The 56,705-nt window shown below is 70.4% G+C and carries 52 protein-coding genes and 2 tRNA genes (1 of these 54 running past the window's edge); 24 read left to right on the plus strand and 30 right to left on the minus strand.

Translation table 11 applies throughout. The annotated features are described in order from the left end of the window. Positions 1-1,370: aldehyde ferredoxin oxidoreductase family protein (locus C4313_RS01515; protein WP_352428114.1), on the plus strand; the 1,370-nt coding region annotated here is incomplete at its 5' end. Positions 1,371-1,571: 201 nt separating this feature from the next. Continuing rightward, positions 1,572-2,030, plus strand: a complete 459-nt coding sequence (locus tag C4313_RS01520; RefSeq protein WP_352428115.1) for an Hsp20/alpha crystallin family protein — start codon at positions 1,572-1,574, stop codon at positions 2,028-2,030. 47 nt (positions 2,031-2,077) lie between these two features. Here the strand turns inward: C4313_RS01520 and C4313_RS01525 are convergent, their stop codons facing one another. The 5 genes from C4313_RS01525 to C4313_RS01545 all read right to left on the minus strand — a co-directional run bounded on the left by C4313_RS01525 (position 2,078) and on the right by C4313_RS01545 (position 8,779). After that, entirely contained in the window at positions 2,078-4,798 is a 2,721-nt protein-coding gene (locus tag C4313_RS01525; RefSeq protein ID WP_352428116.1) for a valine--tRNA ligase, read from the minus strand. A 354-nt stretch (positions 4,799-5,152) separates the two neighbouring features. Next, positions 5,153-5,464, minus strand: coding sequence for an NIPSNAP family protein (locus tag C4313_RS01530; RefSeq protein ID WP_088571144.1), 312 nt, complete (start codon positions 5,462-5,464; stop codon positions 5,153-5,155). Between the two features lie 84 nt (positions 5,465-5,548). Beyond that, positions 5,549-5,761 (minus strand): hypothetical protein, encoded by a 213-nt coding sequence (locus C4313_RS01535; protein ID WP_352428117.1) that lies wholly within the window; start codon positions 5,759-5,761, stop codon positions 5,549-5,551. Between the two features lie 15 nt (positions 5,762-5,776). Further along, a complete protein-coding gene (locus tag C4313_RS01540; protein WP_352428118.1) occupies positions 5,777-6,262 on the minus strand; it encodes an NYN domain-containing protein in 486 nt (161 codons plus the stop codon). A 48-nt stretch (positions 6,263-6,310) separates the two neighbouring features. Continuing rightward, positions 6,311-8,779, minus strand: a complete 2,469-nt coding sequence (locus C4313_RS01545; RefSeq protein ID WP_352428170.1) for an ATP-dependent Clp protease ATP-binding subunit — start codon at positions 8,777-8,779, stop codon at positions 6,311-6,313. 183 nt (positions 8,780-8,962) lie between these two features. On the opposite strand from C4313_RS01545, the gene C4313_RS01550 reads away from it, so the two are divergent. Beyond that, entirely contained in the window at positions 8,963-9,415 is a 453-nt protein-coding gene (locus C4313_RS01550; RefSeq protein WP_352428119.1) for a hypothetical protein, read from the plus strand. A 106-nt stretch (positions 9,416-9,521) separates the two neighbouring features. Here the strand turns inward: C4313_RS01550 and C4313_RS01555 are convergent, their stop codons facing one another. Both C4313_RS01555 and C4313_RS01560 read right to left on the minus strand, forming a co-directional pair. Continuing rightward, the gene (locus C4313_RS01555; RefSeq protein WP_352428120.1) at positions 9,522-11,465 is read right to left on the minus strand and encodes a heavy metal translocating P-type ATPase; all 1,944 of its coding nucleotides are present in this window, start codon (positions 11,463-11,465) and stop codon (positions 9,522-9,524) included. A gap of 3 nt (positions 11,466-11,468) precedes the next feature. Then, complete coding sequence (locus C4313_RS01560) at positions 11,469-11,930, minus strand: Fur family transcriptional regulator (protein WP_352428121.1); 462 nt, start codon at positions 11,928-11,930, stop codon at positions 11,469-11,471. 368 nt (positions 11,931-12,298) lie between these two features. Here C4313_RS01560 and C4313_RS01565 point away from each other — a divergent pair, with 368 nt between their 5' ends. From C4313_RS01565 to glyS, 4 genes are all read left to right on the plus strand, one after another. After that, the gene (locus tag C4313_RS01565; RefSeq protein ID WP_352428122.1) at positions 12,299-12,829 is read left to right on the plus strand and encodes an OsmC family protein; all 531 of its coding nucleotides are present in this window, start codon (positions 12,299-12,301) and stop codon (positions 12,827-12,829) included. 46 nt (positions 12,830-12,875) lie between these two features. Then, complete coding sequence (locus tag C4313_RS01570; protein ID WP_352428123.1) at positions 12,876-13,466, plus strand: OsmC family protein; 591 nt, start codon at positions 12,876-12,878, stop codon at positions 13,464-13,466. A 34-nt stretch (positions 13,467-13,500) separates the two neighbouring features. Further along, positions 13,501-14,682: a cobalamin-independent methionine synthase II family protein gene (locus C4313_RS01575; protein WP_352428124.1), complete on the plus strand. Its 1,182-nt coding sequence runs from the start codon at positions 13,501-13,503 to the stop codon at positions 14,680-14,682. 65 nt (positions 14,683-14,747) lie between these two features. Further along, positions 14,748-17,759 carry a glycine--tRNA ligase subunit beta gene (gene glyS, locus C4313_RS01580; protein ID WP_352428125.1) on the plus strand — a complete coding sequence of 1,004 codons (3,012 nt, stop codon included), beginning with the start codon at positions 14,748-14,750 and terminating at the stop codon, positions 17,757-17,759. Positions 17,760-17,775: 16 nt separating this feature from the next. On the opposite strand, the gene C4313_RS01585 is transcribed toward glyS, so the two are convergent. The 8 genes from C4313_RS01585 to C4313_RS01620 all read right to left on the minus strand — a co-directional run bounded on the left by C4313_RS01585 (position 17,776) and on the right by C4313_RS01620 (position 26,591). Then, positions 17,776-19,197: an undecaprenyl-phosphate glucose phosphotransferase gene (locus tag C4313_RS01585; protein ID WP_352428126.1), complete on the minus strand. Its 1,422-nt coding sequence runs from the start codon at positions 19,195-19,197 to the stop codon at positions 17,776-17,778. 17 nt (positions 19,198-19,214) lie between these two features. Beyond that, positions 19,215-20,345 (minus strand): glycosyltransferase family 4 protein, encoded by a 1,131-nt coding sequence (locus tag C4313_RS01590; RefSeq protein WP_352428127.1) that lies wholly within the window; start codon positions 20,343-20,345, stop codon positions 19,215-19,217. Continuing rightward, complete coding sequence (locus tag C4313_RS01595) at positions 20,330-21,451, minus strand: glycosyltransferase family 4 protein (protein WP_352428128.1); 1,122 nt, start codon at positions 21,449-21,451, stop codon at positions 20,330-20,332. The genes C4313_RS01590 and C4313_RS01595 overlap by 16 nt, the downstream gene beginning before the upstream one ends. Before the next feature lie 6 nt (positions 21,452-21,457). Continuing rightward, complete coding sequence (locus C4313_RS01600; protein ID WP_352428129.1) at positions 21,458-22,432, minus strand: aldo/keto reductase; 975 nt, start codon at positions 22,430-22,432, stop codon at positions 21,458-21,460. A 44-nt stretch (positions 22,433-22,476) separates the two neighbouring features. Then, positions 22,477-22,935 (minus strand): acyl-CoA thioesterase, encoded by a 459-nt coding sequence (locus tag C4313_RS01605; RefSeq protein ID WP_352428130.1) that lies wholly within the window; start codon positions 22,933-22,935, stop codon positions 22,477-22,479. Positions 22,936-23,019: 84 nt separating this feature from the next. Continuing rightward, positions 23,020-24,108, minus strand: coding sequence for a M50 family metallopeptidase (locus tag C4313_RS01610; RefSeq protein WP_352428131.1), 1,089 nt, complete (start codon positions 24,106-24,108; stop codon positions 23,020-23,022). Further along, positions 24,105-25,103, minus strand: coding sequence for a diphosphomevalonate decarboxylase (gene mvaD, locus C4313_RS01615; RefSeq protein WP_352428132.1), 999 nt, complete (start codon positions 25,101-25,103; stop codon positions 24,105-24,107). Before mvaD ends, C4313_RS01610 begins: the two co-directional genes overlap by 4 nt. A gap of 75 nt (positions 25,104-25,178) precedes the next feature. After that, the gene (locus tag C4313_RS01620; protein WP_352428133.1) at positions 25,179-26,591 is read right to left on the minus strand and encodes a sialidase family protein; all 1,413 of its coding nucleotides are present in this window, start codon (positions 26,589-26,591) and stop codon (positions 25,179-25,181) included. Between the two features lie 197 nt (positions 26,592-26,788). On the opposite strand from C4313_RS01620, the gene C4313_RS01625 reads away from it, so the two are divergent. Next, entirely contained in the window at positions 26,789-27,574 is a 786-nt protein-coding gene (locus tag C4313_RS01625; protein ID WP_352428134.1) for a class I SAM-dependent methyltransferase, read from the plus strand. On the opposite strand, the gene C4313_RS01630 is transcribed toward C4313_RS01625, so the two are convergent. The 9 genes from C4313_RS01630 to C4313_RS01670 form a co-directional block, all read right to left on the minus strand. After that, positions 27,541-28,386, minus strand: a complete 846-nt coding sequence (locus tag C4313_RS01630; protein ID WP_352428135.1) for a ParB N-terminal domain-containing protein — start codon at positions 28,384-28,386, stop codon at positions 27,541-27,543. The two genes, C4313_RS01625 and C4313_RS01630, sit on opposite strands and share 34 nt — an antisense overlap. 104 nt (positions 28,387-28,490) lie before the next feature. Then, complete coding sequence (locus C4313_RS01635; protein ID WP_352428136.1) at positions 28,491-28,793, minus strand: YkvA family protein; 303 nt, start codon at positions 28,791-28,793, stop codon at positions 28,491-28,493. Positions 28,794-28,811: 18 nt separating this feature from the next. Further along, positions 28,812-29,249 carry a CBS domain-containing protein gene (locus C4313_RS01640; RefSeq protein ID WP_352428137.1) on the minus strand — a complete coding sequence of 146 codons (438 nt, stop codon included), beginning with the start codon at positions 29,247-29,249 and terminating at the stop codon, positions 28,812-28,814. A gap of 58 nt (positions 29,250-29,307) precedes the next feature. Continuing rightward, positions 29,308-30,033: a molybdenum cofactor biosynthesis protein gene (locus tag C4313_RS01645; protein WP_352428138.1), complete on the minus strand. Its 726-nt coding sequence runs from the start codon at positions 30,031-30,033 to the stop codon at positions 29,308-29,310. 13 nt (positions 30,034-30,046) lie between these two features. Continuing rightward, positions 30,047-30,532 (minus strand): cyclic pyranopterin monophosphate synthase MoaC, encoded by a 486-nt coding sequence (gene moaC, locus C4313_RS01650; protein ID WP_352428139.1) that lies wholly within the window; start codon positions 30,530-30,532, stop codon positions 30,047-30,049. 20 nt (positions 30,533-30,552) lie between these two features. Next, the gene (locus C4313_RS01655; RefSeq protein ID WP_352428140.1) at positions 30,553-31,719 is read right to left on the minus strand and encodes an iron-containing alcohol dehydrogenase; all 1,167 of its coding nucleotides are present in this window, start codon (positions 31,717-31,719) and stop codon (positions 30,553-30,555) included. A gap of 69 nt (positions 31,720-31,788) precedes the next feature. Then, complete coding sequence (locus C4313_RS01660; RefSeq protein WP_352428141.1) at positions 31,789-32,199, minus strand: SCP2 sterol-binding domain-containing protein; 411 nt, start codon at positions 32,197-32,199, stop codon at positions 31,789-31,791. Between the two features lie 83 nt (positions 32,200-32,282). After that, complete coding sequence (gene fusA, locus C4313_RS01665; RefSeq protein WP_352428142.1) at positions 32,283-34,367, minus strand: elongation factor G; 2,085 nt, start codon at positions 34,365-34,367, stop codon at positions 32,283-32,285. Between the two features lie 80 nt (positions 34,368-34,447). After that, positions 34,448-35,011, minus strand: a complete 564-nt coding sequence (locus tag C4313_RS01670) for an HD domain-containing protein (RefSeq protein ID WP_352428143.1) — start codon at positions 35,009-35,011, stop codon at positions 34,448-34,450. Between the two features lie 113 nt (positions 35,012-35,124). Between C4313_RS01670 and C4313_RS01675 the strand changes: the two genes are divergently transcribed. From C4313_RS01675 to C4313_RS01705, 7 genes are all read left to right on the plus strand, one after another. Then, entirely contained in the window at positions 35,125-35,940 is an 816-nt protein-coding gene (locus C4313_RS01675) for a tyrosine-type recombinase/integrase (protein WP_352428144.1), read from the plus strand. Beyond that, entirely contained in the window at positions 35,937-38,060 is a 2,124-nt protein-coding gene (locus tag C4313_RS01680) for a penicillin-binding transpeptidase domain-containing protein (protein WP_352428145.1), read from the plus strand. Before C4313_RS01675 ends, C4313_RS01680 begins: the two co-directional genes overlap by 4 nt. Before the next feature lie 120 nt (positions 38,061-38,180). Next, a tRNA-Ser gene (locus tag C4313_RS01685) sits at positions 38,181-38,271 on the plus strand. A gap of 15 nt (positions 38,272-38,286) precedes the next feature. Continuing rightward, positions 38,287-38,378, plus strand: a tRNA-Ser gene (locus C4313_RS01690). A gap of 195 nt (positions 38,379-38,573) precedes the next feature. Beyond that, positions 38,574-39,797, plus strand: coding sequence for a coiled-coil domain-containing protein (locus C4313_RS01695; protein WP_352428146.1), 1,224 nt, complete (start codon positions 38,574-38,576; stop codon positions 39,795-39,797). Positions 39,798-39,828: 31 nt separating this feature from the next. Next, a complete protein-coding gene (gene selB / locus C4313_RS01700; protein WP_352428147.1) occupies positions 39,829-41,721 on the plus strand; it encodes a selenocysteine-specific translation elongation factor in 1,893 nt (630 codons plus the stop codon). 59 nt (positions 41,722-41,780) lie between these two features. Continuing rightward, a complete protein-coding gene (locus C4313_RS01705) occupies positions 41,781-42,797 on the plus strand; it encodes a hypothetical protein (protein WP_352428148.1) in 1,017 nt (338 codons plus the stop codon). Here C4313_RS01705 and mutL read toward each other — a convergent pair. The 5 genes from mutL to lepB all read right to left on the minus strand — a co-directional run bounded on the left by mutL (position 42,794) and on the right by lepB (position 47,198). Beyond that, entirely contained in the window at positions 42,794-44,428 is a 1,635-nt protein-coding gene (mutL, locus tag C4313_RS01710; protein WP_352428149.1) for a DNA mismatch repair endonuclease MutL, read from the minus strand. The two genes, C4313_RS01705 and mutL, sit on opposite strands and share 4 nt — an antisense overlap. A 22-nt stretch (positions 44,429-44,450) precedes the next feature. After that, on the minus strand, positions 44,451-45,497 hold the full coding sequence (locus C4313_RS01715) for a response regulator (protein ID WP_352428150.1): 1,047 nt from the start codon (positions 45,495-45,497) through the stop codon (positions 44,451-44,453). Between the two features lie 110 nt (positions 45,498-45,607). Then, entirely contained in the window at positions 45,608-45,880 is a 273-nt protein-coding gene (locus tag C4313_RS01720) for a YgiT-type zinc finger protein (RefSeq protein ID WP_352428151.1), read from the minus strand. Positions 45,881-45,903: 23 nt separating this feature from the next. Beyond that, a complete protein-coding gene (gene deoC, locus C4313_RS01725) occupies positions 45,904-46,593 on the minus strand; it encodes a deoxyribose-phosphate aldolase (protein ID WP_352428152.1) in 690 nt (229 codons plus the stop codon). Next, positions 46,590-47,198, minus strand: a complete 609-nt coding sequence (lepB, locus tag C4313_RS01730) for a signal peptidase I (protein WP_352428153.1) — start codon at positions 47,196-47,198, stop codon at positions 46,590-46,592. Before lepB ends, deoC begins: the two co-directional genes overlap by 4 nt. Before the next feature lie 166 nt (positions 47,199-47,364). Between lepB and C4313_RS01735 the strand changes: the two genes are divergently transcribed. From C4313_RS01735 to clpX, 5 genes are all read left to right on the plus strand, one after another. Continuing rightward, entirely contained in the window at positions 47,365-48,774 is a 1,410-nt protein-coding gene (locus C4313_RS01735) for an RsmB/NOP family class I SAM-dependent RNA methyltransferase (RefSeq protein ID WP_352428154.1), read from the plus strand. Then, positions 48,771-49,910 (plus strand): chromate efflux transporter, encoded by a 1,140-nt coding sequence (gene chrA, locus C4313_RS01740; RefSeq protein ID WP_352428155.1) that lies wholly within the window; start codon positions 48,771-48,773, stop codon positions 49,908-49,910. Before C4313_RS01735 ends, chrA begins: the two co-directional genes overlap by 4 nt. Before the next feature lie 87 nt (positions 49,911-49,997). Beyond that, positions 49,998-51,296 (plus strand): trigger factor, encoded by a 1,299-nt coding sequence (gene tig, locus C4313_RS01745; RefSeq protein WP_352428156.1) that lies wholly within the window; start codon positions 49,998-50,000, stop codon positions 51,294-51,296. A gap of 12 nt (positions 51,297-51,308) precedes the next feature. Next, positions 51,309-51,971 carry a ClpP family protease gene (locus C4313_RS01750; RefSeq protein ID WP_352428157.1) on the plus strand — a complete coding sequence of 221 codons (663 nt, stop codon included), beginning with the start codon at positions 51,309-51,311 and terminating at the stop codon, positions 51,969-51,971. Positions 51,972-51,977: 6 nt separating this feature from the next. Continuing rightward, on the plus strand, positions 51,978-53,258 hold the full coding sequence (gene clpX, locus C4313_RS01755) for an ATP-dependent Clp protease ATP-binding subunit ClpX (RefSeq protein WP_352428158.1): 1,281 nt from the start codon (positions 51,978-51,980) through the stop codon (positions 53,256-53,258). Here the strand turns inward: clpX and C4313_RS01760 are convergent. Next, positions 53,255-53,497 carry a hypothetical protein gene (locus C4313_RS01760; protein WP_352428159.1) on the minus strand — a complete coding sequence of 81 codons (243 nt, stop codon included), beginning with the start codon at positions 53,495-53,497 and terminating at the stop codon, positions 53,255-53,257. The genes clpX and C4313_RS01760 overlap by 4 nt on opposite strands. Positions 53,498-53,826: 329 nt before the next feature. Here C4313_RS01760 and def point away from each other — a divergent pair, with 329 nt between their 5' ends. From def to C4313_RS01780, 4 genes are all read left to right on the plus strand, one after another. Next, positions 53,827-54,351, plus strand: coding sequence for a peptide deformylase (def, locus tag C4313_RS01765; protein ID WP_352428160.1), 525 nt, complete (start codon positions 53,827-53,829; stop codon positions 54,349-54,351). Positions 54,352-54,493: 142 nt separating this feature from the next. Continuing rightward, the gene (trxB, locus tag C4313_RS01770; protein WP_352428161.1) at positions 54,494-55,435 is read left to right on the plus strand and encodes a thioredoxin-disulfide reductase; all 942 of its coding nucleotides are present in this window, start codon (positions 54,494-54,496) and stop codon (positions 55,433-55,435) included. Positions 55,436-55,645: 210 nt separating this feature from the next. Next, positions 55,646-55,819: a Flp family type IVb pilin gene (locus C4313_RS01775; protein ID WP_352428162.1), complete on the plus strand. Its 174-nt coding sequence runs from the start codon at positions 55,646-55,648 to the stop codon at positions 55,817-55,819. Positions 55,820-56,017: 198 nt separating this feature from the next. Then, positions 56,018-56,705 carry the 5' portion of a prenyltransferase/squalene oxidase repeat-containing protein gene (locus C4313_RS01780; RefSeq protein ID WP_352428163.1) on the plus strand. It continues 203 nt past the right edge of the window, so 688 of the gene's 891 nt are visible here — the first part of the coding sequence; its start codon is at positions 56,018-56,020; its stop codon lies off the right edge, out of view.

Below are 56,705 nucleotides of genomic sequence, written 5' to 3' on the forward strand. Positions count from 1 at the left end.
TCATCCACATGGCCAACCGGGCCCACGGCCGCACCGGCCTGGGCGCGGTGATGGGCTCCAAGAACCTCAAAGCCATCGCCGTCCGCGGCCGCTGGCGTCCGCCCGTCTACGATCCGCAGGCCCTCCAGCGGCTGATCCGGCAGGGACCGGCCGCCTACGAGGCCAACCTGGCCGTCAAGAACCTGGGGATCTACGGGACCGCGGGGGTGCTGGCGGCCCAGAACGCCGCCGGTGGGCAGCCCACCCGCAACTACACCAGCGGCTTCTTCGAAGGGGCCGACGCCATCACCGGCGAGCGGATGGCCGAGACCATCCTGAAGGACCGCGACACCTGTTACGCCTGCGTCGTCCGCTGCAAGCGAGTGGTGGAGGCCGAATGGCGGGGGCGCCGGGTGGATCCGCGCTACGGCGGCCCCGAGTATGAGACCCTCTCGACCTTCGGGTCCTATTGCGGGGTCAGCGACCTGGAGGCCATCGCCCTGGCCCATCAGATCTGCGCCCAGTATGGGGTGGATACCATCTCTTGCGGAGCGACCATCGCCTTCGCCATGGAGTGCTTCGAGCGCGGGATCCTCACCGAGGCCGAGATCGGGTTCCCCCTTCGCTTCGGCGACGCCGAGGCCATGATCCGGCTCCTGGAACAGATCGTGCGCCGGGAAGGGATCGGGGACCTGCTGGCCGAGGGCTCGGCGCGGGCAGCCCAGATCATCGGGCGGGGGGCGGAGGGCTGCGTGGTCGCCGTGAAGGGCCAGGAGCTGCCCGCCCACATGCCCCAACTCAAGCGCTCCCTGGCCTTGATCTACGCGGTGAACCCCTTTGGCGCCGACCACCAGTCCAGCGAGCACGACACCTTGTATATGCCGAAAACCCCACGGCCCTTCCTGGAGCGCCTGGCCCGGCTGGGCCTGACCGACCCCCAGCCCCCACGGGCGCTGAACGAGGAGAAGATCCGCTTCGCCTATGAGACCCAGAAGTTCTACAGTTTCCTGGACACGGCAGACCTCTGCCAGTTCGTCTTCGGCCCCTCATGGCAGCTTTACGGGCCGGAGGAACTGATCGCCATGCTGCGGGCGGTGACCGGATGGGAGGTCACCATGGAGGAGGTGATGACGGTGGGGGAGCGGCGGCTGAACATGCTGCGGGCCTTCAACGCCCGGGAGGGCGCCGGGAGGGATCGGGACACCCTGCCCCCGCGGTTGTTCGAGCCCCTCCGGGGCGGGAAGAGCGAGGGGTTATACGTGGACCGGGCCGAATGGGAGGCCGCCCTCACCCGCTATTATGAATTGGCGGGATGGGATCCTCGGACCGGCATGCCGACCCGGGAGAAACTGGCCGCCCTGGGCCTGGAATGGATCCTGGAGGCGGGATAAGCCCGCTTCCCCCTCCCCCACCGCCCAACGGGGAACTTCCCATTCCTCTCCCGCCGCCGGCCGCTAACGGATCGTTAACGCCTCGCTGGCGCTCCTCTGATCCGGCACTAATGTTCCTCTGAGGCGCCGCCGCTACCATAGAGGCTGGAAAAACCCACAGGGGTGCAGGCGAAGATCCCACGGCGAAAGGAGGTGAGGCCTATGGCGCGCGAGTTGATGCTCCGGGATCCGTTCGACGCGGCCTTCATGACGCTGCGCGAGGCCATCGACCGCCTGTTCGACCAGGCGTTGGTGCGACCCTTCGACGGGGGGACCAGCCTCAGCGCCGGGCTGCCGGTGAACCTCTATGAACTGCCCGATCGCTATCACGTGGCCATCCGGATGCCCGGCGTGCGGCCGGAGAGCCTGGAGGTGCAGGCGCTGGGCTCCACCCTGACCATCCGCGGCGAGATGGCCGCGCCGGAGATCGAGAACGAGAAGAACGTCGCCATCCTGCGCCGCGATTGGTCCGGCGGGCGCTTCGCGCGGACCATCGAGTTCGGCGATCCCATCGATGCGGAGCACATCGAGGCCCGGTTGGAGAACGGCGTCCTGCACGTGACGGTGCCCAAGGCCGAGGCAATCCGGCCGCGTGTGATCAAGGTCCAGGTGGCCCGGTGAGCGGACCGAACCCGGGGGCGTCCGGAAAAGGACGCCCCCGGCGCTTTTTAGCGAAGCCCCAGCCGCTCCCACTCCGCCCGCAACTGATCCCGTCGCGCCTTCAGTTCCTCCAGTTTGCGGCGCTCCTTCTCCACCACCGAGGCAGGTGCCCGGACGGCGAACTCGGAGGTCAGCAGGCGCTCGGTCCGGGCGATCCGCGCCTCGAGGTCGGCCAGTTCCCGCGCCAGCCGAGCCCGCTCCGCCTCCAGGTCCACCAGCCCGGCCAGCGGCAGGTAGATCCGCACCTCCCCCACCGGGTAGATCAGGGCGTTCTCCGGGACCGGCTCAGCGGCCTCGCGGAGGACCAGGCGCTCCGGATCCAGGCGGGCCAGGGAGACCAGCAGGGACCGGTGGGCCTCGAAGAGCGGGCGCTTGTCCCCCACGGCCAGGACAGCCGCCAGCCGCTGCGCTGAGGGCACCCGGTAGGTCTCCCGGGCGTTGCGCAGCGTTCGGATGACCTCAATGAGGAGCTGCATGTCGGCTTCGGCCGCCGGATCCACGGGGCCGGGGGTCGGCCACGCCGCCACGATCAGCCCCTCCGCCCCATCCGTGACCCCCGCCCGCCGGAGGTAACCCCACAACGCCTCGGTGATGAAAGGCATATATGGATGGAGCAGGCGCAGGATCCCATCCAGCACATAAACGAGCACGCCTCGGGTCCGAGCGCGGTCGGCCTCGCTTCCCCGGTAGAGCGGCTCCTTGGCGATCTCGATATACCAGTCGCAGAAGGCATCCCAGGTGAACTCGTAGATCAGCCGGCCCGCCTCCCCGAAGTCGAAGCCCTCCAGGGCCTCGGTGACCGCGGCCACGGTGCGGTGATAACGAGAGAGGATCCAGCGATCCGGCAGGGTGAGCCCCGGGTCCTCCAGCGAGGGCCGGGCGATGGGGCCTGGGATCTGGCTCAGCACGAAACGGGCAGCGTTCCACAGTTTGTTGGCGAAATTGCGGCTGCCCGCCACCCGTTGCAGGGAGAGGCGCATGTCGTTGCCCGGGGTGGAGCCGGTGGCCAAGGTGAAGCGCAAGGCGTCGGCCCCGTAGTCCCGGATGACCACCAGGGGGTCGATGACGTTGCCCTTGGTCTTGCTCATCTTCTCGCCCTTCTCGTCCCGGACCAGCCCGTGGAGGTAAACGATGCGGAAGGGCACCTCTCCGGTCATAGCCAGGCCCATCATCACCATGCGGGCCACCCAGAAGAAGAGGATGTCGTAGCCGGTCTCCATCACCGTGGTCGGGTAGAAGTAGCGCAGGTCCTCGGTGTCGTCCGGCCAGCCCAGGATGGAGAAGGGCCAGAGGGCGGAAGAGAACCACGTGTCCAGCACGTCCTCGTCCTGCCGGATGCGCGGGCTCCCGCACCGCGCGCAGGCTGTCGGATCCTCCCGGGCCACGGTGATGTGCCCGCAGTCGTCGCAATACCAGGCCGGGATGCGATGGCCCCACCACAGTTGGCGGCTGATGCACCACGGGCGGATGTTCTCCAACCAGCGGAAGTAGTCCTTCTCAAAGCGCTCGGGCAGGATCCGGATCTTCCCCTCCTTCACCACCCGGATGGCCTCCTCGGCCAGGGGCTTGGCGTTCACGAACCACTGGAGGGAGAGCATGGGCTCGACGATGGTGTCGCACCGCTGACAGCGGCCGGGCGCGTAGCGGTGGGGCTCCACCCGCTCCAGCAGGCCCTCCCGCTCCAGATCGGCCACCAGAGCCTCCCGAGCCCGGAAACGGTCCATCCCCGCGTAGGGCCCAGCGTTCTCATTGAGGGTGGCGTCGGGGTTCATTACGTTGATGCGGGGGAGGCCGTGCCGTTCCCCGATCTCGTAGTCGATGGGGTCGTGGCCGGGGGTCACCTTCACTGCCCCCGTGCCGAAATCCCGGTCCACCGCGGGGTCGGCCAGGACGGGGATGCGGCGGCCCAGGGCCGGAAGCACGGCGGTGCGGCCCACCAGGGCCGCGTAGCGCGCGTCCTCCGGATGCACCGCCACCCCCGTGTCCCCCAGTAGGGTCTCGGGGCGGGTGGTGGCCACGGTGATGAAGGCCCGGGCGCCCTCCGCCCAGCGGCCGCTGCCCCACGGCGCGGCGGGCCCTTCCCAGCCGTCGCCCACCAGCGGATAGCGAATGTAATAGAGCAGCCCCTCTTCCTCCTCCTCCCGCTCCACCTCCAGATCGGAGAGGGCCGTGCCGCAGCGGGGACACCAGTTGATGAGATACTCCGCCCGGTAAATCAGGCCGCGCTCGTAGAGGCGGACGAAGGCCTCGCGCACGGCCCGCGAGTGCTCCGGATCCATGGTGAACCGCTCGCGGGTCCAGTCGCAGGAAGCCCCCAGGCGGCGCAACTGCCGGGTGATGGTCCCTCCGTATTTCTCCTTCCAGGCCCAGACCCGTTCCAGGAACTTCTCCCGGCCCAGTTGCTGGCGGGTCAGGCCCTCCCGGGCCAGTTCCCGCTCCACCATCACCTGGGTGGCGATCCCTGCGTGATCCGTCCCTGGCACCCAGAGGGTGGGATCCCCTCGCATCCGGTGATACCGGATCATCAGGTCCTCCAGGGTCACAAACATGGCATGGCCCATGTGAAGCTCCCCGGTGACGTTGGGCGGGGGCATGGCGATCACGAAGGGCTTCCTGGACCAGTCGATGCGGGGGGTGAAGAAGCCCCGTTCCTCCCACCATCGGTAGATGGGCTCCTCGATCTCCTGCGGGTTAAAAGTCTTGGGCAACTCCATCGCCCGGCTCGCCATCCGTCTCCCTCCTTCGTCCGGGATATCCCCACGGGGCGCCCCGCCTGGGCCCCCGAAACGAAAGCCCCCTCCCGTCACAAGGACGAGAGGGGGCAGACCTCCCGCGGTACCACCTTGCTTCAGGGGGCTTCCGAATCCCCCTGCCCTCTTGCCGCGATAACGGGCGGCCACCCGGGCCGGACTCAGGTCCGCCGGCCGGGGCGGACGGTCATCCGGCCGGCTCCAGGGCGACCTTCAGCAGCGCCGCCGACAGGGGCTTCCACCCATCCCCCCTCGCTGGCGCCGGGGCCGCTGCCTACTCCTCCCCTTCTCCGCCGTTCCTCAGATCCCCGCCGGGCCGTCCTCAGGCGGCCATCAGATCACCTGGAACCGGCCCGTGGCCTTCACAATCTTCTCCTTGTAGTTCCGGACGTGGCGGAAAAGCTTCTTCTTGAGTTCCTGCCACTCCGGGCTGGCCAGGATGCGCTGCAAGGTCTCCATATCCTGGGCGATGGCGCCAGTGAGGATCTGGGGACCTTCCCCATACATCGTATACCAGGCGTCGGTGGGCTCCATCCCCAGGCGCATCATCCCCGGCGCGAACTCCCGCACGATGAACTCGAAATACTCCTGTTCGTGGCCGGGCTTGATGTCCCAGGCCATCAGCAGTTTGACCATCTCGGCCATCGCTACGCTCCCTCCCCAGGCAACGGGGATCCCTTCCGCGCGGTTTGCTCTATATTGTAGCCGGCATCTGCCTTTTTGGGCAACTCAAAGGACGCCGACCACCAGGAGGAGAAGCACCGCCAACGCGCAAAGGTCCAGGAGCAACAGCCCCCCCAGGATCAGCCGCTGCATAGGGGTCAGGCCCTTCAGGAAGGTCAGTCCGCCCGGCAGTCCGGAGGAGGGCTCTGTCTCCACCTTTTCCTCGATGACCTCCCCCTCAGGGACCTCGGAGAGATGCTGGCGGATATCCTCGAACATCGACAACCTCCCGGATCAATTTTCCGCCGACCTCGCCCGGAACCGGCGCAGCCAGTATTCGAGCCCCTCCGCGTCCGCCTCCGGCTTCTCCTCGCTCCCCGGGGCAGCGGACTCGACCGTGCCCAGGGCGCGCCGCAGATAGGCCACGAAGGCTGGGCTCGACCACACCTGGGCGCCGCGGCGGCGGGCCGCCTCCTGAACGCGGCGGTCCGAGGAGACCACGATGAGGCCCCGGGGGTTGCGCTCGGCCTGGAGGATGCGGATCAGCAACGCGTCAGCGGTGACCCCGGACGGGGCGAAGCGCACCGTCACCCCACCCCGCGACGTCCGATCGCGGGCTCTCCCCGGCGCGCCCCGATCGAAGACCACCGTGATGCGACGCCCGGTGCGCAGGGCCAGCCGCTGCAACCGCTCCACCAGGCGGGCCTCATCGTCCGGATCCGCCAGATGGAGGTCCGGCATGGCCCCGATGAGGTTGTGGCCGTCGATGAGGAAAGGCATCGTCCCCTCGCGCCCCCGGCGCCCCGCCTCGCGCGCCGCTGCGGGCGATCAAGGCTGGGGCACGGATTCCAGCAGCGGGACGGCGGCGGACGACCGCTGGAAAACCAGATCGCCGTCAGCGACATCCACCACGATGGTGTCGCCGGATCGGAACTCCCCCCGGAGCAGCCGCACGGCCAGCGGGCTCTCCACCCGTTTCTGGAGGACCCGCTTGAGGGGGCGGGCCCCGAAGGCGGGGTCGTAGCCCTCCTCCGCCAGCCAGCGGCGGGCCGCCTCGGTGAGGACCACCTGGAGGCCGTGCTCCGCCAGGCGGGCCTGGATCTGGCGCATCTGGATGTCGACGATCTGCATCACGTGATCCAGGGTCAGGCGGTTGAAGATCACCACCTCGTCGATGCGGTTGAGGAACTCCGGCCGGAAGGTCTCCCGCAGGGCCCGCTCGATCCGCTGGCGCTCCTCCGCCCGCTCCCGCTCTGAGGCCGCCGGCACGAAGCCGAGGGATCCCGCGCGGCGGAAATACTCAGTGCCGACGTTGGAGGTCATGATGATGATGGTGTTGCGGAAATCCACTGTGTGGCCTTGCCCGTCGGTGAGGCGACCGTCGTCCAGGATCTGAAGCAGGGCGTTCCATACGTCGGGGTGGGCCTTCTCGATCTCGTCGAAGAGGATCACCCGATACGGCCGGCGCCGCACCGCCTCGGTCAGTTGTCCACCTTCCTCGTAGCCCACGTAGCCGGGCGGCGCGCCGAAGAGGCGGGAGACGGTGTGATACTCCCGGTATTCGCTCATGTCCAGCCGCACCAGGGCGTCCTCATCCCCGAAGAGATACTCGGCCAACGCCCGAGCCAGTTCTGTCTTCCCCACCCCCGTAGGGCCCAAAAAGAGGAAGGAGCCGATGGGCCGCCGCGGGTCCTTCAAGCCAGCCCGGGCCCGCCGGATGGCGTCGGCCACCACGGCGATGGCCTCGTCCTGGCCCACCACTCGCTCCCGCAGCCGCTCCTCCATATGCAGGAGCCGTTCGGCCTCGGTCTCCATCACCTGGACCACCGGGATTCCGGTCCAGGCCGCCACCACCCGGGCCACGTCCTCGGCAGAGACCACCTCGTCCAAGTTGCGCTCCCGCTGCCACTGGGCCCGCAGGGCCTCGAACTCCTTTTGCAGGCGGAGCCGCCGCGACCGGATGTGGGCGGCCCGCTCGTAATCCCGGTTCAGGCCGGCCTGCTCCTCCTCCTGCATCAGCCGCCCGATCTCGACTTTAACGGCCTTGAGGGCGGGGGGCAACGTGTTCAACGCCACCCGCAGCCGGGCCGCCGCCTCGTCGATCAGATCGATGGCCTTGTCGGGGAGCCGGCGCTCCGGGATGTAACGGCGGGAGAGGCGCACAGCGGCCACGATGGCCTCGTCGCTGATGCGCACCTGGTGATGGGCCTCGTAGCGCTCCCGCAGGCCCATGAGCATCTGGATGGCGGACTCCTCCGAGGGCTCCTCGACGAAGATGGGCGCGAAACGGCGCTCCAGGGCCGGATCCTTCTCAATGTATTTCCGGTACTCGTCGAGGGTGGTGGCCCCGATGCACCGCAGTTCCCCGCGGGCCAGGGCCGGCTTGAGCATGGAAGCGGCGTCCAGGGCCCCGGAGGCCGCCCCCGCCCCCACCACGGTGTGGATCTCATCGATGAAGAGGATCACCTCGCCCTCGGCCCGCTGGACCTCCTCGATGACGGCCTTCAGGCGCTCCTCGAACTCGCCTCGGAACCGCGCCCCGGCCACCATGGCCGCCAGGTCCAGTTGCACGATCCGCTTGCCCATCAGCAGTTCGGGGACATCATTGGCGGCGATGCGCTGGGCCAGACCCTCCACAATGGCCGTCTTGCCCACCCCCGCCTCGCCGATCAGCACCGGGTTGTTCTTGGTCCGCCGGCACAGCACCTGGATGACCCGCAGGATCTCCTCCTCCCGGTTGATCACCGGATCCAGCTTCCCCTGCCGGGCCAGCCGGGTGAGATCCCGCCCGTAGCGCTCCAGCATCCGGTAGCGGCCCTCCGCCCCCGGATCGGTGACCCGGGCGCCGCCCCGCAGGTCCTTGATGGCCTCGTAGATCCGCTCACGGGTCACCCCCGCGTCCATCAAGATGCGGGCGGTGGGGGTGTTCCGCTCGGTGGCGATGGCCAAGAAGAGGTGCTCGGTGGAGATGTAGTCATCTCCCAGGCGCCGGGCTTCCTCATTGGCCAGGTCCAGGATCCGCTTCACCCGCGGGGTGATGAACACCTGGCCGGCCCCGCCCAGGCCGTAGATGGAGGCGCGGGGGCTGGCCCGCAACACCTCGTCCAGCCGTCCCCGCATCCAGTCCACGCTGACCCCCAGGCGTTGGAGCAACTGGGGCACCACCCCGTCGGGCTGTTCCAGGAGAGCCAGGAGGAGGTGCTCGGTGTCCACCTGGTTGTGCCCGTAGCGCTGGAGGATCTCATAGGCCCTCGCCGCGGCGTCCTGGGCCCGTTCTGTGAAGTGATCAAAGCGCATCATCGTCCGGTGCTTTCCTTGTCTGGCAAGACGGTCCAGGGCGGATCGTCCACCTCGTCCGACGGCGCCCACGGGGCGCTGTAAAGGTCCCGGGGACGTTCCCCCGCTTCATTATACGGGATCCTCCTAGAGCCACCAAATCGCCCCCCCACGGCTGGTCCCGGGCGGCTGGCGTTCCTGGGGTTGAGTTTTCTCCGCTTCACCGCCGGCTACGCCCCGGTGCGCTATCCGCTGTTCCACGTTCCCACCGCGCCCCCATCGGCCCCTTCCCCCACCTCCATGCCCACGCCCTCCCCGGCGCCAACAGCCGCCGGCCCCACCCAGATGGCCCTTCCCAGCCCCTCGCCGTCGCCCCCTGGGCCCTCCGCCTGCGAGCCGGCCATCCGCCCACTCATCGAAGGGGCCAACCACGCTCAGGCGGACTACATCCGGGGCCGGGGGACCGCTGAGGCGCTGGCGACAGCCTGGGGGGATGCCGCCCTCGAGGCCCAGCGCCAGGGCGACCGATTGCGGCAGGCGATCCGGGCCTTGCAGGGGACGATGCGCGAGATCGAGGGGCGCATCGTCGATTGCGCCGTCGCCGCCCGGCCCGCCCCCGACCGCATCGAGATCCAAACCCACGAGACCTGGATCTAGCGGGCGGATCTGCCCTGCGGCCCCAACCGCGTCGTGCGGGTCGAGCGCATCGTGGATTACCCCGCGGAGCGCTATCAGAGGATCGCCCAGGGGGAAGGCTGGCGGATCACCCGCTGGTCGCCGGGCGAGGGGACGATCCAGAAGGAGTGGCGCTGCCTGTGATCCCGCGCGGCCGCCAGCCCAACAGGCGCAACCCGTTCAGCACCACGAGCAACGTGCTCCCCTCGTGGCCGACGACCGCCAGCGGCAGGGGGAGCCCCACCCCGAAGGTCAGCGCGACCAGCAGGACGATCACCCCGGCGGCGAAGGCCACGTTCTGCCACACCACCCGCATCGCCGCCCGGGCCAGGGCGATGGCCTCGGCCACGCGGCGCAGGTCCTCCTGGAGCAGGACCACGTCGGCAGTTTCGATGGCCACATCGCTGCCCATCCGGCCCATGGCGATGCCCACGGCGGCCGCCGCCAGGGCCGGGGCATCGTTGATGCCGTCCCCCACCATCGCCACGGGCCCCCGGTCGCGGGCCAGCCCGCGGATGCGCTCCAGTTTCTCCTGCGGCAGCAAGCCGGCCTCGATCCGGTCGATGCCCACCGCCTGGGCCACCGCCCGGGCGACGGCGGCGTGATCGCCGGTGAGCATGACCACCTGCACCCCCATGCGGCGCAGGGCCTGCACCGCCTCCCGCGCCTCCGGCCGCACCCGATCGGCCACTTCCACGATCCCCTGCCACGCCCCATCGTAGACCAGCAACACCGTGTGGCCCGCCGCCCGGGCAGCCTCCACCGCGGCGGCCACGGCCTCGGGGACAGGGATCCCTTCCTCCTGGAAGAGGCGCGGCGCGCCCACCCAGATCGACCGCCCATCCGGCCGGCCGACCACCCCGAGGCCCGGCCGCGCTTCCACCTCACGGATCTCAGGGGGCACCACCCCGCGGGCCCGCGCCTCCTCCAGGATGGCCCGGGCGATGGGATGCTCGGAACGGGCCTCCACAGCCGCCGCCAGGGCCAAGACGGCCTCCGGGCTCGACCCGTTCAGGGAGCGGACGGCACGGACCTCCACCCGGTTCTCCGTGAGGGTGCCGGTCTTGTCCATCGCCACCACCCGGACCCGGGCCAGGTCCTCCAGGGCCCCTCCACCTTTGAACAAGAGTCCCCGGCGGGCTCCCGCGGCGATGGCAGACAGGAAGGCCGCGGGGGTGCTGATGACCAGGGCGCACGGCGAGGCCACCACCAGCAACGTCATGGACCGGTAGAAGGCCCGCTCGAAAGGCTGGCCCAGCCCCAGGGCGATCAGCAAGGTCAAGGCCGCCCCGGCCATCACGACCCAGGCATATCCCCGCTCGAACCGATCGATGGCCCGCTGGGTGCGGGCCCGCTGGGCCTGGGCCGTCTCCACTAACTGGATGATCCGGGCGAGCATCGTGTCGGCCGCCGGCTGCGTGACCTCCACCTCCAAGGCCCCGTGGCCGTTGAGGGTGCCAGCGAAAACCGGTGCCCCCGGCCCCTTGGGCACCGGCATGGATTCCCCGGTGAGCAGGGACTCGTCCACGGCGGAGACGCCGGCCCGCACCACGCCGTCCGCCGGGATCCGCTCTCCCGGCCGGATGAGAAGGCGATCCCCAACCCGAACCTGCTCCACCGGGATCCACTCCTCCTGCCCCTCCCGGAGGCGCCGGGCCATGGCCGGGCGCAGATCCAGCAGCCGGCGGATCGCCCGACGGGTCCGCTCCAGGGCCATGGACTGCAGGGCGTTGGACAACGAGAACAGGAAAAGAAGGGTGGCCCCTTCCTCGGCGTGGCCGATCCCCGCCGCCCCCAGGGCCGAGAGGAGCATCAGCAGGTTGACGTCCAGCCGCCCCTCCCGCAAGGCCAGGCTCCCGTCCAGGGCCCCGTAGAAGCCGCCCGAGAGATAGGCGGCCAGCCAGAAGAACCCCTCCAAGCCCGGGGCCCAGGACCGGGCGAGCAGCCCGCCCAACAGGGCGGCCAGCGTCAGCCCGACGAAGGGGAACTCCAGCCGGCGCTCCGCCACGATCCAGCGATGCACCTGCGCCATCGGCTAGGCCTCCGCAGGGGACTTCGACCGCGCCTTGCGCTGGCAGTCCGGGCACAGGCCGTAATAGACGAGGCGGGCGCCCCGCAGCACATAACCGGAGCGGGCCACCACCTGGGCGTGGAGGCCCTCCACCGCCACGTCCTCCAAGTCCTGGACCCGGTGGCATGAAAGGCAGACCAGATTGATGTGGGGATCGGTGGCGCCGTCGTAATGCACCATCCCGTCCCCCGCATCCCCCAGGGCGCTCACCAACCCCAGGCGGACCAGCGCGTCTAGGGTCTTGTACACCGTGGCCAGGCTCATGGTGGGGAACCGGCGCCGGAGGCGCCGGTGGATCTGATAGGCCGTGGGATGGTTGCGGCTCCGGGTCAGGACCTCGCAGATGGCCACCCGCTGCGGGGTCAGCCGCAGCCCCGAGGCCCGCAACCCCTCCAACATCGCCTGCAGCCGCCGTCGCTGATCCATTGGATAACAATTCTCCAAAGAAAATCGTTTTCCAAATGCATGCTATCGCGGCCCGGCGGTTTTGTCAAGGGCGGGGGGCAGGTTGACGGATCCCCGAGGGCCTGGTTACAATAAGGGCAATCGGTTTTCGGTCCGCTTCGGAACCTGCGGCGGGGTGGGCAGGCCCGACGATGCAGGGTGTGGGGATCCTCCACCGGAACCCCATGGGTATCTGTCGTGGGCGGGGGCAGTGGGCGGCCGCCTGCCCGGGCGTTGCCCTGCGCTGAAGGCGACCGGCCTCCCCCTGTCCCCGCCTTCCCCATCCCCGCGCCCCGGCTTCGCCCCGCTTCGCGCGGAGGCGATCCGCATTCTGATCCTGGAGGTGTTCCATGGGGGTCCTGTTGAACGGCTTGGACGTGGAGGCTCTGCAGCAACTGGTCGCCCAGGTGCAGCGCGATCCGGAGGCGGCCCGGGCCCTGAACCGCTGGTCGGCCCGTGTCCGCTGGCTGGGCGGGTTCAAGGGACGGGCCTACATCCGGGAACACTCGTTCCTCATCGATGAGCCGGCGGACCTGGCCGGCAAGGACGAGGCGCCTAACGCCGTGGAGTATGTGCTGGGGGCCCTGGGGGCCTGCCTCACGGTGGGCTTCGTCCTGAACGCCACGAAGCGCGGGATCCCCCTGCGTCATCTGGAGATCGCCCTGGAGGGGGAGATCGACAACATCCTCACCTTCCTGGGCCTGAGCCAGGAGGGGCATCCCGGCTACCGCGAGATCACCGTCCGTGCTTACGTGGACGCCGACGCGGACGAGGGGACGCTGCAGGCGGTGTGGACCGAGACCGTGGCCACCTCGCCGGTCGGCAACACCCTGGCCCGATCGGTGGCCCTCCGCCCCATCCTGAGCCGGGTGGCCTCCTGAGCCCCATGGCGGGGCTCCCGGATCCTCTTCCCTGGGAGGTGCGAGCGTGAGCGCGCAACTGAACGGTGTGGACCTGAACGAGCTGCAGGCCCTTCTGGAGACAGCCCGGGAGCGCCCCGAGGCCGTCCAGCCGACCCGCTGGGCGCGCTTCCGCTGGGAGGGCGGCCTGAAGGGCCGGGTCCTGATCCGCAACCAATCCTTCGTCGTGGACGAGTCGGTGGACCGCTCGGGCCGGGAGGCGGGCCTCAGCGCCCTGGAATACGCCCTGGGCGCCCTGGGGGCCTGCCTGGGCCTGGGCTTCATCTTCAACGCCACCCGCCGCGGCATCGCCGTCCGCAACCTGGAGGTCGCCCTGGAAGGGCGCATCGACAACCTGCTGCGCTTCCTGGGCCTGGAGGGGGAGGGCCATCCTGGCTATCGGGAAGTGATCCTCAAGGCCTATGTGGACGCCGACGCCGACGAGGAGACTCTGCAGGCCCTGTGGGAGGAGACCGTGGCCACCTCCCCGGTCGGCAACACCTTCGCCCGGCCCGTGGCCCTGCGGGCCGAACTGGCCACGGTCGCCGGCTGGTGGTTCCGCACCACGCCCGCGGAGGATCCGGGCGCGGCGGAATCCCGCGGCGGGATGCCGTGCTGAACCCGGGCTCACCTCATCCGAACAGGAGGGAACGATGGCACGCAACGGTTTGCCCCTCTTCCCGGTGACGGTGGTGGGCAGCTGGCCGCGGCCCCCATGGCTCCTCGAGGCGCTGCGCAAGCGCCAGGCCGGCCAGATCTCCTTCCGGGAGTTCCAGGAGATCGCCGACCGCGCCGTCCTGGAGGCCCTGCGGGCCCAGGAGGAGGCCGGCGTGGAGATCGTCAGCGACGGGGAGCAGCGCCGCGACAACTTCTATTCCTTCGTGGTGGAGAAACTGGAGGGCGTCCGGCTGATGACAGTGGCCGAGATGTATGACTACGCCGAGGACAAATCGTTCTTCGAGCAGATCCTGCGCCAGCTGGACGTGCCATCCTATGCCATCAAGACCCCTGTCGCAGTGGATCGGGTGCGCCTGAAGATGCCGCTGGCGCTGGACGAACTGGAGTTTCTGCGCCGGCACACCGACCGGCCGGTCAAGATCCCCCTCCCCGGTCCCTACCTCCTCACCCGGACCATGTGGGTGCAGGGGCTCTCCGACCGGGTCTACCCCACCCGGGAGGACCTGGCCCGGGACATCGTGGCCATCCTGCGGGAGGAGATCCTGCGCCTGCGGGATGCCGGGGCCGACTTCATCCAATTGGACGAGCCCGTGCTCACCGAGGTGGTGTTCCAGCCCCCGGTGCACAGCCGGACGTTCATGTGCGCCTCCCTCTCGGCGGCCGCGGAGGATCCCCAGGTGGAACTGGCCTGGGCGGCCCAGTTGATCAACCGGGTGGTCCTGGGCGTGGAGGGGGTGCGCATCGGCGTCCACATCTGCCGGGGGAACTGGACCACGCGGGAGGAGGCGCTGCTGACGGGCAGTTACGAGCCGCTACTGGGCACCCTGGAGGCCATGCGGGTCCAGCAGTGGGTGCTGGAGTTCGCCACGCCGCGGGCGGGGGATCTGCACGTGTTCCGGGCAGTCGCCCGCAAGCGGGAGATCGGCCTCGGCGTGGTGAACCCGCGGACGGCGGAGGTGGAGCGCCCTGAGTTCATCGTGGCCCGGGTGAAGGAGGCTCTGAACTACTTCGAGCCGGGCCAGATCTTCCTGAACCCAGATTGTGGGTTCGGCACCTTCGCCGAACGACCGGTGGCCACCCCGGAGGTGGCCTTCCGGAAACTCCAGGCCATCCGCGCCGCCGCCGAGCAACTGCGCCGCGAGTTCGGGGCCGCCTGAGAGGGGTTCCCCCTTCCGCTCCGGGTTACAATAACGCAGGAAAGCCCACACCCGGAGGATCGAGGATGCCATCCCGTCGTCCGTTGTCGTTCCAGGAGATCATCCTGCGGCTCCAGGCCTTCTGGGCTGAGCAGGGTTGTCTCCTCTGGCAGCCCTACAGCGAGAAGGTCGGCGCTGGGACCATGAACCCGGCCACCGTGCTGCGGGTGCTAGGGCCGGAGCCGTGGCGGGTGGCCTACGTGGAGCCCTCCTACCGGCCGGCCGACGGGCGCTACGCCGAGAACCCCAACCGGATGCAACTCCACCACCAGTTCCAGGTCATCCTGAAGCCCGACCCCGGCAACCCCCAGGAGCTCTACCTGGAGAGCCTGCGGGCCCTGGGCATCCACTTCCACCAGCACGACATCCGCTTCGTCGAGGACAACTGGGAGTCCCCAGCGCTGGGGGCATGGGGCCTGGGCTGGGAGGTGTGGCTGGACGGGATGGAGATCACCCAGTTCACCTACTTCCAGCAGGCGGGGGGGCTCCCGCTGGACCCGGTGGCCGTGGAGATCACCTACGGCCTGGAACGCATCGCCCTCTACCTGCAGGGGGTCTCCTCGGTCTGGGACCTAGACTGGGACGGCACCCACACCTACGGGGAGATCCTCCGGACCTCGGAGGTGGAGCACTGTGTCTACAACTTCGAACTGGCCGACATCGAACGGCTGCGGGAGCTCTTCCAGCACTATGAGGCCGAGGCCCGGGCCTGCATCGCCCGCGGCCTGGTGATCCCGGCCCACGACTACGTGCTGCGCTGCTCCCACACCTTCAACCTCCTGGACGCCCGAGGGGCCATCGGGGTCACCGAGCGGGCCCGCTACTTCGCCCGCATGCGGGACCTGGCGCGACAGATCGCCACCCTCTACCTGGAACAGCGGGAGCGCATGGGCTTTCCCCTCCTGAAGAAGGCGCCGCCCGCCCCGGCGCCGGCCCCTCTCCCCCCTCCGCCGTCGGTGGAGACAGCGGAGGACTTCCTGCTGGAGATCGGCACCGAGGAACTGCCCGCGCGGGACCTCGAGGCGGCGCTGCGGCAACTGGCCGAGAACGCCCCCGCCCTCTTCGCCGAGGCCCGCCTGGACTATGAGGACCTGCAGGTCTACGGCACGCCGCGCCGGCTGGCCCTCTACGTGCGCCGCCTCCAGCCCCGCACCCGGGCGGTGGAGACGTGGGTGAAGGGCCCGCCCGCCCACGCGGCCTTCGACGCAGAAGGCCGCCCGACCCCCGCCGCCTGGGGCTTCGCCCGCGCTCAGGGGGTCCCAGTGGAGGCCCTGACGGTGCGGGATCTCCCGGAGGGCCGCTACGTGGGGGCCGTGAAGCGGACGGAGGGCCAGCCGACGGCAGAGGTGCTGGGGGAACTTTTGCCCCGCCTGATCGGCAGCCTCCGGTTCGAAGGGAGCATGCGGTGGAACGGCAGCGGGGTGAGTTTCGCCCGGCCCATCCGCTGGCTGGTCGCCCTTTACGGGCGGGCGGTGATCCCTTTCTCCTACGCCGGCGTGGTCAGCGGGCGCGAGACCCGCGGGCCGCGCTTCCGGGGCTCCCCGCCCCTCCGCCTGGAACAGGCCGCCGACTACTTCCCGGCCATGCGCCGGTTCCGGATCCTGCTCTCCGTGGAGGAACGGCGGGCGCGGATCCGCCGGGATCTGGAGGCCCTGGCCGGGGAGGTCGGCGGACGGGTGCCTGAGGATCCGGAGCTGCTGAGCGAGGTGGCCAACCTGGTGGAGGCCCCGACGGTCCTGCGGGGCCAGTTCGACCCGGAGGCCCTTCGGCTCCCTCCGGACGTCCTGATCACGGTGATGCGGAAGCACCAGCGGTATTTCCCCGTGGTGGGGCCGGACGGTCGTCTGCTCCCCTATTTCCTGGCCGTGCGCAACGGTGGGCGGCGGGGCCTGGACCAGGTCCGTCGGGGGAATGAGGCGGTGCTGCGGGCGCGCTTCGCCGACGCGGCCTATTTCTTCGAGCAGGACACCCGCCAGCCCCTGGAGGCCTTCCTGCCCCGCCTGGCTACCCTCACCTTCCAGGAACAACTGGGCTCCATGCTGGACAAAACGCGGCGCCTGGAGGCCCTGGCGCCGGCCATCGGCCAGCGGCTGGGGCTGACCCCGGAGGAACAGGCCGTCCTGGCGCGGGCCGCCCATCTGTGCAAGGCGGACCTGGCCACCCAGATGGTGATCGAGTTCACCGAACTGCAAGGGGTGATGGGGCGCGAATACGCGCGGCGGAGCGGCGAGCCCGAGGCGGTGGCCACCGCTATCTTTGAGCATTACCTCCCGCGCTTCGCCGGGGACGCCCTGCCCGAGACCCGGCCGGGGATCGCCCTGGGGATCGCCGACCGGCTGGACTCCCTGGTCGGCCTGTTCGCCGTCGGGCTGGCCCCCTCCGGCTCGGCGGATCCCTATGGCCTGCGCCGCGCGGCCGCCGGCCTGATCCAGATCCTCACGGCCCGCCGGCTGCGCTTCTCCCTGCGCCAGGCCCTGGCGGCAGCGGCCCAGGTCCAGCCGGTGCCTGTGCCCGAGGCCACCCTTGAGGAGGTGCACGCCTTCCTGGTCGGCCGGCAACGGGCTGCCCTGCAAGAGGCCGGCTACCGGTATGACGTGGTCGAGGCGGTCCTGGCCGCCCGCGGGGACGATCCGGCCCTGGCGGCCGAGGGCGCAGCCGGCCTCCAGGCGGCGGTGGCGCGGCCGGACTGGCCCCGCCTGCTGGCGGCCTACAGCCGGTGCGTGCGCATCCGGCGCAAGGCCGAGGGCGAGGGGAGCCATCCGGCCCCCCAGGTGGACCCCACCCGCTTCACGACGGAGGCCGAAGGCGCCCTGTGGACAGCGGTCCAGGAGGCCCGACGCGCCGTGGACCCGGAGGGGCCGGTGACCGATCTGGTGCAGGCCCTGGAGCGGCTGGAGCCGGTCATCACCCGCTTCTTTGAGGAGGTGCTGGTGATGCACGAGGAGGAGGTGCTCCGCCGCAACCGGCTGGCCCTCCTCCAGGCCATCGCCGACCTGGCGCAGGGGATCGCCGACCTCAGCCGGCTGGAGGGCTTCTGAGCCCGGGGGATGGCGCTCAATACGCTCCCTCCCCCATGAGGACCCGGGGGATGGTCCGTAGGATGATCTCCAGGTCCAGCATGGGGGACCAGTTCTCGATATAGTAGATGTCCAGCAGGCACATCTCGTCGAAGGTGAGGTCGCTGCGGCCGGAGATCTGCCAGAGCCCGGTCATGCCGGGGACGGCGGAGAGGCGCTGGCGCTGCCAGGGCTTGTAGGCCTCCACCTCGGAGGGCAACGGCGGCCGCGGGCCGACGAGGCTCATCTCCCCCTTCAGCACGTTGATCAGTTGCGGCAACTCGTCCAGGCTCAGCCGCCGCAGGATCCGCCCCACGCGGGTGACCCGCGGGTCGTTCCGGATCTTGAACAGCGGGCCGCTGGCCTCGTTGAGCGCCCGCAACTGCTCCTGCTCCTGTTCCGCCCCCACCCGCATCGTCCGGAACTTATACATCGTGAAGAGGCGGCCGTCCTTCCCCACCCGCACCTGTCGGAAGATCACCGGCCCCGGGGAATCCAGCCGGATGGCCAGGGCGATGAGGGCCATGAGGGGGGCGGCCATCCACAACAGCAAGGACCCCAGGGCCAGGTCCATCGCCCGCTTCAGGCGGATCTGGGCGGAGGAGAGGCGGACCTCCCGCACCCCGATCAACGGGATCCCGTCCAGGTCCCGCACGTCCAGCCGGCTCAGCGCCAACTGGAAGGGGTCGGGGACCATGCGGGCTGGGATCCGGCGGGCTTCGCAATGGCGGACCACCTCCTGGATGCGCTCATAGGAAGCCATCGGGAGGGTGATGATGACCTCATCGATGGGATGTTCCGCCAGAACCCGGGGCAGATCCGCCACTGTCCCCAACGCCCGGAAAGGCCCGATATCGGTGTGCGCCTTCTCCGGGTCGTCGTCCAGGAAGCCCAGGATACGGTAGCCCAGTTCCGGCCGGGCCAGGGCGGCCCGCATCACCGCTCTGCCGAGATCCCCGGCCCCGACGATGAGGGCCCGCACCACCCCCACGCCGCGCCGGCGCAGGTGGCGCTCGACCCGGCTCTCGACGAAGCGCAGGCCGCCCAGCAGCAGCACCACCAGCAGGGCGGCCTCCAGGAACATGAGGCGGGAGTAGAAGAGGGACTGAGAGAAGAAGACCACCGCCATGAGGGCCAGGGTGCTCTTGGCCACGGCGTTGAGGATGCGATACATCTCCTCCAGCCACGCCGCCCCCATCTGGGGGGGATACACCCGGTCCAGGCAGAAGGTGAGGAGGAGCAGCAGCGTCCAGGCGATCTGGAAGGGGATGTAGGCCGAGAAGGGCGCGTCGAAGGTGATCTCGCGGAACCACTCCCACCGGTAACGCATCCAGTAGGCCAGCACGAAAGCGACCTGGATCACCACCAGATCCAGGCCGACGCGCACCCAACGCCACCATCCAGGGATCCGCCGACCCATCCGCTCTTCGCCCCTCCTCATCGCCGGGGGGTTCCCTCGGTCAAGATCTTATTATAAAAACGGACGGTGGCCTCGGCCGTCGCCGCCCATGGGAACGACCGGGCCCGGGCCAGGCCACGGGCCCGCAGCGCCTCTCGGAGATCCTCGGCGTCCAGCAACCGCCGCAGGGCGGCCACCCAGCCGTCCAAGTCGTCGGGGTCCACCAGCAGGGCGGCCTCGCCGAGGCCTTCCTGAAGGGCCGGGATGCGGGAGGCGATCACCGGCGTCCCGCACGCCATGGCTTCCAAGGGGGGCATCCCGAAGCCCTCATACCGAGAGGGATAAGCGAACAGGGTGGCCGCGTTATACCACGCCGGGAGTTCTTCCTCCGGCACGAAACCCACCCACCGGGCCCGGCCCTCGCCCTCCAGTTCCCTCAGCCGGCGGAGGAAGGCGGCCTTCCAGCCCCGCCCGCCCACCAGGATCAGGGGGATCGGCGGCGAGAGGCGGGCGGCCGCCTCCAAAAGGAGGGCCACGTTCTTGCGCGGCTCCAGGGTCCCTACATAGAGCACGAAGCGGTCCGGGAGCCCCCGGCGGGCGCGGAAGGCGGCCACCGCCTCAGGGGACAACGGCCGGAAGCGTTCGTCCACCCCCGGATAGGCCACGGCGATCCGCTCCGGCGGGAGCCGCCAGCGTGCCGCCAGTTCGGCCCGGACAGCCTGGGAGATGGTCAGGATGCCGGCCGCCCGCCGACAGGTCAACCGGGTGAACAGGCGCAGATAGATCCGGTTCGGGGCCCGAAAGGCCTCCGGATAACGCACGAAACTGAGGTCGTAGACGGTGACCGTCACCGGCAGCGGGGCCGCCAGCGGAGCCACGAAGGCCATGGCGTGGAGCAGATCCCAGCCCCCGCGGGCGAGCAGCAGCGGGAGGACCATCTGCTCCCACAGGATCCGGGCCCACGGCCGGTGGGTGGGCCCCGCGGCGCGCACCCAGCGGATCCGCGGGGCCGGTGGCGGAAGGGCCCGGGGGCCGATGAAGGCGGTGAAGGCGGCCTCCGGGGCGGCCTCCGGCAGCCGCCGCAACACCTCGTAGAGATAGCGATGGATCCCGGCGCTGCGGTAGGAGGCCTCTCCAGCCAGCAGCATCGCGTTCAGGGCGATCCGCATCCGCCCCTCCCGCTCAGGACCTGACGGTAGAAGGCCACGGTCCTCTGGGCGATCTGCGCGTGGGTGAAGCGCTCCAGGACGCGGGCCCGGCCGGCCTCCTGCAAGCGTCGATACAGGTCCCCCTCTGTCATCAGCCGCCGCAGGGCCTCCCGCAGGGCCTCTGCATCCCCTTCTGGGAAGAGCAGCCCGGCGTCGCCGACGACCCACGGGATCTCCCCGGCCGACGAGCCGATCACGGGCACGCCGCAGGCCATGGCCTCGATCAGCACCCGGCCGAACTGCTCCGTCCAGTTCGGCCGGGATCGCGAGGGGAGCACCAGCACGTCCAGCCCCCGATAGACCTCCGGCATCTGGAGGGAGGGGACGGGCGGCTCGAAGGAGACCCGGGCCGCGATCCCCAGGGCCTGGGCCTGCCGGCGCAACGCCGCGCCCGCCGGCCCGCTCCCGATGATCCGGAGCCGCCACTCCCCCGGCAGCCCCGCCGCCGCCTGGAGCAGCAGGTCGATCCCTTTCTCCGGAACCCACCGGCCGACGTAGCCGATGGTGAAGGGCCTCTCGGGCCGCCGGGAAGCCGGCGTGAAGCGCTCGGGGTCCACCCCGAACTGGGGGATCACCGCCATGGGCCCGGCGTAGCCCTTGGCCCGCCACACGCGGGCCGTTGTCTCGCTGCCCGCGATGGCCCCGTCGGCCCGCCGCAGGACCTCCCCTTCCCACCAACAAAAGGGCGGCGGGTATCGCCGGAGCAGGTTCTGCCACGAGAAGAAGATCGCCGGGATCCCCAAGGCCTTGGCGGCCCGCAGGGCATGCCACGTCGCCAGGTTGTAGGGTTCCTCATCGATGTGCAGGAGATCCGGGCGCAGCATCCGCAGGCGGCGGGGAAGCCCCGGATAGAAGTGCAGGTGATAATGGCCGTTGAGGGCGATGGGCTCCACCAGCAGGGTGTAGCCCCGGGTGTGGGCCCGCTCCAGAGGCATGGTCCCCCGCTCGTCCCGCCAGGCGGGGGGCACCAGCACGATCAGCGTGAGGTCCTCCGCCTGGGCCATTGCCTCGGCCTTGCGCTGATACGCCCCGACCACCATGGCCTTGGAGAGGAGGACCACCCGCATCGCCTCTCAATCCCGCTTCCAGGCCGTGAGGGCCTCCAGTTCCTGCCAGGTCTCCTCCGGCAGCCGCCAGCCCACCGCCCCGACCAGTTCATGCAGCTGCTCGACCGTGCTGGCCCCGATGATGGGGCTGGTCACCGCCGGATGGTTCAGCAGCCACGCCAGGGCGACCTGGGCCGGCGTCTTCCCCAGTTCCCGAGCGATGGCCTCCACCCGTCCCAGCACCGCCCACGCGCGCTCGTCCTGCAGGTAGCGGTTCAGCCACTCGCTGACCGCCCCGCGGCTGCCGGCCGGCGGCGGCGCATCCCGCCGATACTTGCCGGTGAGGAAGCCGCCGGCCAGGGGACTGTAGGGGATCACGCCCAGGCCCTGGTCCCGGCACAGGGGCATCAGTTCCCGCTCGAACTCCGCCCGGTGGAGCAGATTGTAGTGGGGCTGGAGGCTATCGAAGCGGGCCCAGCCGTGTTTGTCGCTGATCCAGAGGGCCTTGCAAAGCAGCCAGGCTGGGAAGTTGGAGGCGCCGATGTAGCGCACCTTCCCCTGACGCACCAGGTCGTCCAGCGCCCGCAGGGTCTCCTCCAGCGGCGTCTCCTCGTCCGGCCAGTGGACCTGATAGAGATCGATGTAGTCGGTGCCCAAGCGGCGCAGGCTGCCCTCCACCGCCTCGAAGAGATGCTTGCGGGAGAGCCCCTGGTCGTTGGGGCCAGGACCCATGGGGCCGCGGACCTTGGTGGCGATGACCAGGTCCTCCCGCCGGCGGCCTTTCCGCCAGCGGCCGATGATCTCCTCGCTGAGGCCGGCCCAGGCGCCCGGCGCCCAATACGGATAGATGTCCGCGGTGTCGATGAAGTTGATCCCCAGATCGACGGCGGCGGAGAGGATGCGATGGGCGGTCGCCTCGTCCGCCGTCCAGCCGAAGGTCATGGTGCCTAGACACAGCGCGGAGACCTTCATGCCGGTCCGACCCAGAGTGCGATACTCCATGGATGAACCTCCTCCGGATGGGGATGTCGCGCAAGGGCGTGCTGTCACCCGGCGGGCTCGACCTGCACCGTCTGGTCCCCAAAGGCCGGGGCTTGGGGACCGCGGGCGAGGAGGCGGCGCCAGCGCTCCGGGATCGGGATCACCCGACCGGTGGCGTCCAGGCACACGTGCCGGGTCCATCCGGTGGCCAGCCGCTGCCCGTCCCCGGCGCGGTGGACGGCGTAGCCGAAGGTGAGCATACGGCTGCGCACCTCCTCCACCCAAGTGCGCACCACCACCCGCTCGCCGTAGCGGGCGGGGGCCTCATAGCGGGCGTGGGCCTCCACCACGGCGAAGAAGGCCCCGCTCCGCTCCACCTCGGCGTAATCGGCCCCGCAGGCCCGCAGGTATTGGCTGCGGCCCTCCTCGAACCAGATCAGATAGGCGCTGTGGTGGACGATGCCCATCTGATCGGTCTCCGCGTAACGCACGTAGAACGTCGTGGAGACGGACGGCTTGTCCACGGGCCTCCCTCCGAGGCGCAGACATCCAACACAGGGGCAGCACAGGACGGGCCACCGCGCCGCCCCGGAACGATCCTTCGAGGTTCACGGCCCGGGCGGGCGGGCCAGTTCCCCGATCTCCCGGACGGTCAGGATGAACAGGAGGGCGAGCAGGAAGACGAAGCCGATCAGGTGGACGGCCTGCTCCCGCTTCGGATCCATGCGGCGGCCGCGCACGGCCTCGAGGAGCACGAAAAGGATGCGCCCGCCATCCAGGGCCGGCAGCGGCAGCAGGTTGGTGAAGGCGATGGCCAGGCTGAGGAGCGCCGTGAAGGTCAGGAAGGGATACGGGGTGCCGGCCTCGACGCTCCCCCGCAGCGTCTCGCCGGCCTCCGCCCCGATGCGCACCGGGCCGGCAGGCTGCAACGCCTCCAACGGCACCAGGCCCAGGACGATCCGCCCGGGCAGGCTGAACAGCCACCCCGTCAGCCCGGCGAACAGCGCGGTCCCCCGGACGGCCGCCTCTCCCAGGCCGTAGCGACGGATCCGCGCGAAGTCGAACTCGGCGGCGATGACCACGCCCATGGGCCCCTGCCCCGGGGGCGGGTTCGGGCGCACGTAGACCTGGACCTCCTGCACCGCTGCCCCCCGCTGGATCCGCAGGCGCACCGTCTGCCCCTGCCAGGCCAGGGTGAGGGACCGCATCTGCTCCGTGGTCTCCACCGGCGTCCCCGCTAAGGCCAGGACGATGTCGCCCGGGGCCAGGCCGGCCTGGGCGGCGGGGGAATCCGGCGCCACCCCGGTGATGCGCACCCGGGTGGCCGGCACGCCCAGGAGGAACACCCCGATGAGCACCCCCCATGCCAGCAGCAGGTTCATGAGCGGGCCAGCGGCCAGGATGAAGAAGCGCCAACGCCGAGGCCGGCCCGCGAACCCATCGGGAACCTCCGGGTCCTCCTCCCCGCAGAGGCGAACGAAGCCGCCGAAGGGGATGGCGTTGAGGGTGAGGAGCGTCTCCCCCCACCGCCCCAGGACGAGCAGACGGGGAGGGAACCCGAAGCCGAACTCCTCCACCGCCACCCGCCCCAGCTTGGCGGCCAGCAGATGGCCCAACTCGTGGAAAAAGATGAGGGGCCCCAGGACCAGCAGGGCCCCCAGGATCCCCCACGGCACCGTGACCACCGGCTCGCTCATCGGACTTCCCTCCCGTCGGAAACCGGCCGCGCCCCGCCCCCAGGCCCACTGGCCAGGGTCCGCTGCACCCCCGGGAGGGCCTGGATCCGCCGCAGGACCTCGGGGACGGCCTCCTCCGGGCACAGCAGGTGGACGTTGGGGCCGGCGTCCAGGGTGAAGGCCACCGGCAACCCCTCCTCGCGCCAGCGGCGGGCGGCCAGGAGCACGACCAGGGTGGCTGGCTCCCAGTAGAACAACGGCGGCCGCGAGGTCATCATCACTGCATGCAGCCAGATGGCCTCCAGTTCCGCCACCTCCGCCAGGGTCTCGAAATCCCGCTCCCGGATGGCCTGATGGCAACGGGCCACCCGCTCCGGCGCCGTCGCCACCCGCAGGGCATGCAGGGGGCTGGTCGCCGCCCGCCGATGGCCCTCGCCGGATCCCACCGCCTTGTGACGCTCGGAGACCAGGGCGATCACATCCCAGAGGGCCCAGTGGTCCGGCGGGGCCACGCTGTAGGCATAACTGTCCTCGTGGCGCTCCCCCGTCACCCACTCTACAAAACCGGGGGGCACCGAGCGGCATGCCGAACCGGAGCCCAAACGGGCCAGGGCGGAGAGCGCCCGCTCGGGGAGCGTCAGCCCCAGGGCGGCGGTGGCCGCCACGGCCAGGGCGGCGAAGGCCGCCGCCGAAGAGGCCAGCCCTGCGCCCATCGGGATGTCGGTGAAGGACGTGACCCGAGCCCGATCCCGACACCCCGCCATCGCCCGGACGTGATCCAGGAACCGGGAGACCCGCTCCCGGGCCGGCTCCGCCGCCGGCTGACCGTTGAGCCACAGTTCGTCCGGACCGGGCCCGTCCAGGAAAGCGACGGTGGTCGTGGTGCGCAGGGCCCCCAGGTTCATAGAGATCGAGGGGTTGGCCGGGATCCGCAGATCCTCGTCCCGGTTCCCCCAGTATTTCACGAAGGCGATGTTCGGATGGGCCACCGCCGTCGCCTGCCGGAGGTGCGCCATCGGTCAAAGGCCGAACCCCCTTCGGATGCCGCTTCAGTCTAACACGGGCGTCGGCCCCCTTCAAACGGGGCGGTCTCACCAGAGGGGCACAGGGGGGAGCAGGAAGCGGGCGGCGAGGGGGAGGATGCCACAGGTCACCATGATGTCTTCATCGCCGAACCGCGTATCGCTCCACGCCGCGCACACCCGCCCTCCCGACACATCCAGGCCCCAGTAATCGCCCGGGGCGGGGCTGACGGGCGGGACGCTCCGGTTCAGATCGAAGGACCGAGTGCTGACCCGGAAGGGCGGGCTCCAGGTGCGCCCGCCGTCCGGCGAGTAGGCATAGAAGGCATCGAAGAGCCGGTGGCGCGGATCCCGACGCTGGTCCAGCCAGAACAAGTGGACCCGGCCGGCGGCATCGGCCCGCACGATGGGATGAACGGCGTCCCCGGGGGCCGGGAACGGCATGCCCACCGCCCAGGTCCGCCCCCCGTCCTCACTGCGGGCGAAGGCCACCTCCGTGCCCAGCGTCTCCAGGGCCGCCCCCTCGGTCCAGACCACATACAGCCGCATAGGATCCCGGGGGTCAGCGGCCGCGCTGGGCAGCGTGTATAAACGCCAGCGATCCCCGGGCCGCACCGGGCTGGGAGGCTGGCGCACGGAGGCGACCACCTGGGGCGGGGAGAAGGAGCGCCCCCCGTCCGTGGAGCGCACCACCTCAATGCGGCCCGGCGCGGTGGGCGACATCGGCGTCACGTAGAACAGATGGACCGTCCCATCGGCCCCCACCACCGGCATGGCCCCCTGGATCCCCTCCCCGGCCGCCGCCGTCACCGGGGAGGACCAGGTCAGACCGCCGTCGGCGGAGGCGATCAGCCAGAGGACCTCGGCGTGCATGGGGCGCCAGGCGATATACAGCCGTCCCCGATACGGGCTGCCGGGATGATCGTCCAGGGCCAGCCACGGCTTATCATCGAGGATCGTCGATGGATCCGATATGGCAGCGACAGCGTCCCGCCAGGTCCGCCCGCCGTCGTCCGACCAGGTGAGGAACAGCCCGTGGTGACGATGGGCGGGCGTGCCCGCCCCCAGGGCCAGGACGTAAAACCGGCCCTCTCGGGCCGCGAGGACCACCGGATCGCTCTGTCGGGTGATGGTCGGGGGCAGCCCGGGGAAAGGGATCTGGACCGGCCAGGAGAGGCCGCCGTCAAAGGAGGCGTAGATCCAAACCTCGCGGGTGATGTCGTGGGTGCGCCGGAAATCCTTGGCCGCCACCACCAGGTTCAGGGGATCCCGGGGATGGATGGCCAGGCTGGGCTCCTGCTGGGCGAACCCGCTGCCGTCGGCGTTGGCCACGACGTTGGGGCCCCAGAGGGGAGGCGGCAGGGCAGCGGGATCCGCACCGGCTCCATAAAGGGAAAGCCCCCACCCCAGGGCCAGGAGGAGCCCCGCCGCCAGCCCCACGGCCCTGCCCCCACCGCCCGGCCTCCGCTGCTCCCGGTCCATCCCAGCCTCCCCGCCAGCCCGGACGCGCCGGCGGCGTTTTCCGTGGGTAGAATAATAAGCGGCCCCTGAGGAATGCCGGGTGACACTGGAGATCTCCGCCGGGAGGCCGCGATGGGCTGGGATGTCCTACGAAGTTCAAGGAAGACGACGGCCCGGGCCGCGGACCTGCCGGCAGGGACGCCGCGCCGGAGAGGGGGATGGGCCTTCCGACCCTGGATCTTTCCCAACAGGAAGCCTGGCGCGCCGCTTATTCGCAGAAACGCCCGGGGTGGCGGCCGGCGGGGGAGGTCTTCAACGCCCTCCTGGAGCCCCGGCTCCACCCGACAGCCCGGGCCCTGGATGCCGGCTGCGGGCGGTTCGGGGTGCTGGGCCGCTTCCGGGATCAGGTGGGGCTGGCCGTCGGCGTCGATGGCGACTTCCCCGCGCTGCGGGAGAACGCCCTCCTCCCGCTGCGGGTCCTGGCCCGGCTGGAGGCCCTTCCCTTTCCCGAAGGGGCCTTCGATCTGATCCTCTGCACATGGGTGGTCGAGCACCTCCCGGAGCCGCGGGCCGCCTTCCGGGAGCTCGCGCGGGCCCTCCGGCCTGGCGGCAGCCTGTTGATCCTCACCCCGAACGCGCGGCACCCGCTGGTGGCCCTGGGGCGCTGTCTGCCGGCCCGTCTGCGCCCGCTCCTGGTGGGCCGCCTCTACAGGCGCTCGCCCCGGGACATCTTCCCCACCTTCTACCGCGCCAACACGCCCCGCGCCCTGCGCCGCATGCTTCAGGAGGCCGGCCTGATCTGCGAGGCCTGGGAGGCCGTCGAAGATCCCACCTACCTGGCCTTCCACCCGTGGCTGTTCGCCCTCGCCGTCCTATGGGAACGCTGGACGGCCTGGAGGCCTCTTCAGGACTGGCGGATCCACCTCGTCTCCGCCTGGACCAAGCCCGCCGGTCGACGGCAGGGGGCAGCTTATTCGTCGAAGACCACCACGCTCTCCTCGTAAACCCGGATCTCGCGGTTGGCCAGTTTGCGGCGGAACCATTCGGCCAGCCACCGGTTCTTCTCTTCCAGGGGCTCGGGGGCGGCCATCCGCTCCAGGGGGATGTTGATCCGCAACGCTCGGTAGGGGATGATGTGGCGGGTGATGCCGGCAGGGAGGCGGACGCCGTTGCGGGCCAGTTCCATGATCTCAGCGGGCTCATAGCGGGGGAACACCACCACGGCAATGACCGCCTCGTAATAGGGCAGGATCTGATCCAGATGGTCCGTGGCGGTGCGGTAAAACCGGAACCGGGTCTTGTAGAGATCCACCAAGGCGTTCAGCAGCGCCGTCCGCCGGTAGAGGTCCCCCTCCGCCCGGATCAGATAGATCTCCCCACGGGGGCAGGCCAGATAGGCCAGGGCCTGACGGCGGGCCAGTTCGGCGCGGGCGTGCAGACGCTCGGCGGGCTCCAGGGAGAGACCCTCCAGGCCCCGCAGGGCCTCGAAGAAGGCGGCGGCGTCCTCCCCACACACCACATGGGTCCACGCCTCCACCACCAGGCGGGGGTCTTCATAATCCACCACCTGGACGACCAGGTGGGGCAGGCCCAGCCGGCGGGCCGCCGCCACCCGGTTGGCCCCGTCCAGCACCACATAGCGGAGCTCATCGGGGATCGGGGTAACCACGGGAGGGTTCTTCAGGACCCCTTCCGTCCGCAGCCGCTCCGCCAGCGGCTCCGTCCGCATTCGGTCCGCCTGCTCGTGGGGGATCAGCGCCTCCACCGGCACAAAGCGGAGGACCGGCATGCGCTCCGCTATGGGAACCGAGCCCATCACCGTCCTGTCTCCCCATGGGGATCAAGACCGAACCTCTGGGGGTCACTTTGCTCCAGGACCCCGATTTTTTCCACTTTCGGCCGGATGGGGGCGCTGCCCGCCTACTCGTCCAGCACGCGATAAGAGGCCTCGATGACCTCCCCACGGACGGGGGGCTTCCCCCGCGGATCCGATGGGGCGCCGTCCAGGAGCAGGCGCAACGCCAGGAGCAAGACGATCAGGTCGTCCAAGGCGCCCAACCCAGGGATGGCCAGGTCCGGCATAAAATCGATGGGCGAGAGGATATAGAGGAAGGCCAGCAGGGACAAGGCCTTCAACCAACGGGGTGTGCGGGGGTCCCGCCACACCCGCCACAGCCGTCGCAGATCCCGCCATAACGACCTCAGCGTCCCTGCCCGATCCATCCCTCCGCCTCCGGGGGCTCACTCCTCGCCCGCCAACCGCACCACCATCTTGAAGATGTCCGACTCGGTGATGATCCCGACCACCCGGCTGTCCACCACCACCGGGAGGCCACCGATCTTGTGCTCCAGCATCAGGCGGGCCGCCTCATAGATAGGGGTGTCCGGCGTGACAGTGATGACCTTGCGGGTCATGATCTTGTCCACCGTGAGGCGGGCTAGCAGGTAGTTCAGTTCGAAGATGCTGAGAGAGGTGGCGTCCGAAGGTGAGGCCTCCCGGATGTCCCCCAAGGTGACGATGCCCACCAATCGTCCCTCCTCGTCGACCACCGGGAGGCGGCGGATGCGCTTTTCTTTCATGATCTGATGGGCCTCCGGCAGGGTGGTCTTCGGGGAGATGGTGATCGGGTTGGGGGTCATCCAGTCCCGCACTTTATACTGCTTGAGGACGTTGGGCATGGAGACCTCCTGGGCACGGGATGGATCCGGTTTCAGTATAACACAGGGCGCGGGGGCCCTACCCCGCGTCCGGGCGCCGGGTGACGTCAGCCGGGGAAGGATGGTAGTGCCCCTCCACCCAGACCTCCCCGTGGGCGCCGATCTCCTTTTTCCAGACGGGGACGATCTCCTTGAGGCGGTCGATCCCATAGCGGGCGGCCTCGAAGATCCCCTCGTGGCGGTGGCTGGAGGAGACCGCCACGGCCACCGTCACCTCCCCGACGACCATACGGCCCAGACGCTGGACCAGGGCGATCCCCTGGACGAGGGGCCAGCGGGCGCGGATCTCGGCCAGGATCTGGCGCATCTTCGCCTCAGCCATGGGCGCGTAGGCCTCATACTCCAGGGCCTGCACCTGCCGGGCTCCATCCTCCCCCCGCACCACCCCGGTGAACATGGCCACCGCCCCCGTGCGCGGGGTGCTCACCGCCCGCACCAGGGCGTCCAGGTCGATGGGCTCGGTGGTCAGCGCCACGATCTCCGGGCGCGAGGGGTTTCCCTCCCCGCCGCTGACCGGCGGGAACAGGGCGACTTCATCCCCGGGCCGCAGGGCGTCATGGGGGAAAGCGAACTCGTGGTTGACCGCCACGACGGCGGAGGCCAGATAGGGATGGAGGGCCGGGTAGGCTTCGGCCACCGCCTGCAGGAGGTCCGCCACTGAGGCGCCCTCCGGAACATGCACGGAGATCGCCTCGCGGCCGATCCGGTCCTTCAGGGTCGCGAACAGCCGGACCTGCACCTCCATCGGAACCCTCCCATCATTCCAGGACGAGGTCGCCGCTTTTGCCCCCGCGCTTTTCGACCAGCCGGATGTTGGTCAGGCGCATCCGCTGATCCAAGGCCTTGGCCATATCGTAGAGGGTGAGGGCTGCCACGCTGACCGCCGTCAGCGCCTCCATCTCCACCCCGGTCCGGGCCACGGTCTCCACCCGGGCGGTGATCTCCACCCAGGGCATCGGGTGGGTAGGGTCTGGGTCCCGCACGGCAAAGTCGACCTGCACGTGGGTGAGGGGCAAGGGATGGCACAGGGGGATCAGTTCGGCGGTGCGCTTGGCGGCCATGATGCCGGCGATGCGGGCCGCCGCCAGTGCATCCCCCTTGGGCAGGGTCCCCTCCCGGAGGGCCGCCATGGTCTCCGGGGCCATCCAGACCTCGCCCCGCGCGATGGCCACCCGTCGGGTCTCCGGCTTCTCCCCCACATCCACCATCCGCGCCCGGCCCTGCTCGTCCAGATGGGTCAGCATCGGGACCTCCCGGGGAGGCCTCAGAAGTCCACCGGCCTCCCCTCAAAGGCGTACATGAACAGATGCGCCACCTCCTCACGGGTCGGCGCCCGCGGGTTGGTCAGGGTGCATGGATCCTCTAGGGCATATTCCACCAGCGTCGGGAGATCGGCCTCGAAATCGTCCCGGGGGATCTCGCAGGCGGCGATGGTCTGGGGCTGCTCCAATCGGTCCAGCAAGTCCAGGACGGCCCGAGCGAGCCGGAAGGCCGCCTCAGTGCCGTCCGGTGCCTCCAGCCCGATGGCCCGGGCGAGGTCGGCATAACGCCCCGCCGCCGACCGCGCGTTGAACTCGATCACGTAGGGAAGGAAGAGGCCGACGGCACGGCCGTGGGGGAGATCGAAGCGGGCCCCCAGGGCGTGGCCCAGGCTGTGGGCCAGGCCGACCAGAACGTCCCCAATTCCCACGCCGGCCATGGTGGCAGCCAAGTGCATCTGGGCCCGGGCCTCCGGATCCTCAGCGCCGTGCTGGTAGGCCCGGGGCAGATAGGTGAAGATCGTGCGGGCTGCCTGCAGGCACAGCGCGTCGCTGAAGGGGTTGTGCCATGTGCTGACATAGCCTTCCACGGCGTGCGAGAGGGCGTCCATCCCGGTGTCGGCGGTCAGCCGCGGGGGCAACTGCAGCACCACCGAGGGGTCCACGATGGCGATGTCGGGCAGGTTCTCCCGCGATCCGACCGCCAGTTTGCGGCGTGCCCGAGGATCCGTGAGGACGATGGCCCAGGTGGCCTCCGAGCCGGTGCCGCTGGTGGTGGGGACGGCGATCAGCCGGGCCCGCCGCCGCAGGCCGAGGGGCTCCATCGGGCTGATCCCCAAGGGGTCCAGGTCTGGACGCTCGAAGAGGACCCAGATGGCCTTGGCGGCGTCGATGACCGAACCGCCCCCCACCGCCACGATCCAGTCCGGTTGGAAGGCCCGGATCTCATCGGCCCCGGCGCGGACCTGGTCAATGGTGGGGTTGGGCGTGATGGCGTCGAACACATCGATCTCGAAGCCGGCCCGCCGGAGCCGCTCCTCCACCGGGCGGACCAAGCCCAGCCCCCGCACCTGGGCATCGGTGACGATGAACGCCCGCCGCCCCTCCAGGCGCTCCAGATAGGCGAGGGCCTCTTCGCCGAACACGATCTCCGGGGTCTTGAAGAACCACATGGGCATCGGCTCCAGACGCAGGATTTGAGCCCGGGGCCCCAGGTCGAGGGCCGCCTCCTTCCACCCCGTTCAGGCGATGAACTCCGTGGGCACGCGGGTGCAACAGAGGACCAGTTCCTTGGCCGCGCGCACGTTCCGCATGATGTTGACCATGTTCCCTTTCAACTTGATCCGCCCGGTCACCAGAGCCTGGATGGGGTCCAGTTTCCCTTGGATGACCTGCTTCCAGACCGAGTAGGGCGCCGACATGCGGTAGGCGGGGTTCTTGACCGACTCGTCGGTCACCTCGAAGGCCTCGCGGCAACGCCCGTGCCAGAGGTCCATATACAGCACCACCGGCCGGGCCAGGGGGCCCTCGGGCTCCACCACGAAGTAGAAATCACCCTCCCAGTTCTTCGCCGCCTCGGCGTAGCTGGGACTCCGGTTGACCTCCTCCATCAGCGCCTTGATCCAGGCATCGGACGGGAAGGGAAAGCCCATGGCGGCCTCCTCAGCCTTTGGGGAGGGGATGCCCCTCCCCTGCGGATACCCTCGGTCGTCCGACAGGGGCGGGCCGTCGGACCTCAAGCCTTCTCCCGGGCTGCCTCCCGCTCGCGGCGGGCCTGCTCGATGAGGCCCTGGGCGATGTGCGGTGGCACCTCCTCGTAGTGGCTGAAGGCCATCCGGAACACCCCCCGCCCCTGGGTGAGGGAGCGCAACTGGGTGGCGTAGCGCTGCATCTCGGCCAGCGGCGCCAGGGCGATGATCACACTTTTGTCGCCATGCTGCTCGATCCCCTGCACCCGGGCCCGCCGGGTGTTGAGGTCGCTGATCACGTCGCCGGTGAACTGCTCGGGCACGATGATGGTGAATTGCATGATGGGCTCCAGAAGCACCGGGCCGGCCTGCTGGAAGGCCAACTTGAAGGCCTCGCGACCGGCGATCTGGAAGGAGATGTCGTTGGAGTCCACCGGGTGTTCTTTGCCGTCGTAAACGGCCACCCGCACGTCCACGATGGGATAGCCGGCCAGCAGGCCCTGTTCCATGACGCTCCGGATCCCCTTCTCGATGGAGGGGGCGAAGTTGGAGGAGATGGCCCCGCCGAAGACCTCCCACACGTACTCAAATCCCCCGTCCCGGGGCAACGGCTCGATGCGCAGATGCACCTCCCCGAACTGGCCGGCGCCGCCGGTCTGCTTCTTATGGCGGTATTGGGCCCTGGCCACCCTGGTGATGGTCTCCCGGTAGGGCACCTTCGGGACGCTGGTGACGATCTCCACCCCGAACTTGGTGGCCGCCCGGCGCACGGCCACGTCGATGTGGGTGTCCCCCATCCCCTCCAGGATGGTCTGATGGGTGGAGGGCTCCTGCCGCAAGTGCAGCGTGGGATCCTCCTCACACAGCCGTTGGAGGGTGGGGATGAGTTTGGCCGAGTCGGCCCGCGTCTTGGGCTCCACCGCCACCGCATACAGCGGGGTGGGGTAGGCCGGAGGGATAACGCGGACCGGATGGGCGCGATCGCACAGGGTGTCCCCGTGGCCGGTCACGTTCAGTTTGGGCACCGCCCCGATGTCGCCCGCGACCAGTTCAGGGACCGGGATCTGCTCCTTGCCCCGCATCACGAAGATCTGGGCCAGGCGCTCCTCTTGCCCTTTGTTCACGTTGAACAGATGGAGGTTGGAGCGGACCGTTCCCCGAAGGACCCGGAAATAGGCCAGTTTCCCCACGAAGGGATCCGCCGTCAGTTTGAAGACGTAGGCCACGACCGGACCGGCGGGATCCGGGCGGATGATCTCCGGCTGGCCATCGGTGGCCGGCACCCCCTCGGCCGGCCGGGCCTCCAGCGGAGAGGGCGCCAGGTGGACGAGCAGATCCAGCAAGGGGCCCACGCCGACGGTGGAGAGGCCAGCGGCGCAAACCACCGGGATGATCCGCCCCGAGAGGAAGCCCGCCTTCAGGCCCCGCCGGATCTCCTCCTCCGCGAGTTCGCCGCCCTCCAGGTACTTGACGATGAGTTCGTCATCGGACTCCGCCGCGGCCTCCATCAGCCGCATGCGGGCCTCCTCAGCCTCCTCCCGCAGGCCCGCCGGGATCTCCCCGGGTTCCCCGCGGGGGCCGCGACGCGCCTTCATGGACAACAGATCCACCACCCCCTCGAAGGCCGCCTGGCTGCCGATGGGCAACTGGATGGGCACGAAGGCTGCCTTGAAGACCCGACGCAGGCTCTCCAGGGCGCCCTCGAAGTTGGCGTTCTCCCGATCCATCTTGGTGATCAAGGCGATGCGGGGCAGCCCTCGCTCCTCCAGCGCCGCCCACGCCTGCTCCGTCCCCACCTCCACCCCGGCCACGCTGTCCACCACCAGGAGGGCGCAGTCGGCGACGTGCACCGCGCTCTTCATCTCGCCGACGAAATCCAGATACCCGGGGGCGTCCAGGAAGTTGAGTTTGTGATCGGACCACTCGACGGGGATGAGGGAGGTGTAGATGGAGAGACGGCGGCGGATCTCTTCCTCATCGAAATCGGAGACGGTGTTGCCCTCCTCGACGCGGCCCATGCGGGCTGTGGCGCCGCTCAGGAACAACATCGCCTCCACCAGCGTGGTCTTGCCCGATCCGTTGTGGCCGACCAGGACGATGTTGCGCAGTTGCTCCGTCCGATACGCTTTCATCGTGCCTCCCCCCGGCTGAGGATAGGGCGGAAGCCCCGCGAGCGAGGGCGCTGCTTTATAGTTTAACCCAAATCCCCTTCTCAGTTCCGCCCGTCCGCCTCCTGGAGGCGACGGAGCAGGCGGGCCTCCAAGCCCTCCTCGGGTCCGGGCGGGCCCAGGGGCTCCTGATGACGACGGATCAGCACCACGGTGAGGGGATCGCAGCCGGCCGCGGCCGCCCAGGCCGCACCGATCTCAGGGTGGTCCGCGTAGCGCCGCAGCCGGTCCGCCCAGCGCCGAAGGAGGGGGAGGCGCGCCATCGCCCGCCAGGGGTGCGGGCAAAGGGCCTGCCCCAGCCTCAGCAAGGCCCGCTCCCACGGGGTCAACGGCGCGGCCGTCTTCCCTACGTCATGCAACAGCGCCGCGGCCAGCAGCGCCGGATGATCCTCGCCCCATGCCAAAAGGGTGCGCAGCACCGCCAGGCTGTGCCGCTGGTCTCCCCGCGGCATCCGCCAAAACAAGGCCTGGGCAGCCGGGGGCAACAGCCGGGCCACCAGATCCCGGTCCTCCGCGCCGATACGGGGAGCGAGGGCCCATCCGAACTGCCGGACGCGGTAAAGGAGGGCTGCCGTCGTCCTTCGGAATCCCTGCTGCCCACCGTCCATCGCGCCGTCGGTCGCCCTCTGGCTCCGCTTCCCGTTCTCCACCTTCGGGGAGGATATAATAGACACAAGCCCGGACGGCCGGCCAGGCCGACGGGGACAGAAGGAAAACGGCCATGGCCCATCCGCCAGAGACCCTGGCGCTCTGGATCGCCCGCTTTCTGGATGCCCGGATCGCCACCGAGACCCCGGCAGCATCCACCCTGAAGGCCTACCGCCAGACCCTCCAGCGTCTGGCCCGGTTCATGGAAGCCCGTGGCCTCCAGCGGTGGGAGGAGGCCACCCCTTCCCTGCTTCAGGATTTCCTTGAGGCCGAGACGGTCCGCCGGGGGGGATCCCCCAGCGCGTGGAATCAGAGACTCGCCGTCCTCCGGGCTTTCTTCGCTTTCCTGCAGGCTCAGGGAAGGGTCGCCGAGAACCCCGCCTCGGGGTTTCCCTGGCGTTCGCCACGCCGCCCGGTTCGCTTCCCGCTCCCGCCGGCCCAGCGGGAGCGTTTGCGGACGGCGGCCGAGCGCCTTCCCGAAACCCCGGTGGGCCTGCGGGACCGCCTGATTCTGGACCTGATCGCTCACCTCGGGCTGCGGGCAGGGCAGGCCATCGCCCTTGTCCTGGAGGATGTGGGCCCGGACGGCGCGGATCTCCGCATCCCCGGCCGGAGGGGCCCGCGCCGGGTGGCCCTCCCCGAGCCGGTCCGCGCCTCCCTCCGCCGCTACCTCGCCCACGGGCGGCCTGCCCTGGCCCGAGATCCAGGGACCCGAGCCCTGTTGCTGAACCATCGCGGGGGCCCCCTGACCCGTCAGGGTCTGTGGTGGGTGATCAAAGCCCTGGCCCGACGGGCCGGGCTGCCCCCGGAAGCCCTTTCCCCGGAACGCCTGCGACCGCCAGCCGGGCTCCCGCTGGCGTTCCTCCCCCTCGAAGGCGAGCAGCGATGAGCGGATGGACCCGACGGCAGTTCCTGGTCCGGCTGCTGCCGGCGGCCCTGGGCGCCGTGGGGAGCGCCTGTCGGGCCGTGGCGCGTCCTTCCCCCACGCCTACGCCGGTTCCCCCCACGCCGACCCCCCGGCCCTCCCCGGAAGGGGTGGTCGCCGCCTTCCTGGAGGCCATGGCGCGGGAGGATGGGGCCGCGCTGTGGGCGTTGCTCACCCCTGCCTCCCAGGCCCGCCTCCCCCGCGCAGACCTGGACGCCCTCTGGCGGCAGACCCTGGACACGGCGGGGGTCCAGGCGGTAGAGACCCAGGCCCTCGCCCTGATCCAGGAGGGGGAACGGGCCCAGGCTCGCTATCGGGTGCGCTGGGAGACGGCGCTGTTCGGCTGGCTGGAGGCGGAGGGGACCCTGGATCTCCGGCTGCTCCCCGAAGGCTGGCGGGTGGTCTGGCGGGACGGATTGCTCTGGCCGGCCCTGCAAGAGGGAGAGCGGCTCCAGGTGGAATACATTATCCCGGAGCGGGCGAACCTCTACGATCGCGAGGGCCAGGCGCTGGCCGCCCAGGGCGAGTGGGTGGAGATCGGCGTGGTGCCGGGGCAGATCGTCGATGAGAAGATGCTGCTCCAGCGCCTGTCCCAGGCCACCGGGCTCCCCCCGGAGACGGTGCAGGCACGCTACCGCGGGGGCCGCCCCGACTGGTATATGCCCATCGTCGCCCTGCCGGCGGGCCGGCTGGCCCCCTGGGCGGCGGACCTCGAGGCCACCCCGGGGGTGGTCCTGCGGGCGCGAAGCGGCCGGATCTACGCCGGCGTGGCCCCCCACGTGGTGGGCCTGGTGGGAAAGATCCCGCCGGAGGAACGCTCGGCCTGGCGGCGCCGGGGATACCGGGGCGACGAATGGGTGGGACGGATGGGGCTGGAGGCATGGGGGGAGCCGTATCTGGCCGGGACCCACGGGGGGCGACTGCTCATCCTCCCGGCGAGGGCTGAAGAGCCCCCGCGGGTCCTCGCGGAGCGTCCCTTCCAGCCCGGCCGTCCGGTGTTCACCACCCTAAAACGGGACTTCCAGGCTCAGGTGGAGCAGATCTTCGGGAACCGGACCGGGGCGGTGGTGGTGATGGATCCCCGCCATGGGGAGATCCTGGCGATGGCCAGCGGCCCGGCCTTCGATCCGAACGCCCTGCTCCAGCCGGGGGCAGCGCCTCCACCCCCCGGGGCGTTCCTGAACCGGGCCACCCAGGGCCTGTATCCGCCCGGATCCCTCTTTAAGATCGTGGTGATGGCCGCCGCCCTCACCCACGGCTTCACCGCCGCCAGCACCTTCCAGGATCCAGGCTACTGGGAGGGCCTGGGGCCCGGCTACCGGAAATGGTGCTGGCTGCGCACCGGCCACGGGGTCGTGGACCTCCCAACGGCCCTGGCCGCCTCGTGCAACGTGGCCTTCTACCAGATCGGCTTCGCCCTTCACCAACAGGATCCGGACCTGCTCCCTCGCATGGCCCGGGCCTTTGGCCTGGGAGGGACCACCGGCCTCCAAGAGCTCCCCGAGGCGGAGGGCCTGGTCCCTGACGCTGCCTGGCGGGCCCGCCAGGGCGGACGGCCCTGGTCGGCGGGGGACACGGTGAACCTCTCCATCGGACAGGGCGACCTGCTGGTCACCCCCCTACAGATGGCCCGGCTGCTGGCGGCGGTGGCCAACGGGGGGACCCTCTACCGGCCCCGTCTGGTCCTGCGGTTGGGCGCGGCGCCCGGGCAGCCCGAGGCGACGTGGCCGCCGGAGCCCCAGGGCCGGTTGCCCGTCCCCGAAGAGGCGCTGGCGGTGATCCGCCAGGGCCTCCTCGGGGTCACCACCCATCCCCGGGGGACGGCCCCATGGGTGTTCCGGGGCATGCCCTTCCCGGTGGCCGGGAAAACCGGGACGGCGGAGGCGGGCCCGGGCCGGCCCCCGCATGCATGGTTCGCGGGCTACGCCCCGGCGGACGCGCCGGAACTGGTGGTGGTGGTGGTGGTGGAGCATGGGGGACAGGGGTCGGCGGTGGCTGCCCCCCTGGCCCGTCAGATCCTGGAGGCCTATTATGGCCTTCCCCGCACCCCCTTCCCGACGCCGCCACCCCAACCAGATCGCTGACCACAAGCCCGCTGTCCGATAGAGAGTGTCGGCCGTCGGAACACAGCGCTGCTGCGTCTCCGTCCCGTGGCGTCCGCCGTCCCCTTGACGGCGCCCTGGAGGCCGGGCATAATTCTCCACGGAGGGATGGCCGAGCGGCTGAAGGCGGCGGTCTTGAAAACCGCTAGGAGGCCGGAGTGCCTCCTCGGGGGTTCAAATCCCCCTCCCTCCGCCTGGAGTTTTGGATGGAGGGGTGCCGGAGCGGCCTAACGGAACCGCCTGCTAAGCGGTGGGGGGTGCGAAAAGCCCCCCTCGAGGGTTCGAATCCCTCCCCCTCCGCCTGGCCCTTGGAAGCGGCGCGCCGGCGCGCCGCTTCTGTTTTCTGAGGCGCCGGCGCCATCTCACCTCCCCAGCCGCCGGCAGGCGGCGAACCGAAGTATCATAGAGCCACGTCGAAAGTCCGATCCGCTGACATCGCATCCCGATCGAAGGCCCTCGGCCCGCCCTTCCCAGACCCAGGCCAGGAGGTGCGCAGTGACACCCGAGATCGAGATGGAACTGGCCCAGACCCGTCAGACCGTCCTCTGGCTGGAGCAGGAACGCCGCAAGGACAAAGAGACCATCGCCCGCCTCCAGCAACAGGTGGATCAGTTGACGGCCCTCCTCGAGCAGGCCCAGGAGCAGATCCGTAAACTCACCGAGGCCATGGCCGCCACCCAGGCCCAGGCCGCTCGATCCGCCCAGATCGAGCCCTCCTTCGCCCGGCTCCGCGAGGAACTGGGCGCCCTCCTGGACCGGCGCCTGGAGGAACTGGAGCGCCACTTCCGCGAAGGACAGGCTGCCCTGCAACTGCAGATCGCCGACCTCCAGCGCTCGGCCAAAACCTTCCAGGAGGCGCTCCCCCGCCTCGACCGGATGGAGCAGGAACTGGCCTCCCGCCGCGCCGAACTCCAGCGGCTGACCCAAACGCTCCAGGTCCAGGGCGTCCGCCTGGAGGCCCTCTCCCGGACCCTGGAGGAGACCCATCCTCGCTTGACGTATCTGGAGGAGCAAAGCCGCCAGACCCTCAAACGCCTGGCCGCCTTGGAGCAGGAGCAGATCGACCAGCGCAAGCGCCTCGAGGGCCAGGCCCAGCGCACGACGCTGCTGGAGGAGGAACTGCAAAAACGCCCCCGGGTCCTGGAGTCGATCGAGGCCCGCTTGGGGGAGATCCTCGCTCAGGTCGAGGCCCTGCGCCTGGCGGACCTGGAGCACGTCCAGGCCGTGCGCCGCCTGGAGCAGCACGTCGAGGAGCGGCTGGCGCGCATCGAGGACTATCACGCCGTCCTCCATCACCTCCAGGACCTGGCCCGGGAGGGCCGGCAGGCCCTTGAGGGGCTGAGCGCGCTGCGGGAGGGCTGGGAACGGCATCTGATGGAACTGAGCGAACGGTTCCGGCTGCACGAGGCCCGATTGAAACAAGAGTGGGACGAGTGGCAGGCCGCCCAGGAGCGGCGTTTCCATCAACTGAACCTGCTGCGGGAGGAGCGCTGGGCGGCGCACCAGCGGGAGCATCGGGAGCTGGAAGGCCGGCTGGAGGCCCTGGAGCGCCAGGGGCCGCGGGTGGAGCAGATCCTGCGCGGGCTCCTGGAGGAGCAGGAAGAATGGGCCCGCCACCTCCGGGATGTGGCCCGGATCTGGACCCAGAACCATGAGCAGCGCCTCAGCCGCCTGAAGCAAAGCTTGAAGGACACCCCCGGCGAGGCACCGCCCCTCTGATGGGACCGGCCGCGATGGGAGGAGGATCGCGATGCCGGTGATCGCCACCGCCGGCCACGTGGACCACGGCAAATCCGCCCTGGTCGAGGCCCTGACCGGGATCCACCCGGATCGTCTGAAAGCGGAGCAGATCCGGGAGATGACCATCGACCTGGGCTTCGCCTGGCTGACCCTTCCCCACGGGGAGACTGTCGGGATCGTGGATGTCCCCGGCCATCTGGATTTCATCGAGAACATGCTGGCCGGCGTGGGCGGCATCGACGCGGCGCTGCTGGTGGTGGCCGCCGACGAAGGGGTGATGCCCCAGACCCGCGAGCACCTGGCCATCCTCACCCTCCTGGAGGTCTGCGCCGGCGTCGTGGCCCTCACCAAGATCGACCTGGTCGATGCGGACTGGCTGGCCCTGGTCGAGGAGGATGTGCGGGCCCTGCTCCGGGGGACCTGCTGGGCAGCAGCGCCCATCGTCCCTGTCTCCGCCCACACCCGGGCCGGCCTGGACCGGCTGGTGGAGGCCCTGGCGGCGGTGCTGCGGGGAAGGCCCCCCCGGCCCGATCGGGGCCGCGCCCGCCTCTCCATCGACCGCGCCTTCACGATGCCGGGCTTTGGAACAGTGGTCACCGGCACCCTGCTGGACGGCCGCCTCCAGGTCGGCGAGGAGGTGGAGATCTGGCCGGCCGGGCGCCGGGCCCGCATCCGGGGCCTGCAGTCCTACCGCCGTCGGGTGGAAGAGGCCCTCCCCGGCTCGCGGGTCGCCATCAACCTGGCCGGCGTCGCCCCGGAGGACCTCCGACGGGGGGATTGGGTAACGGCCCCCGGCCGCTTCCAGCCTACCGCCCTCCTCGACGTCCACCTGATCCACTGGGAAGGCTCGCCGCGCCCCCTGCTTCACTTCGCCGAGGTCAAGTTCTTCCACGGCGCGGCGGAGCTCATGGCCCGGGTCCGCCTGCTGGACCGGGACGCTCTCCCGCCGGGGGAGGTGGGTTTCGCCCAGATCCTCCTGAGCCGGCCGACCGTGGTCGCCCCGGGGGACCGCTTTATCCTGCGCTGGCCGTCCCCCTCCATGACCTTGGGCGGCGGTGAGGTCCTGGACGCCCATCCCGGCCGCCGTCACCGCCGCCACCGCCCGGAGATCCTAGAGACCCTCCGGGCCCTGCACCGGGCCGACCCGGCGGCGCGCCTACGGGTCTGGCTCCGGGAGGCCGGGATGCTTTCCCTTTCGGAAGCCGCCCTCCGGCTGGCCATGCCCCCGGAGGCCGTGCGAACGCTCCTGGAGGGGCTGGCGGCAGCCGGGGAAGCCATCCGGCTGGGAGAGGACCGATGGGCGGCTCCCGAGTGGCAGGCCGCCGCCCTGCGGCGGCTGGTCGAGCAAGTGGAGGCTTACCACCGGGAGAACCCCCTTCGCCGGGGGATGCCCAAGGAGGAGGCCCGCAGCCGCCTGGGGTGGCCTGGCCCAGCCTTCGAGGCCGTGCTGGCGGAAGCCCTCCGACAAGGGCTTCTGGAGGATCTGGGGCCGCTGATCCGACGGGCCGGCTTCACCCTTCGCCTGAACGAAGTCCAACGCCAGCGGGTCGAGGCCTGCCTGGCCCGCTTCCGACAGGATCCCTGGCACCCCCCGAACCTGCGGGAGGCCGAGGCCCTCCTGGGCCGGGAACTGCTGCAGGCCCTGCTGGAGGAAGGCGTGCTGGTGCGCCTCAGCGAAGAGGTGGTGCTTCTGAAGGAGACCTGGGAGGAGGGGGTGGCGCGCATCCGGCAGCACCTGCAGGAACGGGGAACCCTCTCGGCGGCGGAGGCGCGGGATCTGCTTCAGACCAGCCGGAAGATCGCGGTGGCGCTGCTGGAGCAACTGGACGCGATGGGGATCACGCGGCGGGTGGGGGATGTGCGGGTGCTGACCGCCGGACCCACCACCGGGCCGTCCGCGTAGCCAGCGGGTGTCGGTGTTATGGTAGAATCGCTATGGAGATCTGGATCGGAGAGGCCTGTATGCTCCGATGGCTGCGGCGGCTGTTCCGTCCGACTTCGGATTTCCAGGAGTTCCTCCGCCAGGTCGCGCAGCGGCCGGACTGGCAGGCGGAGCTGCGCCGCTGGGTGCTGACGCAAGAACTCGAGGGGCTCCCCCAGCGCATGCAAGAGGCCACCGGCCGGCTGGCAGAAGAGCAGCGGCGCCTGGAGGAGACGATCGCCCGTCTGGCCGCAGCCCAGGCCCAGACCCAGGTCCAGGTCGCACAACTGGGGGGTGTGATCCAACACCTGGCGGAGGCCCAGGTCCGCACCCAGGAGACCGTCCAGCGCCTCATCGAAGCCCAGGCCCAGTTCGAACAGCGCCTGACCCGCCTCGAGGAAGCGATGATCCGGGCCGAGGAGCGCCTCACTCGCCTCGAAGAAACCGTCCAGCGCCTCATCGAAGCCCAGGCCCAGTTCGAACAGCGCCTGGCCCGCCTGGAGGAGGCCCAGATCCGCACCGAAGAGATCCTGGGATACATCCTCCAGGAAATCGCCGGGCTCCATCGCTCCCAGCAGCGGATGCAGGAGAGCCAGCAGAAGATGCAGGACACACTGAACCGCTTCGGCGCGGTGGTCGGGACGTTCGTGGAGGGGCGGATGGCGGTCTACATGGAGCGCTGGCTGAGCCAGCAGGGCTTCCGGATGCTGGAGCCCATCACCTTCCTCCCTCTGGCCGAGGAAGGGGAACTGGATGGCGTGGCGGCCGCGCAGGACCCGCAGGGGAACCCGGTTTGGGTGCTGGTCTCCGCCAAGGCGAAGATCGACACCGGGGACGTGGAGCGGTTCTCCGGGATGCTGCGCCGCAAGCGGGTGCAGGCCCTCCTGCGTGAGCGCGGGATCCGCGGCACCGCCCTTCCCTATCTCTTCGGGCTGACGATGGAGCGCGACGTCCCCCAGGTCGCCCGGAGGTGGGGCATCGGCCTTGTCCTGGACGAGCGGGGGGAGCAGGTCGCCCCACAACCCTGGCGGCTGGAAGAGGAAGGAACCCCCGCCTAACGCCGGAGGAACCGCCGTTCGATCTCCTCGCGCCCCAGCACGAACCACGCCGGCCGCCCGTGGGGACAGATGGCCGGCGACCACGCTTCCTGCAGGGCGTCCAGCAGGGCCTGCATCTCCTCCACGGAGAGCCCGTCGCCGGCCTTCACCGCCGCCGCGCAGGCCAGCCGCATGGCCAACCGCTCCCGCAGCTCCCCGCCGCCGCGCCGTACGGCGGACAGTTCCTCGCAGGCGATGTCGAAAAGCGCCTTCACCGGCTGGCCGGCCAGGGGGGCCGGGACGGCACGGACGATGAAAGCGTTCCCCCCGAAGGGCTCCACATCAAACCCCAGGCTCTGCAGGGCCTCCAGGTCAGCCTCCAGGCGTTCGGCCTCCCGGGCGGTGAAGGAGAGTACCGTCGGGGACGGCAGGGGCGCGGGGGAAGGCCCCCCCCACAACCGCTCGAAGAGCACCTGCTCATGGGCCGCGTGCTGATCGACCACGATCAGCCCGTCCTCCCCCTGGGCCAGGATATAGCACTGGAAGAGCTGGGCCAAGGCCCGCCAGCGGCCCGAGTGCCCATAACCCGGGGAGGGCTCCGCCAGCGCTGGCAATGGCGGGGCCTCCGCCTCGAAGGGCCATCGGCCGGCGGCCGTCCCCGCCTCCGCCCGCGGGAAATCGGCCAGGGCGGCCTCCACCGCCCGGCTCACTCCCCAATACACCGAGCGCTCCTGGGAGAAACGGACCTCCGCCTTCTGCGGGTGGACGTTGACGTCGACGAAGGCCGGCGGCAACCCGATGTGCACGACCGCCAGCGGATAGCGCCCCGGCGGCAGCCGCCCCGTATACGGCCGCTCCAGCGCCACGGCCAGCAGCCCGCTCCGCACCGGACGGCCGTTCACGTAGAAATACTGAAAGGCGCGGGAGGCCCGCCCTAGGGTCGGCCGGGAGACCAACCCGTGGATGCGTAGGTCCGCCGCCTCCCACGCGACCGGGAGCAACGCGTCCGCCACCTCCCGCCCCCAGAGGACGGCCGCGCGTTCCAGGGGGGTGCCCGGCGGCGCCACCAGGACCTCCCGTCCGTCGAGGATCAGCCGGAAGGCCACGCCAGGGTAGCCCAGGGCATACCGGTAGACCGTCTCCCGGATGCGCTCTGCCTCTCGGAGGGGGGATTTCAAGAAACGGCGGCGGGCCGGTGCGTTGTAGAACAGGTCCCGCACCGTGACCATGGTGCCCACCGGGCTGGCCGCCGGCCCCACCGTGATCCGCCCCTCCTCCGCCACCAGGCGGGTGCCCTCGGTCTCCGCCGCGGTCCGGGTGAGGATCTCCACCCGGGCCACCGCCGCGATGCTCGGCAGCGCCTCGCCCCGGAACCCCAGGGTGCGCACGGTGGCCAGGTCTTCCACCGTGCGGATCTTGCTGGTAGCGAACCGGGCCAGCGCCAGGGGGACCTGATCCCGGGGGATCCCGACACCGTTGTCCGCCACGCGGATCCAGGCGAGCCCCCCCTCCTGCGCCTCGATCCGGATCGCCGTGGCGCCAGCGTCCAGGGCGTTCTCGATCAACTCCTTGACCACGGAGGCCGGCCGCTCGATCACCTCCCCCGCCGCGATCCGGCTCGCCACCTCCGGCCGCAACACCTGGATCTCCACGCTGACCTCCGCCCGGCGCGGCTCAGCGGATCAGATACAAGGGCATCCGCACAAAGCGGGGGGCCTCCGTCCACGGCAGGGCGGGGAAGAGGCCCCGGACGGCCTCGTGAAAAGCCCCGCTGAGCACGATCCCCCAGGCCGGCGCCAGGAGGGCCAGGCGCCGCGCCGTCTCGATCACCTCTCCAACGGGCAGATAACTCCGGAAGGCCCCACCGCCCATCAGCCCGACCAGGGCCTCCCCGCGATGGAGGGCCAGCCGGGGGAGGAATCGCAGCGCCGGCGGGAGCCCCTGGTGCAGCCGCCGAACCCGCTCTCGGAAGGCCAGGGAAGCCCGCAGCGCCCGGACCGGATGTTCCGCACACGCCAGCGGCGCGTTGAACCAGGCTATGGCCATGGAATCCATCAAGGGCCCCGGCATCCCGCCCTCCGCCAGGACGCTCTCATAGAACATGTCCAGATGGCGGTTCAGGGCCTGGTGCAGCGTCCCCGCGCCTCCCCGCCCACCCCGCATCGCCTCCTGCAGCCGGGCCGACAGCCCCTCCCATCCCACCGCCACCACGCTCAGGGGGCGCACCTGGGCGGGCCCGAGGAGCTCCTGGGGGCGCTGGGTCAGCGCCTGCAGAAAGGGAGCGGGGAGGAGCGTTTTCAGGAAACTCCACCAGCGCAGGTGATAGGTCTTCAGGTCGGCGATGCGCCGGCCGCGCCGCAACAGGGCATGCAGTCGGGCCAGCACCTCGCGGGGATCATAGGGCTTGGACACGTAGTCGTCGGCGCCGGCGCGCAGGCCCTCCACCAGTTGCATCACCGCCACCCGCCCGGTGAGGATCAGCACCGGCACGTCCCGCAACTGCGCATCCGCCTTGATGGCCCGGCACACCGCTAGGCCGTCCGCGTCCGGGAGCCCGAGATCCAAGACCACCACGTCGGGGCGCCAGGTCCGCAGCCGGCCCCAGCCGTGGCGGGCCGTCGCCGCCATCTGGGCCTCGAACCCGTTCCACACCAGGAGATCATGCAGGGCCCGGGCCTCGCCCGGATCGTCCTCAATAATCAGCACGCGCGGGGGACGCATCCCCCCGCCGGTCGACGTCCCGGGCACACCCACGCTCCCCGCTCCTTCCTACGGGCCGGCGCGCATCCCACGGCGGACGCCCGGGGCCCGCTCCCGGCGCCCGATGGGCCTCAGGCGGGGCGCCGATGGGTCCCCCACCCGGGCCCTTGGGGGCGATCGGGAGGCTCCGGGCCCACCTCCTGGCCCCGCCCGCCCTCCTCCCGCGGGCCGATCAGCGGCGTCAGGCGCATGAGGGCCTCTTCATCGTATTGGCGATGGCCGCACACATCGCAGACATAGGCCGGCATGTTGGGGATGACGATGAAGAGATCCCCGTGATAGCCCGCGTAGGTGATGCGGCGAGGCCGCATATAGCCGATCCGGCAATTCGAGCACGGCCACATAGATGCCTCCCCTTCCCCCAGAATCACCCAACGGCCGGCGGGAGGGCCTCCAAGATGGCCACCGTCGCGCTGGTCCCCAGGCGATCGGCGCCGGCTTCCACCAGGGCGATGGCCTGCTCCGCGGTCCGGATACCCCCGGAGGCCTTGACGCCCACGGCGGGGCCCACGGCCTGTCGGAGCAGCCGCACATCCTCCACCGTGGCCCCTCCCGGGCCGAAGCCGGTGGCGGTCTTGACGAAGTCCGCGCCCGCCTCCACGGCCAAGCGGGCCGCCAGGACCTTCTCCTCGGGGCGGAGCAAAGCCGTCTCCAGGATGACCTTGCACCGCGCGCCGGCCGCGTGGCACACAGCGACCACCGCCTGAAGATCGGCCCGCACGGCCTCCAGAGCGCCGTCTTTCAGCAGGCCGACGGCAAGGACCATGTCGATCTCCTGGGCCCCCAGGGCCAGGGCCAGTTCGGCCTCAGCCACCTTCACCGCCGTCAGCGTCGCCCCCAAGGGGAACCCGACGACGGTGGCGACCTTCACCGGGCTCCCCCGCAGCCGCGCGGCGGCGCGCGCTACGTAGATCGGGTGGACACAGACGGCGGCGCAACCATACCGCAACGCCTCCTCGCAGACCCGGTCGATGTCGGCCGGGGTGGCCTCCGGCCGAAGCAGGGTGTGGTCGATGCGGGCCGCCAACGCCTCCCGGGTCCACCCCCCCGTCGTCACGGCTCAGCCCCCTCGAAGGGATTCGCGATCACCCCCCAGCGCTGGGGCGGCCAGTAGATCAACCACGCCTTCCCGATGATGGCCGAGCGGGGGAGCGTCCCCCAGTTATGGGAGTCGTTGGAGGCGTTCCGGTTGTCGCCCAACACGAAGTATTCCTCCGGCCCCAGGGTCACCGGCCCGTAGGTGTAAACGATAGGCCCCCGGATGTAGGGCTCCTTTAAGGGGCGGCCGTTGATGAACACCTTGCCGTCGCGGATGGCCACGGTCTCCCCCGGGAGCCCGATGACCCGCTTGATGAAATCCCGGGAGGGATCATGGGGGAACCGGAAGACCACCACATCCCCCCGGCGGGGCTGGCCGAACCAGTAACTGACCTTGCTGATCAGCACGTATTCACCGTCGTGCAGGCTGGGCTCCATGCTGGAGCCCTCGATGCGGAAGCGGGCGGTGGTGGTGTTGACCAGGGCCAGCACCACCAGCACCACCAGCGCCGTCTCGATCAGCTCCCGCAGGAAGACGATCATCGGAGGGGCCCGCCGCTCCCCCTGGGGCTCCGACAACGGCTCCGTCGCCTCCATCGAAACCGAAACGCGCTGCTCGTCCATTCACCCCTCGACCTCCAGGCCGGATTATACGACGCCCACCCCGGGGGGGCAACGATCTGCCCGTTATCCTTGTGAAGCGACGGGCTCGCCTGGCGTTTTTCCACAATTCATGGAATAGTGATCCGGGGCCTGCGCGCCGGGAAACCCAGCCCGCCGGATCACCGCCATGGCCGAGCGCCTGACCTTCCCCGCTCGCTTCCTGGAGCGGATGCAAACCTGGCTGGGGGCGGAGATCGGCCCCTTCCTGCAGGCCCTCACCGGCCCTTACCGGACCGGCCTGCGGGTGAACACGTTGAAGATCGACCCGGAGGCCTTCCGGGCCCGTTCCCCTTTCCCGCTCTCCCCGGTCCCCTGGTGCCCGGAGGGCTTCGTTCTGGAAGCGACCGGCCTCCGGCCCGGCCGGCATCCCTACCACGCCGCCGGGCTTTACTATCTGCAGGACCCCTCGGCCATGGCCGCCGCCCTGCTGCTGGATCCCCAGCCTGGGGAGTGGGTGCTGGATCTGGCGGCCGCCCCCGGCGGCAAAACCACCCACCTGGCCGCCCGGATGCGCAACACCGGCGTGTTGGTGGCCAACGAGATCCACCCGCGCCGCGCCACCGTCCTCGCCTTCAACGTGGAGCGGATGGGAGTGACCCATGCCGTCCTCCTCAACGAGACCCCCCAGCGGCTGGCCGAGCGCTGGGCCGGCCTCTTCGACCGGGTCCTGGTGGACGCGCCGTGTTCCGGCGAGGGGATGTTCGCCCGGGACCCCGAGGCCGTTCGAGCGTGGAGCGTGGAGCGGGTGCGCCGCTCCGCCGGCCTGCAGAAGGCCCTGCTCCACGAGGCCGCCCGCCTGGTCCGCCCCGGCGGCTGGCTCCTCTACGCCACCTGCACCTTCGCCCCCGAGGAGAACGAAGGGGTGGTGGATGCCTTCCTGAAGGCCCATCCGGATTTCGACCTGGTCGATCCCCCCCGCCCCTCCGCCTTCGACCGCGGTCACCCGGAGTGGGTAGATGGGGGCGACCCGCGGCTGGTCCGGGCGGTGCGGCTGTGGCCCCATCGAGGGCCGGGCCATGGGCATTTTTACGCCCTCCTGCGCCGCGCCGGGGAGGCGCCGCCCCATCGCCCCCGGCCGGAAAGCGACTTGCCCGGCCGCGCCCGGCGGGCCTACAAGGCCTTCTGCCGAGAGGCCCTTCGGGAAGCCCCTGGCGAAGACGGGCTCATCTTGCACGGGGACGGCCTCTACCGGACACCGATGGCGCCGACCCTCTGGCGCGGGCTGCGGGTACTGCGGCCGGGCTGGTGGTTGGGCCGCATCCGCAAAGACCGCTTCGAGCCGGGCCACGCCCTGGCCATGGCCTTGCGCCCCGAGGCCGTCCATCAGGTTCTAGACCTTCCTTTGGATGATCCGCGGGTCCTGGCCTACCTGCGGGGCGAGCCCCTGGAAGGACCCTGGCGGGAGGGCTGGGTGCTGGTGGCGGTGGAGGGGTTCCCGCTGGGCTGGGCCCGGGCGGACCACGGCCGGCTGAAGAACCTGCTGCCGACGGCGGTGCGAATCATCCGGTGGGGGACCCTCGAGGAGGATCGGGCATGAGGGATGCCGGGGGGTGGGCGCGCGCGCGCGAGGTATTCGGCGTCTTCCTGCGCCTGGGCGGCACGGCCTTCGGCGGCCCGGCCGCCCACATCGCCATGATGCACCACGAACTGGTCCGCCGACGGCGTTGGGTCACGGAGGAGGAGTTCCTCGACCTGCTCAGCGCCACCTACCTGATCCCCGGCCCCAACTCCACCGAGATGGCCATCCATCTGGGGCGGGTGCGGGCCGGCGGGCTCGGGTTGGTTCTGGGGGGCCTCGCCTTTATCGCCCCGGCCGCCGGGATCGTGACCGCCCTGGCGGCCCTCTACGTCCGCTTCCGGACCGCCCCGACCCTCGAGGGGCTCCTTTACGGCGTGAAGCCGGTGGTGCTGGCCCTGATCCTCCAGGCCCTATGGGACCTCGGCCGCCGCGCCCTGTCGCGCCCCTTCGCATGGGCTCTGGGAGCGACAGTCACCCTTCTCTACCTGTTGGGGGTCCATGAGTTGCTCCTCCTGTTCGCCACCGGCGCGGCCATGGTTCTCGCCCGGCGGGGGCCACGTCCCCGCCGGGCGGCCGGCCTGGGCCTGCTCCCGCTCCTCCCCCTGGCCCACCCGCCGGCCCCTTTCCGCCTGGGGGAGATGTTCCTGATCTTCCTCAAGATCGGGGCCACCCTGTACGGGAGCGGCTACGTGCTGGTCGCCTTCCTGCGGGCCGACTTCGTCGCCCGTCGGGGCTGGCTCACCGAAGGCCAACTGCTCGACGCTGTGGCCATCGGTCAGGTCACCCCCGGGCCGGTCCTGACCACCGCCACCTTCATCGGCTATCTGCTGGCCGGTCTCCCCGGGGCCCTGCTGGCCACCGTCGGCATCTTCCTCCTCTCCTTCGTTTTCGTCGCCGTCACGGGGCCGCTGATCCCCCGGCTGCGCCGGTCGCCGGACGCGGCCGCCTTCCTGGACGGCGTCAACATCGCCTCTCTGGGTCTCATGGCCGGGGTGGTGATCGCGCTGGCCCGCGCCGCCCTGGTGGATCCCTGGACGGTCGCCCTGGGCCTGGCCGCCCTCGTCGCCCTGGCCCGTTTCCGGATCAACGCCACATGGCCGGTGCTGGCGGGCGCCGCCATCGGGGCCCTGCGGATCCTCCTGGCCGCCCGGTGAGCGCGCCGTCTTTGTTGCGACGCCCCCATGGGCCCGTTATAATTCCCGTGAGATCCCGACGGCAGCGACATCCGGAGGAGCCCATCGGTGCGTGTCACCACGGAACCCCTTCCCCAACGCCAGGTGGCCCTGACCATCGAGGTGGAGCCGGAGCGGGTGGAGCAGGCGATGCGCCGGGTGGCCCGCCGCCTCTCCGAGCGCTACGACATCCCTGGCTTCCGGCGGGGCCGGGCGCCCTACGAGGTGATCCTACGGACCTTCGGCCGGGAGGCCCTGCTGGAGGAGGCCGCCGAGGACCTCAGCCAAGAGGTCTATCGGGAGGCGTTGGATCAACTGGGCCTGGATCCTTACGGGCCGGGCCGGCTGGAGCAGCTGCGCCTGGAGCCGCTGACCTTTAAAGTCATCGTGCCCCTCAAGCCGGAGGTCCGCCTGGGGGACTACCGGTCCCTCCGCCTGCCCTATGCGCCGCCCCAGCCCACCGAGGCCCAGATCATGGAGGTCCTGGAGCGGCTGCGCCGGGACAACGCCATCATCGAGCCGCTGTCGGAGGGGATGGCGGCGCCGGGGCTGATGGTCACCGTGGCCCTCAAGGCCACCGACGAGGAGGGGAAGGTGGTCCTGGAGGAAGAGGTCTCCTTCCTCCTGGGCCAGGAGGAGCCCCCGCTGCCCGGGCTGGCGGAGCCCATCACCGGCATGGCCCTGAACGAGCGACGCACCTTCGACCTGCCCGCGCCGGGGGCCGAGGGGAAGGTCCTGCACGTCGAGGCGGCGGTGACGGGTCTCGCCCGCTACCTGCTGCCCGACCTGGACGACGCCCTGGCCCAGACGGTGGGCGACTTCGAGACCCTGGAGCAACTCAAGGCCAAGATCCGGGACGACCTGGCCGCCCATCTGCGCCGCGATTACGACGCCGACTATGCCATGCGGGCGCTGGAGGCTCTCGTCGCCCAGGCCGAGATCGAGTTCCCACCGCAGATGCTGGAGGAGGAGATCGACGAACTGGTCTCCGACCTCCGGCGGACCCTCCGGCGGCGGGGCCAGGAACTGGAGGAACACCTGAAAGCCCGCGGCCAGACCCTGGAGGACCTGCGGGCGGAACTGCGGCTCCAGGCCGAGGCCCGGCTCCGCCGGGGCCTGGCCTTGACCCAACTGGCCCGGGAGGAGGGGCTGGCGGTGTCGGAGGAGGAGGTGGAGGCCGAGGCCCGCGCGGTGCAGGAGCGCCTGCAAGTCTCCGCCGCGATCTGGGAGCAGATCGCGCCCCAGGTCGTCGCCGACATCCGTTCGCGTATCCTGGCGGACCGGGCGTTGCGCCGCCTGGTGGAGATCGTCCGGGGCGAGGCCGAGGCCCGCCCCGAGCCAGCGGGATCCCTGTCGAGTGAAGCCTGAAGGAGGCCTGCGATGACCCGATGGATGGGACCGGAGATGTTGATCCCCATGGTGATTGAGAACACGGGGCGCGGGGAGCGGGTCTACGACATCTACTCGCTGCTCCTCAAGGAACGGATCATCTTCCTGGGCACGCCCATCAACGACCAGGTGGCCAACCTGGTGGTGGCCCAGTTGCTTTACCTGGATCGGGAGGATCCCGAGGAGGAGATCCGGCTGTATATCCACTCGCCTGGGGGGTTGATCTACCCCGGATTGGCCATCTATGACACGATGCAGCAGGTGCGCGCCCCCATCTCCACCATCGCCGTGGGCTGGACGGCCAGCATGGCCACGGTGCTGCTGGCGGCGGGGACCAAGGGTCGTCGCTTCGCCCTCCCCCACGCCACCATCCACATGCACCCGGCCGGCGGCGGCGCTCAGGGCTACGCGCCGGACATCGAGATCCAATACAAAGAACTGATGCGGATGCAGAACCTGATCTTCGAACTGTTGGCCCGCCACACCGGACAGCCGATCGAGCGGATCGCGGACGACTTCGACCGGGACTACTATATGTCCGCCGAGGAGGCGGTGAAATACGGGATCATCGACGAGGTGCTCAAGCCGCCGCCGCACAAGGAGCCCCCGCCGCTGCCGTCCAAGGTCGCCACCCCCGACGGCCATAAGGAGTAGGCGGGGATGCATCGCCCCCGGGGGGAGGCGCCCCGTTGCTCCTTCTGCCGGCGGGATCCGGCGGAGACGGGCCGGCTGCTGGCCGGCCCCGACGGGGTCTACATCTGTGAGGAGTGTGTGGAACTCAGTTACCAGATGCTGCGGGCGGAGCGCCCAGCGCCCCCTCGGGCCTCCGCCCCGCCTCCTCGACGCCTCCCCTCCCCCCGCGAGATCTACGCCTACCTCGACCAATATGTGGTGGGGCAGGATCGCGCCAAGCGGGTGCTCTCGGTGGCTGTCTACAACCATTACAAGCGGATCGCCAGCGGGGGCCGCTGGGATGATGTCGAGATCGAGAAGAGCAACATCCTGCTCATCGGCCCCACCGGCTGCGGCAAGACCCTGCTGGCCCGCACCCTGGCCCGCTTCCTGGACGTCCCCTTCGCCATCGCCGACGCCACCTCCCTCACCGAGGCCGGTTACGTGGGAGAGGATGTGGAGAACATCCTCCTGCGTCTGATCCAGGCCGCCGACTACGACCTGGCCCGGGCCGAGCAGGGCATCGTCTACATCGACGAGATCGACAAGATCGCCCGCAAGTCCGGCGCCAACCCCTCCATCACCCGCGACGTCTCCGGCGAGGGCGTGCAGCAGGCCCTCCTCAAGATCATCGAGGGGACGGTCGCCAACGTGCCCCCCCAGGGCGGGCGCAAGCACCCCCACCAGGAGTTCATCCAGATCGACACCACCCACATCCTCTTCATCTGCGGCGGCGCCTTCGAGGGCCTCCCCAAGATCATCGCCGAGCGCCTGGGCCTCCGGGGCCCCATCGGCTTCCCCGGCGAGGCCAGAACCCGCGGCCGGGCCCACCTCTCGGAGGCCGAGCTGCTCCAGCAGGTCACCCCCGAGGACCTCATCCGCTTCGGCATGATCCCCGAACTGGTGGGCCGGCTGCCGGTGGTGATCCCAGTGGACCCGCTGGACCGGGAGGCACTGAAGGCGGTGTTGACCCGGCCCCGCAACGCCCTGGTGAAGCAGTTCCAGCGGCTGTTCGCCCTGGACAACGTGGAACTGATCTTCACCCCAGAGGCCATCGAGGCGGCGGCCGAGGAGGCCTTGCGCCTGGGGACTGGCGCGCGGGCCCTGCGGTCGATCCTGGAGCGGACGCTGATGGACGTGATGTATGAGATCCCCTCCCGTCCCCAGATCCGCCGTTGCATCGTCACCCCCGAGGCCGTCCGGGGCCAGGCACCGCCGCTGCTGCTCACCGAATCCGGCCACCCGGTCGACCTCCGGCGCGCCGCTTAACCGCCCACCGCCCGCCCGGCCGACCGGCGCCGGTGGACGGCGAAGGCAACCAGGACCGCCGCCCAGATCCCCAGGTCCACCCACCCGCGCAGGAGGACGGCCAGGACATGGGTGGCATTGCGGAAGGTGGCCCCAGGGCTCCACGGCGTCGGTGTGGGGGTGGGCGTAGGAGTGAGGCGCAGCGGCTGGAGGAAGACCGTGATCAGCGAGTAAGCCGAGCGGCCCCGCAGGTAGTTCATCGTATTCCTAGCGGACGTCCTGGCCGGCGGTGGTCTCCTCCAGGACCCGCAGGCCGATGCGCCGCAAGCGGCCCAGCATCTCGGCGAAGCGCTCGGCGGGCACAGCGAAGGTGAGGCGGGCGCTGAGGATGTAGCCGCCGGCGTCGACCGCCAGGGCCTCGATGCGGGTTGGGGGCCTCCTTGGGAAGGTCTCGCCGGAAAGACCCCCCCGCCGACGGCGATTGGCGCCCCCGCCGGGCGCCCGTTACAATCCACCCTGGACGCCCGGGATGTCACCGCTCGAAGGCCCGTGCATCTAAATCCAAGGGCGTGAAAGGGAGAGCGTCCCTATGGCCGTGCGACCGATTGTCACGGCGGACCAGCCCATCCTGCGGCGGAAGGCGGAGCCGGTGGCCCGCATCACCCCGGCCCTCCGGCGCCTCATCGATGACATGGTGGAGACCATGCGGGCGGCGGAGGGGATCGGGCTGGCCGCCCCGCAGGTGGGAGAGCCTCTCCGGGTCATCGTGGTGGAGGTCCCCGAGGACCCGGAGGTGCCGGGGAGCGGGATCCTCTACGCCGTGATCAACCCGGAGATCGTCGAGGCCTCGGAGGAGATCGTGGAGGGGGTGGAGGGCTGCCTCTCCATCCCGGGGTGGTATGGCTGGGTGCCCCGAGCGGCCGTCGTCGTGGTGCGGGGGCTGGATCGGGAGGGGCGGCGGGTGCGGGTCCGGGCCCAGGGGCTGGTGGCCCGCGTCTTCCAGCATGAGATCGATCACCTGGACGGCATCCTGTTCCCCGACCGCATCCAGGACCCGACCAAGATCTGGCGCGCCCAGCCGACCCCGGAGCCGGTCGTCGCATCCGGAGGGTGACGATGGCGCCACCGGCCGTCGCCGACCTGCGTTTCAAAGACGGCGAAACGTTCCGGAAATGGGCGGAGACAGGTAGAGCGCTATCAACGGGACGGAGACCGCGTTCCGGGATCTCAGAAACCATCGAGCCAGGAGGGAACGCATGGAGAACCTGATCATCCTGGGCGCGGGGCCGGCCGGGCTGACCGCGGCCCTGTATGCGGCGCGGGCCAACCTCTCGCCGCTGGTCATCACCGGCAACAGCGTGGGCGGCCAGATCGCCACCACCGATGTGGTGGAGAACTTCCCGGGGTTCCCAGAGCCCATCGGGGGGGCGGAACTGGCCGAGCGCATGAAGCAGCAGGCCGAGCGCTTCGGCGCCCGCTTCGCGTTCGACGAGGCCATCGCGGTGGACCTCGGGAGCCATCCGTTCCGGGTGCGCACCGATGGAGGGGAATACACCGCGAAGGCCCTGATCGTCGCCACCGGGGCCACCCCCCGCCGGCTCAACGTCCCCGGCGAGCAGGAGTTCTGGGGGCGCGGGGTCTCGGTGTGCGCCACCTGCGACGGCTTCTTCTTCACCGATAAGGAAGTGGTGGTGGTGGGCGGCGGCGACAGCGCCTTCCAGGAGGGCCTGTTCCTCACCCGTTACGCCCGGAAGGTGACCATCGTCCACCGGCGCGACCGGTTCCGGGCGCAGCCCATCCTCCAGGAGCGGGCGCGGGCCCACCCGAAGATCGCCTTCCTCACCAACACGGTCGTCACCGCCATCCTGGGCGACGGCAAGGTGCGGGCGGTGCGCCTGCGAAACGTGGTCACCGGGGAGGAGCGGGAGTTCCCCACCGACGGCGTCTTCATCTTCATCGGCTACGAGCCCAACACCGCCCTGTTCCGGGGCCAGTTGGCGATGGACGAGGCCGGCTACATCCGAGTGAACGAGCGGCTGCACACCAGCGTCCCCGGCGTCTTCGCCGCCGGCGAGGTCCACGACCGGTGGTTCCGCCAAGCGATCACCTCCGCCGGCTTCGGGGCCATGGCGGCGATGGAGGCAGAGAAGTTCCTGGCGGAATTGGAACACCGGGGCAGCCCCGCCGCCCTCCCCTGATTTCCCCAGAGCCCCGTCCCGCGCGCGGATTGTTCACCAGAGATCACCAGTGCCCTCACGCGCTCGTAAACCCCCCTACCCCGCCGCCGGCCAGGGCCCGGTCGGGGCATCGGCGCTCTGTCCCCCCAACTCATAGGACCAAAGTCCTATCCCCTAAGGCCATGGCTTGACGATCATGAAGTCAGAGCCTGTTAACCGAGGAGGTGGGCGATGGTGCGGTTGCTGCAGGCGTGGCTGTGGCTGCGGGAGAAGGGACAGGGGCTGGTGGAATACGCCCTGATCCTGGTGCTGATCGCTGTCGTGGTCATCGTCATCCTCTCCCTGCTGGGCACCCAGGTCAGCCGCGTGTTCTCCCAGATCACCAGCGCCCTCGGGGGCTCGTAAACCCCCCTACCCCGCCGCCGGCCAGGGCCCGGTCGGGGTCCCCCCGATGCGGGCCCTGGTTTGTTTTGGGCCCGCCCGCGCCCCCGCGGGCCGGCGTGCGCGCCGAGGACCGTCGGAAGGCAGCACGGCGTGGGGTGTAGATAGAATAGAGAAGCCGGCTTCGCCCGGGACACACCATCCCTGTCTTCCGAAGGTCCGATGAACGCTGCCCTGGCCGATCGCTTCCTGGAGCAGACCCAGAACCCAGACGGTGGATGGGGCTACCACCCTGGGGATCCTTCCATGGTGGAGCCTACGGGAGCTGTCATGCTGGCCTTAGCCGATGGCTCCGATGGCTCCGATCGCCCGGCCTGGTCCCGGGCCCACGCCTGGCTGGAACAGGCGCAGCACCCGGATGGCGGGTGGGGGTTCGGGCTGGAGGATCCGGAGAGCCACTGGGCGACGGCGTGGGCGATCCTGGCCCTGGCCCGCCGCCAGCCAGATACTCCAGCGGTCCGCCGTGGGGTCCGCTGGCTGTGGGAAGTGCCGGTCCTCCGCATCGTCCAGCGGGATCTCACCGAAGAGATCGCCCGCGGGCTGGGGATCGATCCGGCCATCGCCGGCTGGCCGTGGCGGCCGGGCGAGGCCGCGTGGGTGGAGCCCACGGCCTTGGCCCTCCTGGCCCTGGCCGCCGCCGGGGCGCTCGCCGAGAACCTCCCGCGGATCCCGGAGGCGGTGCGCTACCTGGCCGATCGCCGGTGCCGGGGCGGGGGCTGGAATTTCGGGAACCCCTTCATGCTCGGCACGTATCTCCCGCCCCGGGCGCATCCCACCGCCTGGGCCCTCCTGGCGCTGGGCCAAGTCGCACCGGACCAGATCCGGGACGAGGATGTGGCTGCCCTGCGCC

Origin of the sequence: Thermoflexus sp. (assembly GCF_040289485.1) — a bacterium.
GTDB lineage: Bacteria > Chloroflexota > Anaerolineae > Thermoflexales > Thermoflexaceae > Thermoflexus.

Coding starts and splice junctions, on each gene's coding strand:
- C4313_RS01545 (WP_352428170.1), bottom strand. CDS start 8,779: ATGCGCTTTGATCACTTCACAGAACGGGCCCAGGACGCCGCGGCGAGG.
- lepB (WP_352428153.1), bottom strand. CDS start 47,198: ATGGACGAGCAGCGCGTTTCGGTTTCGATGGAGGCGACGGAGCCGTTG.
- C4313_RS01640 (WP_352428137.1), bottom strand. CDS start 29,249: ATGCCCAACGTCCTCAAGCAGTATAAAGTGCGGGACTGGATGACCCCC.
- C4313_RS01555 (WP_352428120.1), bottom strand. CDS start 11,465: ATGGCGCAGGTGCATCGCTGGATCGTGGCGGAGCGCCGGCTGGAGTTC.
- C4313_RS01715 (WP_352428150.1), bottom strand. CDS start 45,497: ATGCGTCCCCCGCGCGTGCTGATTATTGAGGACGATCCGGGCGAGGCC.
- C4313_RS01675 (WP_352428144.1), top strand. CDS start 35,125: ATGGCCCATCCGCCAGAGACCCTGGCGCTCTGGATCGCCCGCTTTCTG.
- C4313_RS01595 (WP_352428128.1), bottom strand. CDS start 21,451: ATGCGGGTGGTCCTCCTCTCCAAGGCCATGGTGGTCGGGGCGTATCAG.
- C4313_RS01680 (WP_352428145.1), top strand. CDS start 35,937: ATGAGCGGATGGACCCGACGGCAGTTCCTGGTCCGGCTGCTGCCGGCG.
- C4313_RS01590 (WP_352428127.1), bottom strand. CDS start 20,345: ATGCGGATCGCCCTGAACGCGATGCTGCTGGCTGGAGAGGCCTCCTAC.
- C4313_RS01625 (WP_352428134.1), top strand. CDS start 26,789: ATGGGCCTTCCGACCCTGGATCTTTCCCAACAGGAAGCCTGGCGCGCC.
- C4313_RS01530 (WP_088571144.1), bottom strand. CDS start 5,464: ATGGCCGAGATGGTCAAACTGCTGATGGCCTGGGACATCAAGCCCGGC.
- C4313_RS01600 (WP_352428129.1), bottom strand. CDS start 22,432: ATGGAGTATCGCACTCTGGGTCGGACCGGCATGAAGGTCTCCGCGCTG.
- C4313_RS01760 (WP_352428159.1), bottom strand. CDS start 53,497: ATGAACTACCTGCGGGGCCGCTCGGCTTACTCGCTGATCACGGTCTTC.
- C4313_RS01585 (WP_352428126.1), bottom strand. CDS start 19,197: ATGGGTCGGCGGATCCCTGGATGGTGGCGTTGGGTGCGCGTCGGCCTG.
- C4313_RS01630 (WP_352428135.1), bottom strand. CDS start 28,386: ATGGGCTCGGTTCCCATAGCGGAGCGCATGCCGGTCCTCCGCTTTGTG.
- C4313_RS01620 (WP_352428133.1), bottom strand. CDS start 26,591: ATGGACCGGGAGCAGCGGAGGCCGGGCGGTGGGGGCAGGGCCGTGGGG.
- C4313_RS01670 (WP_352428143.1), bottom strand. CDS start 35,011: ATGGACGGTGGGCAGCAGGGATTCCGAAGGACGACGGCAGCCCTCCTT.
- C4313_RS01655 (WP_352428140.1), bottom strand. CDS start 31,719: ATGTGGTTCTTCAAGACCCCGGAGATCGTGTTCGGCGAAGAGGCCCTC.
- fusA (WP_352428142.1), bottom strand. CDS start 34,367: ATGAAAGCGTATCGGACGGAGCAACTGCGCAACATCGTCCTGGTCGGC.
- C4313_RS01750 (WP_352428157.1), top strand. CDS start 51,309: ATGACCCGATGGATGGGACCGGAGATGTTGATCCCCATGGTGATTGAG.
- C4313_RS01535 (WP_352428117.1), bottom strand. CDS start 5,761: ATGTTCGAGGATATCCGCCAGCATCTCTCCGAGGTCCCTGAGGGGGAG.
- C4313_RS01635 (WP_352428136.1), bottom strand. CDS start 28,793: ATGGATCGGGCAGGGACGCTGAGGTCGTTATGGCGGGATCTGCGACGG.
- C4313_RS01705 (WP_352428148.1), top strand. CDS start 41,781: ATGCTCCGATGGCTGCGGCGGCTGTTCCGTCCGACTTCGGATTTCCAG.
- chrA (WP_352428155.1), top strand. CDS start 48,771: ATGAGGGATGCCGGGGGGTGGGCGCGCGCGCGCGAGGTATTCGGCGTC.
- C4313_RS01775 (WP_352428162.1), top strand. CDS start 55,646: ATGGTGCGGTTGCTGCAGGCGTGGCTGTGGCTGCGGGAGAAGGGACAG.
- mvaD (WP_352428132.1), bottom strand. CDS start 25,103: ATGGCGCACCTCCGGCAGGCGACGGCGGTGGCCCATCCGAACATCGCC.
- C4313_RS01560 (WP_352428121.1), bottom strand. CDS start 11,930: ATGGATCAGCGACGGCGGCTGCAGGCGATGTTGGAGGGGTTGCGGGCC.
- C4313_RS01520 (WP_352428115.1), top strand. CDS start 1,572: ATGGCGCGCGAGTTGATGCTCCGGGATCCGTTCGACGCGGCCTTCATG.
- C4313_RS01645 (WP_352428138.1), bottom strand. CDS start 30,033: ATGGAGGTGCAGGTCCGGCTGTTCGCGACCCTGAAGGACCGGATCGGC.
- C4313_RS01735 (WP_352428154.1), top strand. CDS start 47,365: ATGGCCGAGCGCCTGACCTTCCCCGCTCGCTTCCTGGAGCGGATGCAA.
- trxB (WP_352428161.1), top strand. CDS start 54,494: ATGGAGAACCTGATCATCCTGGGCGCGGGGCCGGCCGGGCTGACCGCG.
- C4313_RS01660 (WP_352428141.1), bottom strand. CDS start 32,199: ATGGGCTTTCCCTTCCCGTCCGATGCCTGGATCAAGGCGCTGATGGAG.
- C4313_RS01565 (WP_352428122.1), top strand. CDS start 12,299: ATGGGGGTCCTGTTGAACGGCTTGGACGTGGAGGCTCTGCAGCAACTG.
- def (WP_352428160.1), top strand. CDS start 53,827: ATGGCCGTGCGACCGATTGTCACGGCGGACCAGCCCATCCTGCGGCGG.
- C4313_RS01575 (WP_352428124.1), top strand. CDS start 13,501: ATGGCACGCAACGGTTTGCCCCTCTTCCCGGTGACGGTGGTGGGCAGC.
- clpX (WP_352428158.1), top strand. CDS start 51,978: ATGCATCGCCCCCGGGGGGAGGCGCCCCGTTGCTCCTTCTGCCGGCGG.
- C4313_RS01525 (WP_352428116.1), bottom strand. CDS start 4,798: ATGGCGAGCCGGGCGATGGAGTTGCCCAAGACTTTTAACCCGCAGGAG.
- C4313_RS01610 (WP_352428131.1), bottom strand. CDS start 24,108: ATGAGCGAGCCGGTGGTCACGGTGCCGTGGGGGATCCTGGGGGCCCTG.
- glyS (WP_352428125.1), top strand. CDS start 14,748: ATGCCATCCCGTCGTCCGTTGTCGTTCCAGGAGATCATCCTGCGGCTC.
- C4313_RS01540 (WP_352428118.1), bottom strand. CDS start 6,262: ATGCCTTTCCTCATCGACGGCCACAACCTCATCGGGGCCATGCCGGAC.
- selB (WP_352428147.1), top strand. CDS start 39,829: ATGCCGGTGATCGCCACCGCCGGCCACGTGGACCACGGCAAATCCGCC.
- C4313_RS01720 (WP_352428151.1), bottom strand. CDS start 45,880: ATGTGGCCGTGCTCGAATTGCCGGATCGGCTATATGCGGCCTCGCCGC.
- moaC (WP_352428139.1), bottom strand. CDS start 30,532: ATGCTGACCCATCTGGACGAGCAGGGCCGGGCGCGGATGGTGGATGTG.